Raw genomic sequence first — 56218 nt, 5'->3', positions numbered from 1 at the left:
GCGGGCGATGAAGACGGTGGCGCCGAACTCGCCGAGCGAGACGGCGAACGCGAAGCCGGCGGCGACCAGCAGCGCCCGCCGCACCAGCGGCAGGTCGACCTCGCGCCAGGCCCGCCACGGCGAGGCCCCGAGCACGGCGGCGGCCTGCCGCAGCCGGTCGTCGACGGCGCGCAGCACCGGCAGCAGCACCCGCACCACGAACGGGGTGCCCACCAGCGCCTGGGCGAGCGGCACGAGCAGCCAGGAGGACCGCAGGTCGAGCGGCGGCTCGTCGAGCGCGATCAGGAAGCCGAAGCCCACGGTGACCGCCGAGGTGCCGAGCGGCAGCATCAGCAGCGCGTCGACGCCGCGCAGCAGCCGGCCCGCGCGCCGGGTGAGCGCCACGGCGGCGAGCCCGCCGACGACCAGGGCGATCGCGGTGGCCAGGGCCGCGTAGCGCAGCGAGGTGCCCACCGCCGCCCAGGGCGCGGCGACGAAGGTGCCGCTCTCGGTGCCCGTCAGCGCCCGGTAGTTGCCGAGTCCGTAGCCGTCCGGGGTGGACAGCGAGCGCTCCACGAGCACCGCGAGCGGCAGCAGGAGCAGCACCGTGATCACCGCCACGACGCCGCCGAGCAGCGCCCACTGGGCCCGGCCGCGCGGCCGGCGCGCCGTGGTGGCCGGGTCGCGCAGCGCCAGCGCGCCCTCGCGGCGGCGCGTCAGTCGGCCGTGCGTGGCGAGCAGCGCGGCGACGGTGGCGAACTGCAGCAGGGTGAGCACGGCGGCCGTGGGCAGGTCGAGCAGTTGGGCGGTCTGCCGGTAGATCTCCACCTCCAGCGTGGCGTAGCGGGGCCCGCCGAGGATCTGGACGACGCCGAAGGAGGTGAAGGTGAACAGGAACACCAGCAGCCCGGCAGCGGCCAGCGAGGGCGCGAGGGCCGGCAGGGTGACGCGCCGCCAGGCGGCGAACCGGCCGGCGCCGAGCACCCGCGCCGCCTCCTCCTGCCGGGGGTCGAGCTGGGCCCAGAGGCCACCCACGGTGCGGACCACGACGGCGTAGTTGAAGAAGACGTGGGCGAGGAGGATGGCCCAGGCGGTGTTGTCGAGCCGCACGCCCCACAGCTCGTCGAGCAGCCCGCCCCGGCCGAGCAGCGCCAGGAAGGCGGCTCCGGTGACCACGGTCGGCAGCACGAAGGGCACCGCGACCACGGCGTGCAGCAGCCGCCTGCCGGGGAAGTCCAGGCGGGCGAAGACGTAGGCGCCGGGGAGCGCGAGCGCCAGGGTGAGGGCGGTGGAGGCCGCCGCCTGCCAGCAGGTGAACCACAGCACCCCGGCCAGGTCGGGGTCGGTGAGCACCTCGCCGACCACCCCGATCCGCCAGGCGCCCTCCGGGCGCAGCCCGCGCTCCACGATGGCCGCCACCGGGTAGGCGAAGAACAGCGCGAAGAAGGCCAGCGGGGGCGCGAGGAGCGCGAGCCGGACGGCGAGGGTGCGGGTCACCCGGGGAACCTCGTCCTCGGCGGACTCGGCGGACTCGGCGGACTCGGCGGACTCGGCGGACTCATCGGACGACCAGCGAGGTCCACTCGTCGACCCAGTCCTCGCGGTGCTCGGCGATGGCGGTGGGCTCCACCGACCAGGGCTCCGCCACGGTCGCGCCGTAGCGGGTGAAGACCTCGGGCAGCTCGGTGCCCTCGCGGACCGGGTTGACGAACATCGACATCGGCAGTTCGCGTTGGAAGGCGTCGCTCAGCAGGAAGTCGAGCAGCGCCCGGCCGCCCTCCGGGTTGGCGGCGCCGTCGAGCAGCCCGGCGAACTCGATCTGCCGGAAGCAGGTGCCGGTGGCCACGCCGGTGGGCGCCTCGTCCGGCAGTTCCTCGCCGCCGCCGAAGGCGACCTCGGCCGGCGGGCTGCTGGCGTAGGAGACGACGAGCGGCCGGTCGCCCGAGGAGCCGCCGGCGCCGGAGAAGCGCTCGTAGTACGCCTGCTCCCAGCCGTCGACCACCTCGACGCCGTTCTCCGCGAGCCGCTGCCAGTACTCCTGCCAGCCGTCCTCGCCGTAGGCGTCGACGGTGGCCAGCAGGAAGCCGAGCCCGGGCGAGGAGGTGGCGGCGTTCTCCACGACCAGCAGATCTCGGTAGGCGGGGTCGGTGAGGTCGTCCAGCGTCTCCGGCGGGGTGAGGTCGTGCTCGGCGAAGTAGCCGCGGTCGTAGTTGACGCAGACGTCGCCGGTGTCGACCGGGGTGACCCGGTGCTCGCCGGCGTCCAGCTGGAACTCCTCGGGCACCTCGGCGAGCCCCGCGGCCTCGTGGGGGACGAACACGCCCGCGTCCAGGGCGCGGGAGAGCAGCGTGTTGTCGACGCCGAAGAGCACGTCGCCCTGCGGGTTGCCCCGGGAGAGCACGGCCTGGTTGACGACGACGCCCGCATCGCCGCCGCGCAGCACCTCCACCTGGTAACCCGTCTCCGCGGTGAAGGCGTCCAGCACCTCCTGCGGCACCTCGAAGGAGTCATGGGTGACCAGGGTGACCTCGTCGCCGCCCGCGCCCTCGGAGTCGCCCGGACCGGCCGCGTCCTCCGAGCCGCCGCAGGCGGTGAGCAGGGTGAGCCCGAGGGCGGTGGCGAGTGTGGCGGCGCGCCGCATGGCGCGCCCCGGGTGGCTGGGGTGCATGTGCCGCCCTTTCCGGGCCTTCCTGGCCGACTGGAGACAGGCGGGCGCGCACGCACGAGAGGCCTTCCGAACTTCCTACCCAGCATGACCTGGGCGAGGTTCGAGGGTCTGCGGCCGGTGCCGCACTCTCAGCGCTGCGAGCGCTCCCCTGTCGGAATGTGTGATTGTCGGCCGCCCACGATAGCAGCCGCCGGGAGCGGCTACCGCTCGGCCGCCGCCAGCTGACCGCAGGCCCCGTCGATCTCCTGACCCCTGGTGTCCCGCACGGTGACCGGCACCCCGTGGGTCTCCAGCGCCGCCACGAAGGCCCGCTCGTCCTCGGGCCTGGAGGCCGTCCACTTGGAGCCGGGGGTCGGGTTGAGCGGGATCAGGTTGACGTGCGCGCCACGGCCCTTGAGCAGCCGGCCGAGCAGGTCGGCCCGCCACGCCTGGTCGTTGATGTCCCGGATGAGCGCGTACTCGATGGAGACGCGCCGCCCGGAGCGCTCCGCGTACTCCCAGGCCGCGTCCAGCACCTCGCGGACCTTCCAGCGGGTGTTGACCGGCACCAGGGTGTCCCGCAGCTCGTCGTCCGGCGCGTGCAGCGAGACCGCGAGCCGGCAGGACAGGCCCTCCTCGGCGAACCTGCGCATGGCGGGCACCAGGCCGACGGTGGAGACGGTGATGCCGCGCTGCGAGAGCCCGACGCCGTCGGGACCCGGGTCGGTGAGCCGGCGGATGGCGCCGACCACCCGGCGGTAGTTGGCCAGCGGCTCGCCCATGCCCATGAACACGATGTTGGACAGCCGCGCCGGGCCGCCCGGCACCTCGCCGTCGCGCAGCGCCCGCATGCCGTCCACGATCTGGTGCACGATCTCGGCGGTGGACAGGTTGCGGTCGAGGCCGGCCTGTCCGGTGGCGCAGAACGGGCAGTTCATCCCGCAGCCGGCCTGTGAGGAGACGCACATGGTGACCCGGTCCGGGTAGCGCATCAGCACCGACTCGACCAGGGTGCCGTCGTGCAGCCGCCACAGCGACTTGCGGGTGGCTCCGTCGTCGCAGCTGACGTGCCGCACCACGGTCATCAGCCGGGGCAGCAGCTCCTGGGCGAGCCGCTCCCGGGCGCCGGCCGGGATGTCCGTCCACTCGGCGGGGTCGTCCGCGAACCGGCCGAAGTAGTGGCGGGACAACTGCTTGGCGCGGAACGGCTTCTCGCCGAGCGCGACGACCGCCTCACGCCGCTCGTCGGGGCTGAGGTCGGCGAGGTGCCGCGGGGGCTTGGCGGCCCCGCGCGGCGCGACGAAGGTGAGCTCTCCTGGTACAGGCATGGTCAGGCCAGTGTCGCAGACGCCGGCGACATCCCACGCCGCCGCCCGCCCCGCCGGCCGCCGCCGGGCCGGACTCAGCCGGCGCCGACGAAGGCGAGCAGCACCAGCCAGACCACCGGGGCGGTGGGCAGCAGCGAGTCGAGCCGGTCCATGATCCCGCCGTGCCCCGGCAGCAGCCGGCCCATGTCCTTGATGCCCAGGTCCCGCTTGATCATCGACTCGCCCAGGTCGCCGAGGGTGGCGCTGACAGCCACCCCGAGCCCGAGCACGAGCCCCTGCCACCAGGCACCGTCGTCGATCAGGAACTCGGCGCACACCGCGCCCGCGGCCATCGCGAAGAGCACGGCCCCGACCAGGCCCTCCCGGGTCTTGCCCGGGCTGATCCTGGGGGCGAGCTTGGCGCGGCCGAACCGGTAGCCCACGGCGTAGGCGCCGGTGTCGCTGACCACGGTGAGGATCAGGAACGTCAGCACGCGCTGGACGCCGTCGTCGGCGGCCAGCATCAGCGCCACGAAGCTGGCCAGGAACGGCACGTAGAACGCGGCGAAGACCGCGGCCGTCACATCCCGCAGGTAGTCCTCGGGCGGGCCCGACATCCGCCACAGCAGCGCGGCGAGGACGGTGAGCGCCATGGCCAGCCAGACGCCGTCGGCGCCCCGCAGGTAGCCGAGCACGACCGTGGCGGCGCCGCCCACCGCGAGCGGCGGCAGCGGCAGCCGGATGAGCTTGCGCTCGGCGAGCCGCGAGGAGAGCTCCCAGAGCCCGACCACGACCGCCAGCGCTATCACGACCAGGAAGGCGGGCTTGTAGGTGAAGAGCGAGACCAGGACGACCGCGCCGAGGCTGAGCCCGACGCCCACGGCGGCGCCCAGGTCGCGCCCACCGCGCTTCGTGGGCGGGCGGGCGCCGGAACTCGCGCCGGGGCCACCGCCCACGCCGGGGGGCGACGCCGCGTCGCCGTCGCGCCCGGCCTGGCCCGCGTAGCCGGCGGCCTGGGGCTGTGGCCCCCAGGACGGTCGCCCCCAGGATGATTCAGTCACGTCCGGTCAGACCTCGAGCAGTTCCGCTTCCTTGTGCTTGAGCAACTCGTCCACCTGGGCCACGTACTTGGCGGTGGTGTCGTCCAGCTCCTTCTCGCCACGCCGGCCCTCGTCCTCGCCGACCTCGCCGTCCTTGACGGCCTTGTCGATGGCCTCCTTGGCCTTCCGGCGGACGCCGCGGATCGAGATCTTGGCGTCCTCGCCCTTGGTCTTGGCGACCTTGATGTACTCGCGGCGGCGCTCCTCGGTGAGTTCGGGGAACACCACGCGGATGATGTGGCCGTCGTTGGTCGGGTTGACGCCCAGGTCCGAGTCCCTGATGGCCTGTTCGATGTTGCGCAGCGCGCTCTTGTCGAACGGGGTCACCACGGCCATCCGCGCCTCGGGAACGGAGAACGAGGCGAGTTGGTTGATCGGGGTCTTGGTGCCGTAGTAGTCGGCCAGAATCTTGTTGAACATCGCCGGGTGCGCACGGCCGGTGCGAATCGCGGCCAGATCCTCCTTGGCGACCACGACGGCCTTCTCCATCTTCTCCTCGGCCTCGAGGAGGGCTTCTTCGATCACCACGTGCTCCTGGTTCGATGTGTTCGATGTGGGTGTCTGTCAGGCCCGCCGGCCCTGGCTGTTGACGAGTGTGCCGATCTTCTCACCCTTTACGGCACGGGCGATATTGCCCTCCGCGAGTAGTTCGAAGACCAGGATGGGCAGTTTGTTGTCCCGGCACAGGGTGATCGCCGTGGAATCCGCCACCCTGAGGTCGCGGGTGATCACCTCGCCATAATCGAGCGCGTCGAACTTCACGGCGTCCGGGTTCTTCGCCGGATCCGAGTCGTAGACCCCGTCCACCCCGTTCTTGCCCATCAGCAGCGCCTCGGCGTGGATCTCCAGGGCGCGCTGGGCCGCCGTGGTGTCCGTCGAGAAGTAGGGCATGCCCATGCCCGCGCCGAAGATGACCACGCGGCCCTTCTCCAGGTGCCGCACGGCACGCAGCGGGATGTAGGGCTCGGCGACCTGGCCCATGGTGATGGCCGTCTGCACCCGGGAGTCGATGCCCTCCTTCTCCAGGAAGTCCTGGAGCGCGAGGCAGTTCATGACCGTGCCGAGCATGCCCATGTAGTCGGAACGGGCCCGGTCCATGCCGCGCTGCTGCAACTCGGCGCCCCGGAAGAAGTTGCCGCCGCCGATGACGACGGCGATCTGCGCGCCGTCACGGACCACGGCGGCGATCTCCCGGGCCATCTTGTGCACGACGTCTGGGTCGACCCCGAGCCCTCCGCCGCCCGCGAACGCCTCTCCCGACAGCTTGAGCAGGAAACGGCGAGGTTTGTCGTCCTGGTTCATGGAACTCTCCTCGTGCACACACCAAGGAGGCCACTGCCAGCGGATGCGCGCGATCCCCTGTTCGGCAATGGCCTCCTCGTCACCACTTCGGTCGTGCCGGCCGCTTCTGCCGCGGCCGGACGGCCTTCCGCCCGACAATAGCCGGGGCACGTCCGTTCCGTCGCCGACGGCGCGACGTCACGGGCGGCGCGTCAGCGCGTCAGGCGCCGACGCGGAACCGGGCGAAGGCGGTCAGCGTGGCGCCGGCCTCGGTCAGCACCTTCTGCACCGTCTTCTTGTTGTCCTTGGCGAACGCCTGGTCGAGCAGCGCGTTCTCCTTGAAGAAGCCGTTGACCCGGCCCTCGACGATCTTCGGCAGGGCGCCCTCGGGCTTGCCCTCCTCGCGGGCGGTCGCCTCGGCGATGCGACGCTCGTTCTCGACGACGTCGGCCGGCACGTCCTCGCGGCTGAGGAAGCGGGGGGCGAAGGCGGCGATGTGCTGGGCGACGTCCTTGGCGGTCTGGGCGTCCTCCTTCTCCAGCTGGACCAGCACGCCCACCTGCGGCGGCAGGTCGGGGCTGGTGCGGTGCAGGTAGGAGGCGACGTAGCCGCCCTCGTAGCGGGCGTAGCGGTCCAGGACGATCTTCTCGCCCAGGTTCGCGTTGGCCTCGTCCACGTAGGCCTGGACCGACTTGCCGGGCTCGATCTCGGAGCCGAGCAGGGTGGCCAGGTCGGCCGGGGCGGAGTCGAAGACGTGCTGGGCGATCGCCGCGGCGACGGCCTGGAACTTCTCGCCCTTGGCGACGAAGTCCGTCTCGCACTTGAGCTCGACCAGCACGCCGGACGCGTTGTCCTCGGCGATCAGCGCGACGACCGCGCCGTTCTCCGCGGTGCGGCTCTCGCGCTTGGCCACGCCCTTCTGGCCCTTGACGCGCAGGATCTCGACGGCCTTCTCGACGTCGCCCTCGGCCTCGTCGAGCGCCTTCTTGCAGTCCATCATGCCGGCGCCGCTGAGCTCGCGGAGCTTCTTGACGTCGGCGGCGGTGAAGTTCGCCATCGTTACTGATTCTCTTCCGGAAGTCGTTCGGATCGCTTGGCTCGCCCCACTGGGCGCCGTACGCAGGGGACGGCGGACGGGGTGCTCACCCCGCCCGCCGTGCGCCCCGGTCGTGCCGTGGTGCGGTGCGCCTCAGCCCTGCTCGGCGGTGGCTTCGGTCGACTCGGCGGGCGCGGCCGCCTGCTCCTCGGCGGGCTTCTCCTCGGCCGACTTCTCCTCGGCCGGCTTCTCCTCGGAACGCTCGAGCAGCTCGCGCTCCCACTCGGGCAGCGGCTCGGCGGCGGGCTTCTCGCCCTCCTTGGCCTGCGCGGCGCCCGAGCGGGCGATCAGGCCCTCGGCGACGGCGTCGGCGATCACGCGGGTGAGCAGCGTGACCGAGCGGATCGCGTCGTCGTTGCCCGGGATCTTGTAGTCGACCTCGTCGGGGTCGCAGTTGGTGTCGAGGATCGCGACGACCGGGATGTTCAGCTTGCGGGCCTCGCCGACGGCGATGTGCTCCTTCTTGGTGTCCACGATCCAGACGGCGCTGGGCACCTTCTGCATGTCGCGGATACCGCCGAGGGTCTTCTCCAGCTTCGCCTTCTCGCGGGAGAGGACCAGCAGCTCCTTCTTGGTGAGGCCGGAGGCCGCCACGTCCTCGAAGTCGATCTGCTCGAGCTCCTTGAGCCGCTGCAGCCGCTTGTGGACGGTGGAGAAGTTGGTGAGCATGCCGCCGAGCCAACGCTGGTTGACGTAGGGCATGCCGACGCGGGCGGCCTGCTCCGCGATCGCCTGCTGGGCCTGCTTCTTGGTGCCCACGAACATGACGGTGCCGCCGTGCGCGACGGTCTCCTTGACGAACTCGTAGGCGCGGTCGATGTACGACAGCGACTGGAGCAGGTCGATGATGTAGATGCCGTTGCGCTCGGTGAAGATGAAGCGCTTCATCTTCGGGTTCCAGCGGCGGGTCTGGTGCCCGAAGTGGACGCCGCTCTCCAGCAGCTCCCGCATCGTGACGACGGCCATGGCCGTTCTCCTTGGTTGATGCTCGGTTGTCCGCGCCGCCCGGCTGGCCGGCGCTCCTGACGCCCCGGCGCGCTGTGCCATGGGAGCCGCCGTATGACGCCCGGGGACGCCGACCGCTCCATGGACCGAGGTGCGCGGCCACCGAAGCACCGCGGCTGGGCCGCTGCGCCGAAGTGGCGGGGCATGCGAGGTCGGTCCGGGACCCCCGGACCGCCACGAGCAGTGTACGGGACGGGCGGGGCGCCGGACGACCGAGCACGGAAGCGTGCGGAAGGGCACGACGCGCCGCGAGCACCCCTCGGACGAGTGACACGTACGAGTGACGAGGTTATCCACAGTCACCGACTTGTCCACCAAGATCCACTTCCGCCTCGCGCTCCCCTCACAGTCGGTGCCGGAGGTGATGCGAAGTGAATCATCGAGGAGCGTTGGGGCGCTTCGGGGAGGACGTGGCCGTGCGGCGGCTGCGGGACTCCGGGTTGACGGTGCTGGAGCGCAACTGGCGCTGCCGGGCCGGGGAGATCGACATCGTGGCCGAGGAGCCGGCCGGCGGCGGCACGTTGGTGATGTGCGAGGTCAAGACCCGCCGGATCGGCCGGCTGGCGCCGTTCGAGCATCCGATGGCCGCGGTGACGCCGCGCCGGGCCGACCGCCTGCGCACGCTCGCCGAGTGGTGGCTGAGCGAGCGGTGGCTGGCCAGGTTCGACGCCCCGCCGCCGGGCGGGGTGCGGATCGACCTGATCGGGGTCCTGCTCCCGCGGCGCGGCGCGCCGCTGGTGCAGCACGCGCGGGGGGTGGCGTGATGGCGTTCGCCCGCACCTGCGCGGTGGCCCTGGTGGGGGTGGAGGGCGTGGTGGTCGAGGTGCAGGCCGACCTGGAGCCCGGCGTCGCGGCGTTCTCCCTGGTCGGCCTCGCCGACAAGTCGCTCAGCGAGAGCCGGGACCGGGTCCGGGCCGCGGTGATCAACTCGGGTGCCGAGTGGCCGCAGAAGAAGCTGACCGTGGGGCTCAGCCCGGCCGCGGTGCCCAAGTGCGGCAGCGGATTCGACCTGGCGGTCGCCTGCGCGGTGCTCGCGGCGGCCGAGCGGATCGACCCGCGGGCGATCGCGGACCTGATGATGATCGGCGAGCTGGCGCTCGACGGGCGGGTGCGGCCGGTGCGCGGGGTGCTGCCCGCGGTGCTGACCGCGGCGGACGCCGGCTACCGGCAGGTGGTGGTCCCCGAGCAGGCGGCGGCCGAGGCGGCCCTGGTGCCCGACGTCTCGGTGCTCGGCGTGCGCAGCCTGCGCCAGCTGATCGCGCTCCTCGCCGACGAGCCGGTGCCGGACGAGCCGAGCACCGGCGACCCCGGGCCCGGCGGGTCCCGCGTCGCGCTCGGCCCCGGCTGGGGCTTCCCGCAGCCGGCCGGCCTCTACTGCGCCGCGGGCGTCGGGCAGGCCGTGCCCGACCTGTCCGACGTCTCGGGGCAGCGGCTGGCCCGCCGGGCGCTGGAGGTCGCGGCCGCCGGGCGGCACCACCTGCTGTTCAAGGGGCCGCCGGGGGCCGGCAAGACGATGCTGGCGGAGCGGCTGCCCGGGCTGCTGCCCCCGCTGACGCACCAGGAGTCGCTGGAGGTCACCGCGGTGCACTCGGTGTGCGGTTCGCTGCCGGCCGGCCGCCCGCTGATCGACCGGCCGCCGTACTGCGCGCCGCACCACTCGGCCTCCATGGCGTCCCTGGTCGGCGGCGGCACCGGGGTGCCGCGCCCCGGGGCGATGTCGCTCGCCCACCACGGGGTGCTCTTCATCGACGAGGCCGCCGAGATGAACAGCCAGGTGCTCGACGCCCTGCGCCAGCCGCTGGAGTCGGGCCACGTGGTGGTGGCCAGGGCGGCCGGGGCGATGCGGATGCCGGCCCGGGTGCTCCTGGTGCTCGCCGCCAACCCGTGCCCGTGCGGCCGGCACGGTGCGCCGGGCGGCGAGTGCGAGTGCCTGCCGGCCACCGTCCGGCGGTACCGGGCGCGGCTCTCGGGGCCGCTGCTCGACCGGATCGATCTCCGGGTCATGGTGGAGCCGGTGAGCCGGGCCGAGCTGGTCGCCTCGGGGGGCGGCGGCGAGTCCACGGCCGTGGTGGCGGAGCGGGTGCTGGCGGCCAGGGAGCGGGCCGCCGCCCGGTACGGCGCGGCGCCCTGGTCGGCCAACGGGGAGGTGCCGGGGCACGAGCTCAGGTCCCGCTGGGCGCCGCTCCCCGGCGCGCTGGCCCGCGCCGAGCAGGACATGGACCGTGGGCTGCTGACCGCCAGGGGCCTGGACCGGGTGCTCCGCGTCGCCTGGACGGTGGCCGACCTGGTCGGCCACGACCGGCCCACCGCCGAGGACGTGGACGCGGCCCTGGAGCTGCGCACCGGCGTGCGGCGCGGTGCGGGCGTCGCGGGGAGCCTCCCATGAGGGGCGCGCTGGCGGCGGCCGGGCCGCCGGCGGGCCGGGCCTCCGGCTCGGTCAGCGGGGAGTGCCGGTTGGCGCGGGCCGCGGTGACCAGGCTCGCGGAGCCGGGGGACGAGCTGATGGGCCGCTGGCTCGCGGAGCTCGGCCCCGAGGAGGTCTGGCGCGCGGTGCGCGCGGACGACCGGCTGCCCGGCGCGAGCCGGGACCGCTGGGCGGGGCTGCGGCTGCGCGCCAGGCGGGCGGACCCGAGCCGGGACCTGGCGGCGATCGCGGCGGCCGGCGGCCGGTTCCTGTGCCCGGGGGACCGGGAGTGGCCGAGCCAGCTGGACGACCTGGGTCCGGCGCGACCGGTCGGTCTCTGGGTGCGCGGCCCCTGCTCGCTGCGGTTCGTGGCGCTGCGCTCGGTGGCCGTGGTGGGCTCCCGGGCGTGCACGGACTACGGGGCGCACGTGGCGGCCGAGTTCGCCGGGGCGCTGGCCGAGCGTGGCTGGGCGGTGGTCTCCGGTGCGGCGTACGGGGTGGACGGCGCGGCGCACCGGGGCGCACTCGCGGTGGGCGGCCCGACCGTGGCGGTCCTGGCCTGCGGGGTCGACGTGGGCTATCCGGCGGCGCACCGGGAGCTGCTCGACCGGATCGCGGGCGGCGGCCTGCTGGTGGCCGAGTTGCCTCCCGGGGAGCATCCCACCCGGGCCAGGTTCGTCCAGCGGAACCGGGTGATCGCGGCGTTGACCAGGGGCACCGTCGTGGTGGAGGCGGCGCGGCGGAGCGGTTCGCTGGTGACGGCCAGACACGCGAGCCGGCTCGGTCGGCATCTGATGGCCGTGCCCGGTCCGGTGACGTCGAGCCTGTCGGTGGGCGCGCACCGGCTGATCAGGGAGGCGGCCGTGCTGGTGTCCGATGTCGCGGAGATCATCGAACTGGTGGGGGACATGGGCGAGTTGCCGCCCGAGGAGGCGAGCCCCGCCGTGCCGAGGGAGTTGTTGGCGCCGGAGGCGGGACAGGTGTTGGAGGCGTTGCCCGCGTGGGGGGCGCTGGGCGTGGAGGAGATCGCGCGCCGGGCGTGCACGGGCGAGGCGGCGGCGCTCGCCCGGCTGCGGGAGCTGAGCTGCCTGGGCTTCGTCGAACGGGTGGGCGAGCGCTGGCAGTTGCCCTGCCCCGCCGGCCGACACGCGGGCGGGGGTGATCAGGCGGGAAGTGCCGGGGTGTAACACCACGGTGCGGGCAGCGGAACGTATCTGCGCATAGCCGAGCACCGCCCACATGCGCAATGCGACCCGACAGTCACGCTACGCTCACAGGGTTCTGTCGACAGAACCGCTTCCCCGCACGCACACCTCCCGCAGGTCATCCCGCAGAACGGCTCAAGACGACGCATGCCACAGCACTCCTCCGGGCCCCGGAACGCGGCTCCGGCTGCCCCGGCCGTGACGGAGGGCGCCACCGTTCCCGCCGCGCCGACCGCCCTCGACGAGCTGTGGCGTTCGTACAAGGCCAGCGGTGACGAACGGCTGCGCGAGCAGCTGATCCTGCACTATTCGCCGCTCGTCAAGTACGTGGCGGGCCGGGTGAGCGTGGGCCTGCCGGCCAACGTGGAGCAGGCCGACTTCGTGTCCTCCGGGGTGTTCGGCCTGATCGACGCGATCGAGAAGTTCGACCCGGGGCGCTCCATCAAGTTCGAGACCTACGCGATCACCCGCATCCGCGGCGCCATGATCGACGAGCTCAGGGCGCTGGACTGGATCCCCCGCTCGGTGCGGCAGAAGGCCAGGGCTATCGAGCGGGCCTACGCGACCCTGGAGGCGTCGCTGCGCCGCACCCCCTCGGAGTCCGAGGTCGCCGAGGAGATGGAGATCTCCCTGGAGGAACTGCACGCCGTGTTCAGTCAGTTGTCGCTGGCCAACGTGGTGGCCCTGGAGGAGCTGCTGCACGCGGGCGGCGAGGGCGGCGACCGGCTCAGCCTGATGGACACGCTGGAGGACACCGCGGCCGACAACCCCGTGGAGGTGGCCGAGGACCGGGAACTGCGCCGGCTGCTGGCCCGCGCGGTGAACACGCTCCCCGACCGCGAGAAGACCGTGGTGACGCTCTACTACTACGAGGGCCTGACGCTGGCCGAGATCGGCGAGGTGCTGGGGGTCACCGAGAGCCGGGTCAGCCAGATCCACACCAAGTCCGTGCTCCAACTCCGCGCCAAGCTGGCGGACGTGAACGGCTAGGTCCTGTCCGGGCGATCCGGCCACCGGTGAGCCGCCGACGCTCTACAGTGAGGGCGTGCCCAGGATCCGAGCGGCCACGGTGGCCGAGCACCGGAGAATCCAGCGCGACGCCCTGCTCGACGCCGCCAGGTCACTGCTGTCCGAGGGCGGCGTCAGGTCGCTGACCTTTCCGGCGCTCGCCGAGCGCACCGGGCTGGCCCGCTCCTCGGTCTACGAGTACTTCCGCTCCACCGCCGCGCTGGTCGAGGCGCTGTGCGAGGTCGACCTCCCGCTGTGGGCGGCCGAGGTGGAGGCGGCGATGGCGGCGGCCGACACGCCGGCCGCCAGGATCGAGGCCTATGTCAGGCACCAGTTGACGCTGGCCGCGGACGGCCGGCACCGGGCCGTGATGGCCGTCGCGGCCGGCGAGCTGGAAGCCGCGGCCAGGGCCGGCACCCGCCCCGACGCCGCCTGGGAGCGGATCCGGGCGGCGCACGGCGGCGTCGCCGAGCTCGTGGTCGGCGTGCTCGCCGAGCTCGGGCACGAGGACCCGCGGCTGGCCGCCAGGCTGCTACAGGGCGTGATCGACGCGGCGGTCCGCTGCGGTCCGGGCCAGGGCGTCGCCGAGACCGCGGTGCGGATGGCCCTGCGCGCCGCCGGCGCGGACCGGGGCCTGGTCCCCCGGGAGCGGGACGCCTCCGACGGGCAGGAGCCTGACGGGACCGGCGCCTAGCAGCCGAGCGGGCAGCAGCGAGAGCGGATCGAGGTACGTCTCATCGCGCAGCAGCCCCCAGTGCAGGCAGGCCGTCGGGCAGTGGAAGGGCCCCTCGGCGAGCGACCCGACCACCTCGCCCGCCGCCACCCGGTCCCCCACCGCCACCGAGGCCAGTACCGGCTCGTGCGTGATCCGCAGCGGCGGCTCGCCCCCGCCGTCCAGCTCGATGGTGAGCACCCCACGGCCGGCCACCGGCCCGGCGAACGTCACCCGCCCGGGCGCCGCCGCCCGGACCTCGGCCCCCGGCGCGGTGGCCAGGTCGACGCCGCGGTGCCCCGCGGCCCACGGCGCGGGCGGTGGATCCCAGAGCCTGGCCACCACCGGCCTGGGCCCGCCGGCGGGCCCAGGCACCGGCCAGGAGCCGGCGGTCCCGTCGGCTGCCGGCGCGCCGGCAGCGGGCCAGGCGAGCAGAAACACGGAGAGCAACGGATTCAGCACTGTCAGGAGAGCCATGCGGCCAGGCTGCCGCCTCCGGCCCCCGGGCGGGGAGACGGGCCCTCAAGCTGTGGACGACCGGCGATCTGTGGATAGCGCCGGCACCCGTACGGGTGACTTCGGAGCGTCAGGAGCCGCGCGCGCCGCCGAAGCCCGAGTCCTCGGGGAGGTCGAGCTCGCTGCGGTTCAGCTCCTCGATATTCACGTCCTTGAACGTCAGCACGCGCACCTGCTTGACGAAACGGGCCGGCCTGTACATGTCCCACACCCAGGCGTCGGCCATGGAGACCTCGAAGAACACCTCGCCCTGGACCGAGTGCACCTGCATCTCGTAGTCGTTGGTGAGATAGAAACGCCGCTCGGTCTCGATCACATACGTGAATAGCCCGACCACGTCCCGGTACTCCCGGTAGAGCTTGAGCTCCATCTCGGTCTCGTACTTTTCGAGGTCCTCGGCACTCATGGCGTGATCCCCTTCAGCCGTGCGTTCCCTCATTGTGCGCCACCGGAGGCGTCGGCACGCCACGGCGGTCCGACCGAGCACGAGTGAGCCGGCCCACGACGGGCCCGAGGAGCGCTCCGCAGACGATCAGCAGGCCCCCCGCCACGGTCGCGTACGCCAGCGGCCGCAGCGGCCCCGCGCCCGACACCCCGCCCGGCAGCTCCGCGAAGCCCGAGGCCACGGGAAACACGCCGAGACGGTCGAACGGCCAGACGGTGGCCTCCACCCGCCCCGACACCGCCGTCAGCGGCACCGTGCCGGGGTCGGACTCCGTCATGAGGTTCCGGGAGTCGAGCGAATCGACCCGGTCGTCGCCGAGCAGGAAGATCTCGCCGTCGGGGACGGTGGCCTCGAAGCCGACGCCCGCGGCGCCCTGCGCCTCCTCGACGTACGGCTCGGCGATCGGCTCGCCGTTCACCGTGAGCCGCCCGCCCTCGTCGCAGCAGGCCACGGTGTCGCCACCGACGCCGACCACCCGCTTGATCATCGGGCTGTCTCCCCAGAGAGCGTCGCGGAAGACCACCACGTCCCCACGCCGCACCTCGGAGCCGTCTATGCGCTGCGCCAACACCCGGTCGCCGGCCATGACGGCCGGCGACATCGAGTTGGTCGGCACCGTGTAGGGCTGGTACAGGAAGGCCGCGAGCACGAAGCCGCCGAGGAAGAGCACGCAGCCGACCCCCACGGCCACCGCGGACAACCTCCGACCAAGTCGCCCGCCATGCCCCGGCGCTCCGCTCATCCGCCCCGCCCCTCCCGATCAGTGGTCAGGAGGTGACCCTATCCAGCACCGCACCCGGCGGTCAGCCCTTTTGCGCCACGCCGCCCTCCACGCCACCGACGGCCGCCGCCCCGGTCGGGGCGGCCGCCTCGCGGGCCAGCAGCCGGCGGCGCCGCCACAGCACCAGCGGCACCGCGGTCGCCAGGCCGATCGCCCCCGGGCCGACGAAGCCGGCCGCACTCCCCACCGAATCGAACGCGGACGGCACCGGCAGAGTGGACCACCGGTTCACCGGCCACGCGATCACGATGGCACGCCCGACCACGTCGTCCTCGGAGACGGTGCCCCGCCCCTCCAGGTTCTGGTGGTACCGCGAGTCGAGCGAGTCCTGCCGGTGGTCACCCATGACCCACAGCCGCCCCTCGGGCACCGTGATCGGCCCGAAGGGGCGGTCGCCACACGGTGTGTTGCCCGGGAACAGGTAGGAACTCTCGTCCAGCGGCTCGCCGTTGACCATGACCTGGCCACCGTCCTGACACTCCACGGTGTCCCCGCCGACCGCGATGACCCGCTTGATCAGGTCCTGGTCCTCGGCGGACGGCATCAGCCCGATCCAGCTCAGCGCGTCCTGAACGGCCGCGCCGAAGCCGCCGTTCGACGGGGTGTCACCGAGCCAGCCGTCGGGATCGTGGAAGACGATCACCTCACCGCGCTCCGGCTCCGCGCCGAACCACGGCGTGAGCTTGTCCACCAGCACGCGGTCGCCGCGCTGCAGCGTGTCCTGCATCGAGTTGGACGGGATCGAGAACGCCTGCACCAGGAAGGTCTTGATCAGCAGCGCCAGAACGATGGCGATGCCGATCAAGATCGGCAGCTCCTTCCAGAACGACCGCTGCTTGGCGCCCTGGCCGGGCGCCGCCTCCGAGCCGTCCTCGCCGCCGTCACCCTTCCGGGCCTCTTCGCCAGGGTCGCTCGCAGGCGCATCCGCGCCATCCGCGCCCGAGTCGCCTTCGGCCCCGTCCTTCGGAGGCGGGGGCGCTGAGCCGGATGCCTCGCCGCCCGGGGCCTCCGGACGCTCCTCCGGGTCCTCCGCGCCGGACCGCGCACCCACCGCAATTTCCCCCACTTCCGCTCCTCACACTCCGCTCCGGTCCGTGCGGGTTCCGCAACAGACCCACCACTCCCATAACGAGCGGAAGTTCCGCAGGGCTCGGGAGTCGCGCGATTTCACCGTCATTCTCCCCCTCGCCCGCCGTTCCGGGCAGTCGGCCCGCCGCCGCGTCAGGGTCACCGGTCCCGGACTCGCCCGGATCGGGCACGGCGGAGAACGCCTCGGTGCCGCCCAGGCCGCTCCAGTGCGAGAAGGGCCAGGCGATCACGACGGCGCGCCCGACGACCAGGTCGACCGGCACCGTGCCGCCCTCCTCCTCCAGGTGGTAGCGGGAGTCGGCCGAGTTGGAACGATGGTCGCCCATCACGAACAGCCGCCCCTCGGGGACGGTCACCTCGAACTCGATCTGCGAGGGCTCGTTGCCCGGATGCAGGTACGGCTCGTCCAGCGGCGCGCCGTTGACGGTGACCCGCCCCTCCGGATCGCAGCAGGCCACCGTGTCGCCGCCGAGCGCGATGACCCGCTTGATCAGGTCCTGGTCGTCGTCGGACGGCAACAGCCCGATCCAGGTCAGGAAGTCCTGGGCCTGCCGCACGCCGATGGGTCCTTCGGACCCCGAGTCCTGCTCGCCCTCGAGCCAGCCGCCGGGATCCCGGAACACCACCACGTCGCCGCGCTCGGGCTCCCAGCCGAACCAGGGCGTCAGCTTGTCCACCAGCACCCGGTCGTTGATCCGGATCGTCTGCTCCATCGAACCGGAGGGGATCACGAACGCCTGCACCAGGAACGTCTTGAGACCCAGCGCGATCACGAGCGCGGTCACGATCAGGATCGGGATCTCCCGCGTGGCACGCAGCCGGCGGCGCCGCTTGATGCGCCTGGCCGCGCGCCGCCGGTCGGCCCGGCCCTCGCCGGGGCCCCGCAGGGTGCGCGGCGGCTCGTCGCGCGCCCCCTCAGCGGGCGCGGGAGCCGGCGCGGGCGCAGGCGTGGGCACCGGCGTGGGCGGCTGCTCGTCGGGCGCCACGCCCCACACCTGCCCGGTGGTCCCGCCCGGCAGCGGCGTGGACGACCTGGGCGGGAAGCCACGCGTCTCGGGGAGTTCGGCCGTGCTCTCCGGCGCGCCGCCGCCCTGCGGCGCGCTCCTCGGCGGAAAGCCCCTGGTCTCGGGGAGCTCTGGCGGCTCGCTCGAACCTCCGCCGCGCGGCTCGCCCGGCGCCCGCGTGTCGCCCGCGCGCCGCTGACCGGCGGCTCTGCGCCGCCCCGGCTTGGCCCGGCCGCGGTCACCCATGGTCCGACCGTAGGGAGCTCCAGCGGCCTATCGGCCAACCGATCCAGTCCACCCGGCCGATCACCCTGTCCTCGGAGACGGTCCCGCCCCCCGGGGAGCCCAGATACTCCCTGGAGTCCGCCGAGTCAGAACGGTGGTCACCCATCACCCACAACCGTCCCTCCGGCACTTGGATATCAAACCTGACATTCGAAGGTCTGTCCCCCGGATAGAGATAGGGCTCGTCCAGGGGTTCGCCGTTGACAGTGATGCGCCCCTCGGCGTCGCAGCAGGTCACCCGGTCCCCGCCGACGCCGATGACCCGCTTCACATAGTCGGTCTCGGACGAGGTGCCGAGTCCGACCGCCGCGACCACCCCGCGCACCAGACCGACCAGCGGCCCGTCGTCCGCCGCCTCGGCGTCGAAGGAGCCGGTCCCGTCGAAGACGATGACGTCGCCGCGCCGCACCTCGTCGCCGAACCGGTAGGCCAGCTTGTTCACCAACACCCGGTCGCCGACCTGGAGCGTGCCTTCCATCGAGCCGCTCGGGATCACGAAGGGCTGCACCACATAGGCGCTGGTCAGCGACGTGATCAGCACCGTGCTCAGCGCCACGACGACCCAGAAACGCACCGAGCGCGACCACCGACGCCAGACCCGCTTCGGGGCCGGCGCGGGGTCGCGCTCGGGAAGTCGTGCGTCGGAATCGGTCACGCCTGATGGTAACCGGCCGCCCGCGCGCGTCAGTTCTCGCGCTTCTCCTTGATCTTGGCGGCCTTGCCGCGCAGGTTGCGCAGGTAGTACAGCTTGGCGCGCCGGACGGCACCGCGGGTGACGACGTCGATCTTCTCCACGACCGGGGTGTGCACCGGGAAGGTGCGCTCCACGCCGACGCCGAAGCTGACCTTGCGGACCGTGAAGGTCTCCCGGACGCCGGAGCCCTGGCGGCGGATGACCACGCCCTTGAACTGCTGCACGCGGGAGCGGTTGCCCTCGATGACCCGGACGTGCACGTTGACCGTGTCGCCGGGGCGGAAGGCCGGGATGTCGTCGCGCAGGGACGCGGAGTCGACGCTGTCGAGGAGGTTCATGACCTGCTGCTCTCCGTCGCTGATGCCACAGGCCATCAGCGGAACGTTGTGTGGATGGTGTCGTTCGGGGTGTGCGGCTCGCGCCCCCGGCGGGCGGCTTTCCCCCTGTGGCAGGGTCGCGCGCCGGATGTGAACGGAGCCAGCCGCCTATTCTTCCACGCCGCCCGACGGGCGCCAAAATCGGCCGTCGGCGTCCTGCCGCCAGCCGAGCCCGGCCAGCGTCTCGCGGTCGTGCTTGTCGAACGCCTCGGGCTCGCAACCCTCGATGAGCTCCGGCCTGTTGAGCGTGGTACGGCGCAGCGCCTCGTCCCTCCGCCAGCGGGCGATCCGCCCGTGGTGGCCGCTGACCAGCACCTCGGGGACGGCGCGCCCGCGCCACTCCGGCGGCTTGGTGTACACCGGCCCCTCCAGCAGGGCGGCCATCGCGCCGGGCGCGAACGAGTCGTCCCGGTGCGACTCGGCGTTGCCCAGCACCCCGGGCAGCAGCCGGGCGACGGCCTCGACCATCACCAGCACCGGCGCCTCGCCGCCGGCCAGCACGTAGTCGCCGATGGAGACCTCGCGCACGTCGAGCCGCGCGCCGTACTCCTCGATCACGCGCCGGTCGATGCCCTCGTACCGCGCCGGCGTGAACACCAGCCACGGCGCGCCGGCCAGCTCGACCGCGAGCTCCTGGGTGAACGGCCGGCCGCTGGGCGTCGGCACCACCACCACGGGGTCCGCCTCCGGGCGGTCGCCGGCCAGCAGCGCGTCCAGCGCCTCGCCCCACGGCTCCGGCTTCATCACCATGCCGGGACCGCCGCCGTAGGGGGTGTCGTCCACGGTGTGGTGCCGGTCGTGCGTCCAGCTCCGCAGGTCGTGCAGGCGCACGTCGAGCAGGCCACGTGCCCTGGCCTTGCCGAGCAGCGACACGTTCAGCGGTTCGAGGTACTCGGGGAAGATCGTGACGACGTCGATCCGCACCGGTCAGTCCTCGTCGAGCAGGCCGGGCGGCGGGGAGATGACCACGCGCCGCCGGTCGAGGTCGATCTCGGGCACGAACTCGGCGACGAACGGGACGAACGCCTCGCCGCCGCCCTCCCTGGCCACGACCAGCAGGTCCTGGGCGGGCAGGTGGGCGATCTCGCCGATGGTGCCGACCTCCGAGCCGTCGGCCGTGACCACGGTGAGGCCGACCAGCTGGTGGTCGTAGAACTCCTCCGGGTCGTCGGGGCTCTCGTCGGGGTCGACGTCGGCGAGCAGCAGCGTGTTCCGCAGCGCCTCGGCCGCGGTGCGGTCGTGCACGCCGACGAACCGCAGCAACAGCCGGCCGCTGTGCACCCGGCCGCTCTCGATGGTGAGCGGCCCGGCGCCCGGCGGGTCGGTGGCCAGGACGCTGCCGGGCGCGAGCCGCGCCTCGGGCTCGTCGGTGCGCACCTCCACCGACACCTCGCCCTTGATGCCGTGGGCGCGGCCGATGCGCGCGACGACCAGTTCCACTGTGCTTCCGTTCTCGCGATCTTGACGTCAGGGACGGGCGGTCGCGGCCCGGGCACACGGAGGGCCGGGAGCGGCTCTCGCCACGCCCGGCCCTTCGTGCGCTGCCATACGCGCCCTCAGCGGATCTCGTCCGCGTCGACCAGGTCGACGCGGATTCCCTTCCCGCCGAGCGCGCCCACGACCGTGCGCAGCGAGCGCGCGGTGCGGCCGTTGCGGCCGATCACCTTGCCGAGGTCGTCGGGGTGGACCCGGACTTCGAGCACGCGCCCGCGGCGCAGGGTGCGCGAGGCGACCTGGACCTCATCGGGATTGTCGACGATGCCCTTGACCAGGTGCTCCAGGGCCTCTTCGAGCATTCTCAGCCCTCGGTCGACTCGGCCGGGGCCGCGGCGGCCTCGGCGTCGGCCTTCTTGTCGGCCTTCTTCGCCTTCGGGGTGATGGCCTCACCCTTGGACGAGTCGCCACCCGACGCCTTCGCGGCGGCCTCGAAGAGGGCGCGCTTGTCCGGCTTGGGCTCGGCGACCTTCATCGGCGGCGGCGCCGGCAGACCCTTGAACTTCTGCCAGTCGCCGGTGACCTTGAGGATGGCCAGCACCGGCTCGGTCGGCTGCGCGCCGACACCGAGCCAGTACTGCACGCGCTCCGAGTCGACCTCGATGCGCGAGGGGTTCTGCACCGGGTGGTACAGGCCCAGCTCCTCGATGGCGCGGCCGTCCCGGCGGGTCCGGGAGTCCGCGACGATGATGCGGTAGTGCGGCGAACGGATCTTGCCCAGTCGCTTCAGCTTGATCTTGACTGCCACGGGTGTGGTGTCTCCTGCGTGTGTGACGAGTGAGCCGCGCCGGGCGGCCGCGTGGGGTTGCGACGCCGGGGGCCCGGTGGACGCGTCAGCCGGAGGAGAGAGGGATCCTGTGCGACTGCCGAGTTCAGCCGCCCATTGTGCCATAGGCCGTCAGTGGGACGCGGCCACGGCCAGTGCCTCCGCGATCTGGAACGGCTTCTTGCAGGCGCCGCAGACGATCGGTGCCTGCGCCAGAACGGACGGGACCACCCGCACGTTCCGCCCGCACTCGCACACGGCCTTGACTCGGACGCCCCCGCCCGATGAGCCGTGACGCGCGGCGGGGCCGCGGAAGCTGCGCTTGGTGTCGGTCGCGGTCGCCACGACGTGCGCCTTGAGCGCGCGCTGGAGGCGCTCGGCGGTGGGTCGGTAGCGGCGCCTGGTCTCGGGCGTCATGGTGACGAGCGAGAACCCGCTGCTCGGATGCGGGTCCTCGCCGTGGTCGAGACCGAGCTCCTCGGCGATCGCGAGAAAACGGCGGTTGTGGTAACGGCCGGCGCGGGAGGTGTCCCTGACCCCCCGGGCGGCGGCGATGCCGTGCACGGCTTCGTGCAACAGCCTTTCGAAGGAGAGCTCGGAGCCACAGGCGGACGAGGACTCTCCGATCAGTGATTCGGGCGCGGCCAGGTCCGGCAGCTCCGGGTGGTGCCGTTGAATGTCGGCCCACGCGTGCGCCAGCTCGGCGGCGAGAACTGGTGGTGTCGTGCTCACGTCGTACCTAACGAGCAAGTCCCCCCGTGTGTTCCGATTCCGGGTCAAGTCCCCGAATTTGCACTTACCAGTCAGTTCACCGCCAATGCGGGCGCCTGGCGGCGGGCTTGGCCGGTGAACGTGCCCCTTGGACGCGGGCGGCGGCCAGGCGGTTCCCGCGGTTCCCGCCTGCCGGCATACCGGTCAGAAGGTGGAGCACAGTCGGCTGCCGGAGATGGTGCCGACCCTACTCCCCCCGCTCCGCGGGTCGCTCCGCCCCTCCGGGGCGGTCCCGCCCAGCGGCCGGCCGCACGGGCGGGGCCGAGCGTGCGGGCGCCTGCGGCGGGCGGCCTGCCAGCACCGACCCTCGGAACCGGGCGCGGACGCCCTGGCGACGGATCCCGGGCCGCGCCGGGCTGCCCACGCACGGTCGCGGCCGACGGCGCGAACCGGCGACCGGGCGGCGCGCCGCGGCGCGCGGCTCGGCCGTGGCGCGCGAAGCGCGGACGGGGCGGGTGGGTGGGACCCTCCCCGCCCCGTGGTGGACGCGCCGCGTCGCGGCGCTCAGTAGGCGCGGCCGACGACGGCGATGTTGCCGGGGGTGTCGACGGACTCCGGGACGGAGCCGTCCTCGGCGACCAGGCAGCGCACGGAGACCGCGTCCTGGGCGAGGCGCGCCTCGCCCTCCGGGCCGAGGTCGGCCCACGGGATGCGGGCCCAGCCGCCGGCCGTGGCGGCCTCGACGGCCTCCTCGATGGTCCGCACGTCCGAGGTGCGGGACTCCCGCCGCTCGCGGGACTGGCGCAGCAGCAGCTCCTGGTCCTCGTCGAGCAGGCCGGGCAGCAGCTTGGGCAGCGCCTCGATGGCGACCGGCTCCTTGCCGCCGGCGATCCGGCGGGCCAGCATCGCGGTGTCGGCGGCCACGTCGCGCGGCCCGATCTCCACCCGCACCGGGACGCCCTTCAGCTCCCAGTCGACGGCCCGGCGGCCGAACGGGGTGTCGGTGCGGTCGTCGACCTCGGTCCTGATGCCGGCGGCGGTCAGCGCGGCGCCGATCTCCCGGACCTTGGCCAGCACGGCCGGGTCGTCCTTGATGGCGAGCACCACGGCCTGGGTGGGCGCGAGCCGCGGCGGCACGCGCAGCCCGTTGTCGTCGCCGTGCGACATGATGAGGCCGCCGACCATGCGGGTGGAGGCGCCCCAGGAGGTCTGCCAGACGAGGTCGCGCTCGCCGTCGGCGGCGAGGAAGCGGGTGTCGAAGGCGCGGGCGAAGTTCTGCCCCAGCTCGTGGCTGGTGCCCATCTGCAGCGCCTTGCCGTCGCCCATCATGCCTTCGAGCGTGCGGGTGTTGATGGCGCCGGCGAACCGCTCGGCGGGCGACTTGATGCCGAGCACGGTGTCGATGGCGAGCACGTTCTCCATGAAGTCGGCGTAGACCTCGTGGTGGATGCGGGCCGCGAAGTCACGCGCGTCCTCGTAGGTGGCGTGCGCGGTGTGGCCCTCCTGCCACAGGAACTCGGTGGTGCGCAGGAAGACGCGCGGGCGCATCTCCCAACGGACCACGTTCGCCCACTGGTTGAGCAGCAGCGGCAGGTCGCGGTAGCTCTGGATCCACTTCGAGAAGTACTCGTTGATGATCGTCTCGGACGTGGGCCTGACGACCAGCGGCTCCTCGAGCTGCTTGCCGCCGCCGTGCGTGACGACGGCGAGCTCGGGGGCGAAGCCCTCGACGTGCTCGGCCTCCCTGGTCAGGTAGGACTGGGGGATGAACAGCGGGAAGTACGCGTTGCGGGTGCCCGTGGCCTTGATCCGGGCGTCCATCTCCTGCTGCATCCGCTCCCAGATCCCGTACCCGTACGGTCGGATGACCATGGTGCCGCGGCCCGGGCCGTTGTCGGCCAGCTCGGCCTTGCTGATCAGGTCCTGGTACCAGCGCGGGAAGTCCTCCGCCTGGGGGGTGAGTACGGGAGCCTTAGCCATGCCGCTGATGGTACGGGGCCCGGGCGCCCTGGTGTGAATCGGTTATCCGAGGGCGCCCGGCCGGCGTCACTTGGGGGGCAGCATGTCCCGGAACTCCTTGGGCAGTTCGAAGTCGCCCGGGTCGGCTCCCGCGCCCGGCAGACCGAAGGCGGCGCCCTCGCCCTGGCGCTGCGAGGCGGCGTCCTCCTCGGCCCTGCGCTTCATCGGGTTGCCCGAACGGCGGGCGCCCTTGCCCTTCTTCTGCTGCTTGGCCTTCTTGCGGGCGCCGCCGCCCATGCCGGGGATCCCCGGCATCCCGGGCATGCCGCCGCCCTGGGCCATCCGCGACATCATCTTGCGCGCCTCGAAGAAGCGCTCCACGAGGCCCTTGACGGCGCTGACGTCCACGCCGGAGCCGCGCGCGATCCTGGCGCGGCGCGAGCCGTTGATGATCTTGGGGTCGGCGCGCTCGGCCGGGGTCATGGACTTGATGATGGCCGCGGTGCGGTCGACCTCGCGCTCGTCCAGGTTGTTGATCTGCTCGCGCATCTGGCCCATGCCGGGCATCATGCCGAGCAGCTTGGAGATGGAGCCCATCTTGCGGACCTGCTCCATCTGGGCCAGGAAGTCGTCGAGGGTGAACTCCTTGGGGCCCTTGGCCAGCTTGCTGGCCAGCGCCTCGGCCTCCTGCTGGCTGAAGGTGCGCTCGGCCTGCTCGATCAGGCTGAGCACGTCGCCCATGCCAAGGATCCGGGAGGCCATCCGGTCCGGGTGGAAGGCGTCGAAGTCGTCCAGCTTCTCGCCGTTGGAGGCGAACATGATCTGGCGGCCGGTGACCTGCGCGATGGAGAGCGCGGCACCGCCGCGGGCGTCGCCGTCGAGCTTGGAGAGCACCACGCCGTCGAAGCCGACGCCGTCCCGGAATGCCTCGGCGGTGGTGACGGCGTCCTGGCCGATCATGGCGTCGACCACGAACAAGATCTCGTCGGGGCTGACCGCGTCCCTGATGTCGGCGGCCTGCCGCATCATCTCCTCGTCGATGCCGAGGCGGCCCGCGGTGTCGACGACCACCACGTCGTACTGCTTGTCGCGGGCGAAGGCGATCGAGTCCTCGGCGACCTTGACCGGGTCGCCCACGCCGTTGCCCGGCTCGGGGGCGAAGACGGCCACCCCGGCGCGCTCGGCGACGACCGAGAGCTGGTTCACGGCGTTGGGGCGCTGGAGGTCGCAGGCGACCAGCAGCGGGGTGTGGCCCTGGCCCTTGAGCCACTGGCCCAGCTTGCCGGCGAGGGTGGTCTTGCCCGCGCCCTGGAGGCCGGCGAGCATGATCACGGTCGGCGGGTTCTTGGCGAACCGCAGCCGCCTGGTCTCGCCGCCGAGGATGCCCACCAGTTCCTCGTTGACGATCTTGATGACCTGCTGGGCGGGGTTGAGCGCCTTGGACACCTCGGCGCCCAGGGCACGCTGCTTGATCTGCGCGATGAAGGCGCGCACCACGGGGAGCGCGACGTCCGCTTCCAGGAGCGCGATGCGGATCTCGCGCGCCGTGGCGTCGATGTCCGACTCGCTCAGGCGGCCCTTGCCCCTGAGGTTCTTGAACGTGGCCGCGAGGCGGTCGGAGAGAGTGTCGAACACGGCGCTGGCGGATCCTTACAATCGGCGGTCATCTCGAAGGCGTGCCCTCCAGCGTATAGGCCCGGCGCCGGTGCGGTCAGCCCGCTGGCCCGCCCCCGCTCCCCCGGCTAGCCGGCCAGCGCGCGCTCCAGGTCGCGGGCCAGGGCGGCCGCCTCGTCGTCGGGCAGGGGGGCGCCGTCGGGTCCGGTGACATAGAACGCGTCGACCGCGTTGGCGCCGAGCGTGCTCACGTGGGCGCTGCGCACGTACGCCCCGGCCGCGTCGAGCGCCCGGCCGATGCGGTGCAGCAGGCCGGGGGCGTCCTGGGCGCGCACCTCGATCACGGTGGCAAGACGGGAGCCGAGCGGGGCGACGGTGACCCGGGGCGGCGGCGTGGGGTGCGAGCGGCGCGGGCGGCGGTAGGCGGCCTCGCGCTCGGCGAGCCGGCCGGCGATGTCGAGCGAGCCGTCGAGCGCGCGCACCAGGTCGGCGCGGAGCCGCTCGGCCTGCGGCAGCGAGCCGTACTCGGCGGCCACCCGCCAGTCCAGGAGCAGCACCTGTCCCTGGCCCGTGGGATCGATGGCGCGCAGCTCGGCCGAGCGCACGGTGAGCCGGTGCAGCGCGAGCACCCCGGCGACGGCGGGCAGCACGCCCGGCTGGTCGGGGAGCGCGACCACCAGCTCGACGCCGACCGGCTCGGGGCCGCGCTCCTCGTCCCGGTCGTCCGCGGCCGCCCCGGCGAGCGGCGGCTCGGGGCGCGCGTGCAGGGCGAGCACCGGGGAGCCGGTGCGCATGGCCTCGACGGCGAGCCGCTCGGCGGCGGCGGTGGGGCTCGGCGGGCCGGTGCGGAGCGGGGCGCCGCCCTCCTCCAGGGTGGCGGCCACCCGCTTGACCAGGTCGGCGACGAGCGAGGCGCGCCACCCCGACCAGGCGGCGGGCCCGGTGGCGAGCGCGTCGGCCTCGGTGAGCGCGTGCAGCAGTTCGAGGGTGCCGGGGGAGCCGACCGCCTCGGCGACGTGCGAGACGGCGGCCGGGTCGTCGAGGTCGCGGCGGGTGGCGGTCTCGACCAGCAGCAGGTGGTGGCGGACCAGGGTGCCGAGCACCTCGGCGTCCTCGGCGGGGAAGCCGATGCGGCCGGCCATGTCGCGCGCGATGGTCTCACCGACGACGCTGTGGTCGCCCGGCCAGCCCTTGCCGATGTCGTGCAGCAGGGCCGCCACCAGCAGCAGGTCGGGGCGCTCGACGCGGCGGGTGAGCGCGGAGGCGCGCACCGCGGCCTCCACCAGGTGCCGGTCGACGGTCCAGCGGTGCACCGGGTTGCGCTGCGGGCGGCAGCGCACCCGCTCCCAGTCGGGCAGCAGCCGGGTGATCAGCCCCGCGGCCTCCAGCGCCTCCCAGACCGGGACGGCGTCGGGCCCGGCGCCGAGCAGGGTGATGAACTGCTCCCGCGCCTCGGCCGGCCAGGGGACGGGCAGCGGGTTGTCGGCGGCGGCGAGCGCGTGCACGGCGGGCAGGGCGAGCGGCAGCCCGGCCTGAGCGGCGGCGGCCGCGGCCCGCAGCGGCAGCACCGGGTCGCGGTCGGGACGCGCGGTGCGGGCGAGCACCACCTCGCCGTCCTGCTCGACGACGCCCTCGGCGAGCGGGGTGCGCTCGTCGGTGACGGGGCGGCGGGTGGAGCGGGTGCCGAGGATGGTGCGCAGCCGGCGGCGGGCGCTCCTGGCGCGCAGCACCCGGCCGACCTCGCGCCAGGTGACGTCGGAGGCGTAGGAGATGGTGCGGGCGGCCTCGTAGACGCGGCGCAGCAGGGCGTCGGCGTCGAGCAGCCCGAGGGCCTCGGCGACCTGGTCCTGGTCCTGGAGGGCGAGCCGGTCGGTGGCGCGCCCGGTGGCGAGGTGCAGGGCGTCGCGGACGTCGAGGAGGGTTTCGCGGGCGGCGTCGAGGCCCTGGCGCGGCGCGTCGGCCACCCAGGAGGCGGCGACGGCGCGCAGCGCGGTGGCGTCGCGCAGGCCGCCCCTGGCCTCCTTGAGGTCGGGTTCGAGGAGGAACGGCAGCTCGCCGTGGCGGCGGGCGCGTTCCCGGCCGAGCTCGTGCAGCTCGGGGAGGCGGGCCGGGGCCTGCGCGCGCCACTGGGCGAGGAGGGCGGTGCGCAGTTCGGCGGTGAGGGCGCCGTCGCCCGCGATGTGGCGGGCGTCGAGCAGGCCGAGGTGGACCTTGAGGTCGTCGGCGGCCGTCTCGTGGGCCTCGGTGAGGGTGCGCACCGAGTGGTCGAGGGCGATGCCGAGGTCCCACACGGGGTACCAGAGGCGGTCGGCCAGGGCGGCGATCTCCTTGGCGGGGGCGCTGCCGTCGTGCAGCAGCAGGAGGTCGAGGTCGCTGCGCGGGGAGAGCTCGCCGCGGCCGTAGCCGCCGACGGCGACCAGGGCGACGCGGCCCGGGCGCGGTCCCTCGCCGAGCAGGCCGGCCAGCCAGGTGTCGGTGAGACCGGCCAGTTCGCCGCGGCGCGCGGGGCCCGGCCGTTCCTCGTCGCCGAGGAGGCGCAGCCTGGCGGCCGCGTAGCCGCCGCCCGCCGCCTCGTCGGTGGTCGGTGCCGTCTCCGCCGTCATGCGGTCCCCACACTCCTGTCGGTCATGGTGGTACCCGTGCGCCGGGCCGTCGCTGGGCGACGGCCCGGCGCACGGGCTTTCGGGTCCCTGGTCAGAGGGCGTCGGGGCCGCGCTCACCGGTCCTGACCCGGACGGCGGTCTCGACGGGCACGCTCCAGACCTTCCCGTCACCGATCTTGCCGGTGCGGGCCGCCTTGACGACGACCTCGAGGAGCTGGTCGGCGTCGGAGTCCTCGACGAGGATCTCGATGCGGATCTTCGGCACCAGGTCGACGGTGTACTCCGCGCCCCGGTAGACCTCGGTGTGACCGCGCTGCCGGCCGTAGCCACTGGCCTCGGTGACGGTGAGGCCCTGCACCCCGAAGGCCTGGAGGGCCGCCTTCACCTCGTCGAGCCGGTGCGGCTTGATCACCGCGGTGATGAGCTTCATGCGTCAACCTTCTTCGCGTCGGCACGGACCGGGACACTGTCGACGGACACCGGGGCGGTGCCGGACTGGGAGAAGTCGTACCCGGTCTCGGCGTGGTACGCCAGGTCGAGGCCCGCGGTCTCCTCCTCCTCGCTCGCCCGGAAGCCGATGGTGCGCTGGATCAGCCAGGCCAGGAGGTAGGTGACGACGAACGAGTAGGCCAGCACGGAGAAGGCGCCGAGGGCCTGCTTGCCGAACTGCTCGAAGCCGCCGAGGCCGCCGGTGGCCAGGAAGCCGACGAGCAGGGTGCCGACGAGGCCGCCGACGAGGTGGACGCCCACGACGTCGAGCGAGTCGTCGTAGCCCAGCTTGTACTTCAGGCCCACGGCCCAGGCGCAGGCGATGCCCGCGATCACGCCGATGAGGATGGCGCCCATCGGGTTGACGTGCGCGCCGGACGGGGTGATGGCGACCAGGCCCGCGATGGCGCCGGAGGCGGCGCCCAGGGTGGTGAACGCGCCGTGGCGGATGCGCTCGTAGATCAGCCAGCCGACGATGGCGGCGCCGGTGGCGACCTGCGTGTTGAGGGCCATGAGGGCGGCGGTGCCGTTGGGGCTGAGGGCGGAGCCGGCGTTGAAGCCGAACCAGCCGAACCACAGCAGGCCGGCGCCGAGCAGCACCATGGGCAGGTTGTGCGGCCGCATCGGGTCCTTCTTGAAGCCGACGCGCTTGCCGATCACCAGGGCGGCGGCCAGGCCGCCGGCGCCCGCGTTGATGTGCACCGCGGTACCGCCGGCGAAGTCGATGACCTCCTGCTCGAACAGCCAGCCGGTCGGCGCCCACACCCAGTGCGCGACCGGGAAGTAGACGATGGTCACCCACAACACGATGAACAGCGCCCAGCTGACGAACTTGACGCGGTCGGCGAGCGCGCCGCTCATCAGGGCGGGGGTGAGGATCGCGAACATCAGCTGGAAGACGATGAAGGCGATCTGCTCACCCTGGTCCACGGTGATGTCCTGGAGACCGAGGTAGTCCAGGTTTCCGAGGATCGGGCTGCTGCTGGTGTCGCTGAAGGTGAGGGAGAAACCGTAGAGCACCCACAGGACGCTGACGATGCCCAACGAGATGAAGGACATCATCAGCATGTTGAGGGCGCTCTTGACCCGGACCATGCCGCCGTAGAAGAAGGCGAGGCCCGGGGTCATGAGCATCACCATGGCGGCACAGATCACCACATAGGCGATGTTCGTCGATGACAGCACTTCTTCAGGACTCAAAGTGGACGTCTCCTCGGAATTACGACCCGTGCGGGCAGGATCATGGGGTCAGGATTCGCCACAGGCTCTCTGAGGGCCGTTTCGGTCGATGGCCCCATTTGTTTCACGGGCGTGACGATGGGGCCCGACGTGTTACACGGTAATGAAGTGGATCTGTCCGCGGCCGCGGCGCGGTTATCGTGTCCCGCACCGCCGACGCCGCCGAGGGCCGCCCGCCACGGCCGTGTCCCGGGTCAGACGGCCCGGCTCGCCCGCCCCTGCCTGAACTGCGTGGTGGCGAACTCCGAGACCTCGCGCACCTCGGTGACGTCGCCGAAGTCCCGCCAGGCGGTGGCCAGCGTCTTCCGCAGCCGGTTGTCCACCCGTTCGGAGCGCAGCCGCTCGGCGAGCCGCATCGCCTGCATGGCCTGGGCCGCGCAGGCGCCGGGCTCGCGCGCGAGAAGGTGCACGGTGGCCATGCCGATGAGGTTCAGTGCATACGACCTGTGGTGCCCGCCGTCCGGGTCCTCCTCGCATTCGCGGGCGAAAAGCTCCACCGCGCGCTCCATCAGCGGCCTGGCGTGCGAGAGGTAGGAGGTGGAGCGGCCGGCGACGTAGGCGAGGTCCCGGTAGGAGTGCGCGTTCTCCGCGTTGAGCTCGGCCTCCGAGAAGAAGCCGATCCAGTCCGGCTCGGGCTCGGCCGGGTCCAGGTCGTGGAAGGTCTCCTGGGCGAGCCGGACGGCGCGGTGGCACTTCTGGGTGTGTCCCAGGGTGGCCTGCGCGCGCGCCTCCATCGCGTACAGCATGGCCTGGGTGCGGCTGGTGGCGCCGTCCCTGCTGCCGTACTGGGCGAGGTGGATCAGCTCCAGCGCGTCCTCGCCACGGCCCAGGTGGATCATCTGGCGGCTCATCTTGGAGAGGATGTACGCGCCGAGCGGGCGGTCCTCGGCCTCCTTGGCGGCGTGCAGCGCCAGCACGAAGTACTTCTGCGCGGTGGGCTGGAGCCCGATGTCGTAGCTCATCCAGCCGGCGAGCTCGGCGAGCTCGGCCGTGACGCGGAAGAGACGTTTGCGCACCGGTCCCGGGTGCGACTCCTGCAGCAGGTCGGTGACCTCGTGGAGTTGGCCGACGACGGCCTTGCGGCGGAGCCCGCCACCGCTCTGCGCGTCCCACTGGCGGAACTGCGCGATGGTCGCCTCGAGCTCGGCGAGCTCGGGCCCTGAGAGCCCGGTCGGCCGGCGGGAACCCGCGCGGTCCTGGCCCGGCACGGTGGCCAGCGTGGCGCCCGGCGCCGCCTCGTGGCCGCCGCTGGGCGTCGGCACGAGCCAGCGCTGCATCGGCTCTATCAGGGCAGGACCCGCCGACATGGTGAGCGAGGTGCCGAGGAAGCCGCGCCGGCCGAGCATCAGGTCGCTGCGGGAGAACTCGTTGATCAGCGCGACCGTCTGCGGGCCCGCCCAGGGCAGGTCGATCCCGGAGACCGCGGCGGACTGCCGGGCGGAGCGCAGACCCAGGTCCTCGACGCTCACCACGCAGCCGAACCGCTCCGAGAACAGCTCGGAGAGGATGCGCGGTATCGGCTCGCGGGGCTGCTCGCCGTCCAGCCAGCGCCGGACCCGGGAGGTGTCGGTGCTGATGTGGTGGGCGCCGAGCTGGCGGGCCCGGCGGTTCACCTGCCGGGCCAGCTCACCCTTGGACCACCCGCTACGGTGGAACCACGACGTGAGCCGCTCGTTCGGCTGTCTTGCGGCGGTGCCGCCACTGCCGCTACCTCCCACGGTTACGCCCCCATCCCGGGTCTCCCGATCTCGCCCGCCGCCTGCTGACAACGAGTCTAGGAATGCACTGAAAGTAATCCTACGGTCACCGGTGTGGCGAGTGGCGCCAGGGAATCGCCACCATTCGCCACCCCTCCGCGTGAACACTCATGCCCCTGGTACGCGCTTCACTTGTACGCACGATGTTCGACGTTGGGGGAAGCGAAGCACGACGGGGGCGCGCGTTATCTGCCGCACTCCCCACGGCGCGCCCCACCGCCAGGCGTAACCATCGGCAGACCGACCCCGTTGGAGAGTGCATGGGCTTCACGATCGGCGGAATGCGGGAGATCCGGGAGCTTCGGCTGGCCGCCCGGCGCCCACGGCGCTCCGGCCGGGCCTCCGTCGCGACGGCCGTGGCCGAGTACACGGGCCTGTGGGGATGGGACGTGGTGCCCGGTGTCGGGGCCACCAGGCGCGGCGGGGCACACGGCAGGGTCGAGTGCCGCTGCGCGCGGGCGGACTGCCCGGCCCCCGGGGACCATCCGCTCGATCCCGACCTCTCGGTGCCCGCCGGCACCACGCTCGACCAGGTGCTCGACGTGTGGGACGCCGCCTGGGCCGCGGCCCCCGGCGGGGCCACGGTGCTGCTGCCGACGGGGCTCTCCTTCGACGTGATCGACGTGCCGGCCGCCGCCGGCCGCCTGGCGCTCCCCCGTCTGGAGCGGATGGGCCTGCCCCTCGGCCCGGTGGCGCTGGCGCCGCACGGCCGCGCCTGGTTCTTCGTCGCGGCCGGCGCCGCCGCCGAACTGCCGCAGTTGCTCTACCGCACCGGCTGGGACGACGCCCTGCTCGACCTGCGCGGCCTGGGCAAGGGCGCCCATGTCACGGCCCCGCCGTCGGCGCACGCCGGCCTCGGCCAGGTGCGGTGGCTGCGGCCGCCGGCCCTGGAGACGGCGGCCGCCCCGCCGCAGGCCCGGCTGCTGCTCGGCACCCTCGCCTACGGTCTCGCCGCCGCCACCCGGTGACGGCCGGGCCGCCGGGGCGGCCCGGCCCGCTCAGCCGATCAGCGCGTCGACGAACGCCTCGGGGTCGAAGGGCGCCAGGTCGTCGGGGCCCTCGCCCAGGCCCACCAGCTTGACGGGCACGCCCAGCTCGCGCTGCACCGCGACCACGATGCCGCCCTTGGCGGTGCCGTCCAGCTTGGTCAGCGCGATACCCGTGACGTCCACCACCTCGGCGAAGACCCGTGCCTGGACCAGTCCGTTCTGCCCGGTGGTGGCGTCGAGCACCAGCAGCACCTCGTTGACCGGGCCCTGCTTCTCGACCACCCGCTTGACCTTGCCCAGCTCGTCCATCAGGCCGGCCTTGGTGTGCAGCCGCCCGGCCGTGTCCACCAGCACCACGTCGGCGCCCTCCGCGATGCCCTCGCGCACCGCGTCGAAGGCCACCGAGGCCGGGTCGCCGCCCTCGGGGCCGCGCACCGTGCGCGCGCCCACCCGCTGGCCCCAGGTCTGGAGCTGGTCGGCGGCCGCCGCCCGGAAGGTGTCGGCCGCGCCGAGGACCACGGACCTGCCGTCCGCGACCAGCACCCGGGCCAGCTTGCCCGTGGTCGTGGTCTTGCCGGTGCCGTTGACGCCCACCACGAGCACCACGGCCGGTCGCTCCTCGCCGGACTCCGAGACGCCGCCCTCGGTGTGCACCGCGCGGTCCAGGTCGGTGCCGACCAGCGCCAGCAGTTCCTCGCGCAGCAGCGCCCGCAGCTCCTCGGGCGTCCTGGTGCCGAGCACCCGCACCCGCTCGCGCAGCCGGCCGACCAGCTCCTGCGTCGGCCCCACGCCCACGTCCGCGGTGAGCAGCGTGTCCTCGATCTCGTCCCAGGTCTCGTCGTCGAGCCGCTCGCGCGAGAGCAGGGTGAGCAGGCCGCGCCCCAGCGTGTTCTGCGAGCGGGCCAGCCTGGCGCGCAGCCGCACCAGGCGCCCGGCGGTCGGCTCCGGCACCTCGATCGGCGGCGCCTCCGGCTCGGCCAGGGCCTCGGCCTCCTCGGCCGGCGGCAGCGCGACGTCCTCGATGGTGCGCCGCTCCTCGTCCACGCCCACCGAGGCGTCGTCGCCGATCTGCGGCTCCCCCGGTTCGCCGGCACGCTCGCGGGCCTTCTCCTCGCCCTCCTCGACCCGCGAGGGCGGCGGAGCGGGCTCGCGGCGGCGCAGCGTGATGGAGAGCGCGCTGATCGCGACGACGGCGACCACGGCGATGATTGCGACGAGGATCAGGATGTCCATCGGTTCCCTTGGTGGTGCCTTCGAAAGAGCGGCCTGCCCGGGCGGCCCGGCCGGCGCCGGCCCCGAGCGCCACCAAGTATCGCCGACGCGCCCCGCCCGCGGTGGCCGGGTCGCCCCATCTCCACCGCTTCCACCCGACTCCGGGTCGTACCCGGGGATCAACCGATCGGTTGATGCGCCTTCGAGCCCGAAGGGCGATGTGGCGCCGGCCCGGGCCGGGCGACGCTTGGGCCATGTCGATCATCGAAGTGCATGCGCTGCGCAAGTCCTACGGCGGCCGGGCCGTCGTCGACGGCGTCTCGTTCGCCGTCGAGGAGGGCGAGATCTTCGGCGTGCTCGGCCCCAACGGCGCCGGCAAGACCACCACGGTGGAGTGCGTCGAGGGCCTGCGGGAGCCCGACGCGGGCCGGATCCGGGTCGCCGGTCTCGACCCGGTCGCCGACCACGCCGCGTTGACCGGGGTGCTCGGCGCCCAGCTCCAGGAGAGCGAGCTCCAGCCCAAGCTCACCGTGCGCGAGGCCCTCGAGCTGTACGCCGCCTGCTACCCCCGCCCGGCCGCCTGGCGCCCGCTGGCCGAGCGCCTCGGCCTGACCGACCGGCTCTCCACCCGCTTCGCCAGGCTCAGCGGCGGCCAGAAGCAGCGCCTGTTCATCGCGCTCGCCCTGATCGGGAACCCGCGGGTCGTGGTGCTCGACGAGCTGACCACCGGACTCGACCCGCGGGCCCGCCGCGACACCTGGGAGCTCATCGAGGACGTACGGGCGAGCGGCGTCACCGTCCTGCTGGTCACCCACTTCATGGAGGAGGCCCAACGCCTCTGCGACCGGATCGCCGTCATCGACGGCGGCCGGATCGCCGCCCTCGACACCCCGGCCGGGCTGATCAGGCGCTCGACCGGCGCCACCCTGATCAGCTTCACGCCCTCGGCGCCGCTCGACGAGAACCGGCTGGCCGAGCTCCCGGACGTCGCGTCCATCGCCTGGAAGGACGACCGGATCACCCTCGCCGGCACGGACGAGACGGTGAGCGCCGTCATCACCCTGCTGGCCCGCGGCCACATCACGGCCCACCAACTCCGCGTCACCGACGCCACCCTGGACGACGCGTTCCTCGACCTCACGGGAGCCGACCGATGAGCACCATCGCCGTGTCGCGGCGCGCCACCGCCGCCGCCGTGCTGCGGGCGGAGGCCCGCCTCTTCCTGCGGGAGCCCGGGAGCCTCTTCTGGGTGCTGCTGTTCCCCGCCCTGCTGCTGGCGATCCTCGGCGCCATCCCCTCCTTCCGCGAGGTGGACGACGAACTCGACGGCCTGCGGGTCGTCGACCTCTACGTCCCGGTGACGGTGCTGCTCGGGCTGATCGTGGCCGGCTTCCAGGCGATGCCGCCGATCGTCACCGGCTACCGGGAGCGCGGCATCCTGCGCCGGATGTCGACCACCCCGGTCCCACCGTCCGCGGTGCTCGGCGCGCAGATGGTGCTGCACGGGACAGCCGCCCTCGTCTCGGCGCTGCTCGCGCTGACCGTGGGTCGGCTGGCGTACGACGTCTCGCTGCCGAGCCAACCCCTGGGCTACGGGCTCGCGCTGCTGCTGGCCGTGGCCGCCGCGCTGGCGCTCGGCAGCGTGGTCACGGCCCTGACCCGCACCTCGCGGATCGCCACCGCGGTCGGCTCCGCCGTGCTCTTCCCGATGATGTTCTGCGTGGGCGTCTGGATGCCGATCCAGACCATGCCGGACGTGCTGGCGCGGATCGTCGAGACGACCCCGTTCGGCGCGGCGGCGCAGGCGCTGGGAGAGGCCGCCGCCGGCGACTGGCCGGGCTGGTACCACCTCGGGGTGCTGGCCACGTGGACCGTCGCGGCGACGGCGGTCGCCACGCGCTGGTTCCGGTGGGAGTGAGCCCGCCGGACGGCGGAGCGGACGACCGGTGAGACTGGGGGCGTGAGAGACGTGTCGGAGATCGCGAAGCGCTGGGCCCTCTTCGACCGCTGGGGGCCGCACGCCCTGTTGGCGGTCGGCCTGCTGCTGGCCGCCGTCACGGCCGACGAGCTCGGTATGTCCCGCGCCGCGCGGGTCGCCACCGCGTCGCTGGCGGTGGCCGCCGTCGTCCTCCAGCTCTGCTGGCATCGCGCGGCGGCCGGGCCGTCCGTCGCGGGCGCCTGCTTCTACTTCGCGCGCTGGGCGATCGCCCTGGCCCTCACCTGTCTGAACCCGTTCTTCGGCGTCTACGCGGTGCACGGCTACTTCAGCGCCGACCGGCAGCTCCCGCGGCCGCTGGTGCGGACCGGCCTGTACGCCACCGCCGTCGTGATGGCCCTGTCCAACGTGGGCGGCCCGGAGCAGCTGCGCTCGTGGGGTCCTGCCTGGGCGGTGTACGCGGCACTGCTCGGCATGCACATCGGCCTGGTGCACGTCTTCGCCCACCTGGCCGCCAAGGAGCAGGCGCAGGCCGAGGCGCAGGTCGCCTTCATCGCCGAGCTGGAGGACACCAACACGGCGCTGCAACAGGCCCTCGACGAGAACGCGGCGCTCCACGCCCAGCTGGTGGTGCAGGCCAGGGAGGCGGGGATCGCCGACGAGCGGCGCCGGCTCGCCGCCGAGATCCACGACACCATCGCGCAGGGCCTGACCGGGATCATCGCCCAGCTCCAGGCCGTGGAGAAGGTGGACGACCCGGCGGTCGTCCAGGAACACGTGCACCGCGCGGCGCGGCTGGCCCGGCACAGCCTGGGCGAGGCCCGTCGCTCGGTGCACAACCTGGCGCCGGTGGACCTGGAGCACGACGCACTGCCCACCGCGCTCCGCAGGACGGTCGTCGAGTGGTCGGAACGGACCGGGGTGCGCGCGGAGTTCACGCTCGCCGGCGCCTCGCGCCAGCTGCACAACGAGCTCGCCGCGACGCTGCTGCGGATCGCCCAGGAGGCGCTGTCCAACGCGGCTCGGCACGCCCGGCCCTCACGCGTCGGCGTGACGCTGACCTTCGTCGGCCCGGAGGTCATGCTCGACGTACGGGACGACGGCCTGGGGTTCGACCCGTCGGCCGTGCCGGCGCGCAGCCACAGCCGTGGCTTCGGGCTCGCCGGCATGCGGGCCCGGGCCGAGCGGGTGGCCGGCTCGCTCTCCGTCGAGTCGGAGCCCGGCCTCGGTACCGCGGTCTCGGCGCGCGTACCCTTGGTCGACCATGACTGACGGGCCGCCCATCTCCCTGCTGATCGTCGACGACCACCCCGTCGTGCGCGACGGGCTGCGCGGGATGTTCGCCTCGGAGCCCGGCTTCACGGTCCTCGGCGAGGCGGCGGACGGCGTGGCGGCCGTGGCCCTGGCCGAGTCCCTCGACCCGGACGTGATCCTGATGGACCTGCGGATGCCGGGCGGCGGCGGGGTGGCGGCCATCGCCGAGCTGAGCGGGCGCGGCGCCCGGGCCAGGGTGCTGGTGCTGACCACCTACGACACCGACTCCGACACCCTCCCGGCGATCGAGGCGGGGGCCACCGGCTACCTGTTGAAGGACGCCCCGCGCGACGAGCTGTTCGCCGCGGTGCGCGCGGCGGCCGCCGGACGCACGGTCCTCTCCCCCGCGGTCGCCTCCCGGCTGGTCTCGGCGGTCCGCTCCCCCGGCAACGAGCCGCTCTCCGCCCGCGAGCGGGAGGTCCTCGCCCTGGTGGCGCAGGGCACCTCCAACCGGGAGATCGCCCGGGAGCTGTTCATCAGCGAGGCCACCGTCAAGACCCACCTCACCCACCTGTACGCCAAGTTGGGCGTCAACGACCGCGCGGCCGCGGTGGCCACGGCCTACGAGCGCGGCATCCTCGGCTAGGGCCGGCCCGCGCTATCCCTTGCCGGAGAGCCGCTGGCTGATGACCTTGGACACCCCGTCGCCCTGCATGGAGACGCCGTAGAGCGCGTCGGCGACCTCCATGGTGCGCTTCTGGTGGGTGATCACGATCAGCTGGGAGCTGCCCTTCAGCTCCTCCATGATCCGGATCAGCCGCTGGAGGTTGGTGTCGTCCAGCGCCGCCTCCACCTCGTCCATGACGTAGAACGGGCTGGGCCGCGCCTTGAAGATCGAGACCAGCAGGGCGACCGCGGTCAGCGAGCGCTCGCCGCCGGAGAGCAGGGAGAGCCGCTTGACCTTCTTGCCCGGCGGCCTGGCCTCCACCTCGACGCCGGTGGTCAGCATGTCGGAGGGGTCGGTCAGCATGAGCCGCCCCTCGCCGCCGGGGAAGAGCCGCGAGAACACGCCCTCGAACTCGCGGGCCGTGTCGTGGTAGGCGGCGGTGAAGACCTGCTCCACCCGCTCGTCGACCTCCTTGACGACCTGGAGCAGGTCTGCCCTCGTCTTCTTGAGGTCGTCGAGCTGCTCGCTGAGGAACTTGTGCCGCTCCTCGAGCGCGGCGAACTCCTCGAGCGCCAGCGGGTTGACCTTGCCCAGCTGCTTGTAGGCCCGCTCGGCGGCCCGCAGCCTCCGCTCCTGCTCGGCCCTGACGAAGCGCCGCGGCTGGTTGCGCGGGTCCTCCGGGTCGTCGGGCAGCACCTCGCCCTCCGCCGGCGGGGACGGCGGCACCGGCTGGTCGGGGCCGTACTCGGCGACCAGCACCCCCGGCTCGACGCCCAGCTCCTCCAGCGCCCTGGTCTCCAGCTGCTCGATGCGCAGCCGCTTCTCCGCGCCCAGCACCTCGCCGCGGTGCACCGAGTCGGTCAGCTTGTCCAGCTCGTCCTTGAGTTCCCGACCGGCGGCCCGCTCGACCACCAGCGCCTGTTCGCGCTCGGCCCTGGCCCGCTGGGCCGCCTCGCGCTCGGCGCCGGCCCGCTCCAACGAGGCCTCGACGTGGGCCAGCAGCTGGCGGGCGCCGTCGGCCACCGCGCCCGCGACCTCGGCCTCGTACCGCATCCTGGCGCGCCGCCGCTCCGCGCGCGCCCGTGCCTCCCGCTCGGCGCGCGCCCCACGGTCCAACGCGTCCGCCCGGCCGGCGAGCCCCTTCACCCGCTCCTCGTGGGTACGGACCTGGAGCCGCGCCTCCATCTCGGTCTGCCGGGCGTTGGCCCCGTCGGCGGCGAGCCGGTCGCGCACGGCGGTGTCCGGTTCCTCCTCCGCGTCCGCGGACTCCTCGGCCACGGCCAGCCGCTCGGCCAGCTCCTCGGCCTGCTCGACCGCCCTGGCCAGGTCCTCCTGGGCCCGCGCCACCGCCGCCTCGGCCCGCTCGGCCTCGCCGGCGGCGCCCCTGGCCTGGCCGGCGAGCCGGCCCAGGTCCTGCGCCACCTTCGACTTGGCGCGCTCGGCGGCGCTGCGCCGCTGCGCGAGGTCCTCCACCCTGGCGGCGGCGGTCGCCCGGCGCTCGGTGGCCGACCGCTGGGCCTCCGCCAACTCGGCGCACCGCTCGGTCAGCTCGCCCAGCTCGGCCGCGGCCTCCGCCACCGACGCCTGCACCTCGAGCAGGCTCGGCGCACCGGCCGAGCCGCCCTGCGCCAGGTGCCGGGAGAGCACGTCCCCCTCGGCGGTGACGGCGGTCAGCTCGGGCCGGGACGCCAGCAGTTCCAGCGCGTCCTCCAGGGTGGCGACCACCACCACGCCGCGCAGCAGCCGCCGGACCGCGGGCAGCAGCTCGGGCGGGCCGCTCACCAGGTCGGCCGCCCGCCGGCCGCCGTCGCCCGGCCCCGTCGCGGACTCCTCGTCCGGCACGCCGCCGAGCAGCAGCGCGGCGCGGCCCGCGTCCTGCTTCCGCAGCAGCCGCAGGGCCTCGACGGCGGTGGCCGGGCCCTCGACGGCCACCGCGTCGGCGGCCGCGCCGAGCGCGGCGGCGACCGGGACCTCGAAGCCCTGGGCCACGGTGAGCAGTTCGGCGGCCGGCCCGAGCAGCCCGGCCAGCTGGTCGCCGGCGGCCAGCAGCGCGCCGCTGCCGTCCTTGCGGCGCAGGCCGAGCGCGAGCGCGTCGTGCCGCGCCGAGACGGCGGCCCGCTCCCGCTCGGCGGTGCCAACGGCGTCCCTGGCCCGGCCGAGCTCGGCCTCGGCGGCGGCGAGTTCCCGCTTGGCCGCCTCGTGCTCCTCGGCCAGCGAGGTGTCGTCCGCGTCGAGCCCGGTCACCTCGGCGTTCAGCTCCTCGTAGGCGCGCTGCGCCTCGGCGGCCCGCTCGGTCGCCTCGTCGCGAGTCGCGGCGAGCCGGTCGATCTGGGCCTGGGCGGTGGCGGCCCTGCTGCGGGCCGCGTTGGCCTGGCCGTGCAGCCTGGCCAGGCCCTCGCGCCGGTCGGCGATGGCGCGCGCCACGTCCTTGAGCCGCCGCTCCTCCTGGGCCAACCGGCGCTCCAGGTCCGCGCGGTGTTCGACGGTGTCGTCGAGCGCCCGGCTCGCGGCCTCCAGGGCGGCGGTCAGCTCCGCCTCCTGCTCACGGATCCTCGCCGCCTCGCGCTCCATGTCCTCGGGGTCGCGGCCGCGCCGCTCCTCCGGCGCCTGGGAGGTGGCGCTGGTGACGCGGGCGTCGGCCAGGCTGATGGTGGAGCGGACCCGCTCGGCGAGCTGGGAGAGCGCGAACCAGGTGTCCTGGGCGCGCTGCACGCGGGGCGCGAGCGTCCGCACCTCCTGTTCGAGCTCGGACTCCCGGCGCATGGCCTCCTTGAGGCGCGCCTCGGCGGCCTCCTTGCGCTCCTTGCGGGCGGCCTCGTCGGCGATCTCGGCGCGCAGCGCGGCCCGCTGGGCGACCAGGTCGTCGGCGAGCAGCCGCAACCTGGCGTCCCGCAGATCGGCCTGGATGACGGCGGCCCGCCTGGCCACGGCGGCCTGCCGGCCGAGCGGCTTGAGCTGTCGCCGCAGCTCGTCGGTGAGGTCCTGGACCCGGGCGAGGTTGGTCTGCATCGCGTCCAGCTTCCGCAGCGCCTTCTCCTTGCGCTTGCGGTGCTTGAGGACGCCGGCGGCCTCCTCGATGAAGGCGCGGCGCCCGGTGGGGTCGGCGTGCAGCACCGAGTCGAGCTGGCCCTGGCCGACGATGACGTGCATCTCGCGGCCGATGCCGGAGTCCGAGAGCAGCTCCTGGACGTCGAGCAGCCGGCAGGTGTTGCCGTTGATCTGGTACTCGCTGCCACCGTTGCGGAACATGGTCCGGGTGATGGTGACCTCGGTGTAGTCGATGGGCAGCGCGCCGTCGGAGTTGTCGATGGTGAGGGACACCTCGGCCCGGCCGAGCGGCGGACGGCCGGTGGTGCCGGCGAAGATGACGTCCTCCATCTTGCCGCCGCGCAGCGACTTGGCGCCCTGCTCGCCCATGACCCAGGAGAGCGCGTCCACCACGTTGGACTTGCCCGAGCCGTTCGGCCCGACGACGCACGTGATGCCGGGCTCCAGGCGCAGCGTCGTGGCCGAGGCGAAGGACTTGAACCCGCGCAGGGTCAGGCTCTTGAGGTGCACGCCGTGCGACTCTACCGGGCGGGTGCGCCACTTCGCCCTTTTCACGGTTCGCCGTTTCGGCGCCGGTGCGGGCGGGCACATCAGTGAGTAGACCAGATGGGCTGGTGGCCGGACATGACGAAGGGACGCCGAAGCGTCCCTCGCATTATCCGCTGGCGGTGCCGTCGCGGCCCGTCCTCGCCATTGAGGTCAGGTCAGAGCGGGCTCCGCCTTGGGCATGTCGATGCTGTCGAGCACCGAGTCCCCGTGCCGAGCGGCGGCGGCCAGCGCGTCGTTCTCCGCCTGAACCCGGAGGAGCTGGGTCTCCAGGTCCTGCACGCGCTGCTGAAGCCGTCGCATCTCGGCGAGGACTCGGGGGTCGGAGCCGCCGACGTGTCCGAGAAGCGCCTTTGCCATGATGGATGGTCCTCCACACTGAGTGACCGACCGAAGCCGTTGGTGGGTCGTGAGGGATTGTGCCCGCGACGTTCGCCTTGCCCTCAGTTCTCAGGGCCACACGGCTGAGATGCGCGGGAGTTTCAGCGTCTCACCAAAAAGTGGGACGGTCAACACGATCACACCGCGTAGAGGCCGGGGCGGCGGGGCCATGGGCGGCCTCCGAGGGGCGGCTCCGGTTACGTTCCGCTGGAGCGCTGGGTGGTCCCCGGGCAGTTGCTGGCCGCAGCTTTGCACGTCGGAGCGGGGTTGGCAAGCAGTTTCCGGGACATTCCCCGGCGGCGGGGTGGCGCTCGTCAGCGAACGGCGAAGTCCCGGTACTCCCCGCGCGGTGTGTCCCATATCTCTGTGACGCCGTCCACCCGGCCGGGCGTGTCGCCCTCCCGGAGCCAGCCGAGCAGCCGCTCACAGCGCTCCCTGGGGCCCTCGGCCACCACCTGGACGCGGCCGTCCGCCAGGTTGAGGGCGAAGCCCCGCAGTTCGCCGATCTCCAGGGCGGCGGCCCTGGTGTACCAGCGGAAGCCGACGCCCTGCACCAGGCCGCGTACCCAGGCGGTCATCCGGACGGGCTCGGCCGGGTCTTCGGGTGGGGGAACGGGTCGGTCCATGTGACGCACGCTATCCCGGGTTTTCACTTCCAGGCACTTCCGTCGCGGTCTCCATGCCGTACAGTCACGCGATGACACTTCACCCGTTCGGGTGATCAACGATCTTCACTGAGTAACGAGGACGGTGCTCTGGATGGGACGCCATCGCCGACGCCGGGGGCACGCGCGCACAGGCCTGGTCGGTGCCTCCGCAGCCCTGACGGTGGGCGCGGTGGCCGTGGGAACGGGCCTGCTGCCGGGACTCGGTGAGAGCCTCGGCCTGAACAACGACACCGACGACGTCCGGGCCCAGGAGCAGCGGACGCCGACCCGGCCGGGCACTCTCACGCCCTCGCCGTCCACCGAGTTGGGCGGGCAGCGGGAGGAGACGCCCGAGGAGGCGCCGAGCACCGAGCCGGCCGAGGAGACGACGCGGCCGAGCGAGGAGTCGCCCTCCCCCACGCCCGAGGAGTCGTCGCCCGAGCCCACCACGCCGGCGCCCGAACAGACCCCGGAGGAGACCGAGTCCACGACGCCGGCGCCCACCACGCCGACCGAGGAGCCGGAGCAGACCCCGAGCGACCCGCCCACCTCCGAGGAGCCGTCGCCGGCCACGGACCCGGAGACGGCCATGGCCGAGGCGGTGCTGACGCTGGTCAACGAGGAGCGCGCCAACGCCGGCTGTCAGCCGCTCACCCTGGACACCGGGCTCTCCCGGCTGGCGGCCGACTTCAGCCGGGACATGGCGGAGCGCGGCTTCTTCGACCACACCGACCCCGACGGACTGACCCCGTGGGACCGGGCGCTCACCAGCGGCATAGCCAACCTCGGCGGCGAGAACATCGCGCGCGGCCAGCAGGACGCGCAGGCCGTGATGGACGCCTGGATGGCCAGCGACGGACACCGCGAGAACATCCTCAACTGCGAGTTCACCACGTTGGGCGTCGGCGTCCACCTGGGCGACGGCGGCCCCTGGTGGACCCAGGACTTCGGCTACTGACCGGCGGACGTCACCTGGGCGGCCGCTGGCAGCGGGGGCAGTGGTAGCTGGAGCGGTTCATCCACGGGGTGCGACGCACCGGTGTCCCACAGCGACGGCACGGCTCGCCCTCGCGGCCGTAGACGTCGAGCGAGCGGTCGAAGTAGCCGGACTCGCCGTTGACGTTGACGTAGAGGCTGTCGAAGCTGGTGCCGCCGACGGCGAGCGCCGCCCGCATCACGTCCCTGACATGGCCGACCAACGCTGCCGTGCGCGGCCGGGTGAGCGAGGCCGTCGGCCGGTCGAAGTGCAGCCCGGCCCGCCACAGCGACTCGTCCGCGTAGATGTTGCCGACGCCGCTGATCAGCGACTGGTCGAGCAGGGCACGCTTGATGGTGGTCCTGCGGCGGCGCAGCGCCAGGTGGAACGCGTCCTCGTCGAACTCCGGGTCGAGCGGGTCGCGGGCGATGTGCCCGATGACGTCGGGCAGTCCGTCGGCTCCGAGCGGGTGCAGCGAGAGGCCGCCGAAGGTGCGCTGGTCGACGAAGCGCAGCTCGCCGCCGCCGGCGTCGGCGAAGGTGATCCGGACCCTGAGGTGCTTCTCGTCGGGCGCCCGGCCGGTCTTGACGAGCAGCTGACCACTCATCCCCAGGTGGGCGAGGAGCGCGAGTTCGGAGCCGAGCGGCAGCCACAGGTACTTGCCGCGCCGGCGCACGCCCGAGACGGACACGCCGCGCAGCCGGTCGGCGAAGTCGACGGGACCGGCGAGGTGCCGGCGCACGGCGCGCGGGTGCAGCACGTCGGCGCTGACGACCGTGCGGCCGCCGACCCAGCGCTCGAGGCCGCGCCTGACGACCTCGACCTCGGGCAGCTCAGGCACCGCCGGCGCCCTCCTCGTCCTCGTCCGGCCGGCTCTCGGCGGCGCGCCGCGCGTCGACGGCGGCCCGGATCGCGCGCCAGGCCGTCTCGGCGGCCTGCTGTTCGGCTTCCTTCTTGCTGCGGCCTGTGCCGGTGCCGTAGGTCTCGCCAGCGACACGGGCAGCAGCGGTGAAGGTCTTCTCGTGGTCGGGACCCGTCTCGCTGATCACGTACTCGGGCACACCCAGGCTCTCGGCCGCGCTCAGCTCCTGCAGGCTGGTCTTCCAGTCGAGACCGGCACCGAGGTTGGAGGAGCGCTCGATCACCGGGTCGAAGAGCCGGTGGACCAGCTCGTCCGCCGCCGCGAGCCCCTGGTCGAGGTAGACCGCGCCGATCACGGCCTCCAGGGTGTCGGCGAGAATCGACGCCTTGTCCCGGCCGCCGGTGCCCTCCTCGCCCCGGCCGAGCCGGACGAAGGCGCCCAGGTCGAGACCACGGGCCACCTCGGCCAGCGCCCTGGCCTGCACGACGGCCGCCCGCAACTTGGCGAGCTGGCCCTCGGCGAGGTCCGGGTGCTTGCGGTAGAGGGTGTCGGTGACGACCAGGCCGAGGACCGAGTCCCCCAGGAACTCGAGCCGCTCGTTGGTCGGCAGGCCACCGTTCTCGTAGGCGAAGCTGCGATGGGTGAGCGCACGCACCAGAAGGGCGGGCTCAAGCCGGTAGCCGAGCCGCCCTTCCAGAATCGCGAGGGACGAGGCTGTGTCCTCCGACGCCTGGGGTTGCGACCTCCTGGCGTGTGACATGAAGCCTGTCACCCGCCGATCAGACCTCGAGGACCTGGCGACGGTTGTACGTGCCGCAGTTGGAGCACGCGGTGTGCTGCAGCCTCGGCTCCTGGCAGCGCTCGCAGCGCACCAGGTTGGGGGCAGCGGCCTTCCACTGCGACCGGCGGTGGCGCGTGTTGCTGCGCGACATCTTCCGCTTCGGAACAGCCACGGCTACTTCTCCTGTGATTCGTCCCCGCTGGCGCGGGGTGCCTTCTCTTGCTTGCCGTCGGGTTCGGCCGGCCCTGTTCGGCCGGCGAACTCGCGCAGCGCCGCCCAACGGATGTCGACGGCTTCGTCGTGCTGGTGGTCCGGGTCCTGCGCGAGCGGCACCCCGCAGTCGGGGCACAGACCCGGGCAGTCCTCCCGGCACACCGGCTGCAGCGGCAGTGCGAGCACCACCGCGTCCCGCAGCACGGGCTCAAGGTCGAACAGGTCGCCCTGAAGGTACAGCGTCTCCTCGTCCCGCTCCTCGTCGGCCGGCTCGGCCGAGCGGCCGCGGCCTTCCAGGTCCGGGTAGGCGTACATCTCCTGGAAGTCCGCCTCGACCTCGCGGGCCAGCGGCTCCAGACACCTTACGCACTCCCCCGCCAGCGGCGCATGGACGGTGCCGGTGACCAACACGCCCTCCATGACCGACTCCATGCGAAGCTCCACGTCAAGCCTGGCCCCGGTCGGCACGCCGATGACCTCGACGCCGAGGTCGGCGGGGGCCTCGACGGACCGGGAGATCCGCTTGAGCGCACCCGGTCGCCGCCCCAGCTCGCGTGTGTCGAACACGAGGGGGGCTCGGTGATCAAGCGGGGCGTTCAGGGCTTTCTGCTTTCTCGCGATGGCGGTGGCTGCGGGAGCCGCGCGCCGCGGCTCCTCGTCGAGGGCCGGGCGGGCAGCGATGATCGGCCAAGGTGCCGCAGCCGAACAGTCAGCATACTTCACCGGCCGGCGGGCACCCAATCGGCGCCCGTCCGGGGCCGTCGGGGGTGGCCTCAGAGCTGGCCCTGCTGGTAGCGGCGCAACTGCTCGGCGTCGATCATGCTGGTGTCGAAGAGGCTGGTCTCGTCGAGCTGGCCCGAGGGCTGGTAGTCGTACGACGGCGGCTGCGCGGGAGGGGCCGGCAGCGCCGGCTGGCCGCCGTAGGGCGCCTGGGGGTAGCCGCCGGCGTCCTGGGCCCCGTAGCCGGCCTGGGCCGCGTAGGCGTCCTGTCCGTAGCCGTAGCCGTCGTGGGGCACCTGGGGCGCCTGGGAGTACGCGTCCTGCTGGCCGTAGCCGCCGGTGGACGCGGAGGGCGCGAGGGCGGCGTAGGGATCGGCGCCGTGGGCCTGGTAGCCGGCGCCGGCGGCCGCCGGCTGCTCGGGCTGTGGCACCCCGAGGTAGTCGTAGATGCCCTGCTCCTGGTCCTGCTCGTAGTAGGCGTCCTGGCGCCGGGCGCCGCCCTCGGCCGCCTCCCTGGCCTCCTGGGCGGCGACGTGCTCGGCGAGCTCGTCGATGGGGCGGTGCCCGGTGAGCTTCTGCCGGCCCCGGCCGACGGCCTCCAGGGTCTTGCGCAGCACGGCCTCGATCGAGCCGAACTGCGCCTCCACATACGCCTCGGCGTTGGCCAGCAGCTCGGCCGGATCGCCGCGCTCGGCGCCGAGCAGCTTCTCGCGCCCGCGGTCCACGGAGCCGATCGTCTTGCCCAGCACCACCTCGAAGTTGGCCAGCTTGCTGTCCACGTAGTCGTCGGCCTCGGCCTTGACCTCGGTGGCCTCGCGCCGCGCCTCGGCCAGGATCCTGGCGGCCTCGTTCCTGGCCTGCTGGACGACCTCGGTGTTCGCCACCAGCGAGCCGCGCTCGGAGTGCGCGGCCTCCACGATCCGCCGGGCCTCCTCCTGCGCCTGCGCCACGACGTGTTCGCGGTCGCCCAGCACCTCCTCGGCCTGGGCCAGGGAGCCGGGCAGCGCCGCGCGCACCTCCTCGAGCCGCTCGAGCAGCTCGGACCGGTTGATGACGCAGGACGCCGACATGGGCATGCTCTTGGCGCTCTGGACCGCCGCGACGATCTCGTCGAGTTTCTGCTGTACGTCCACGAGGCGACTGTACGGCCAACGGGGCGCGCCCGGGGGCCGTTCACCCCGCCCGAGGGCGCGTCAGTCGCGGCGCAGCTTCTCGCCCAGGGCGCGCAGCACGGGCTCCGGGACGAGGTGCGAGACGTCGCCGCCCCAGGTGGCGACCTCCTTGACCAGGCTGGAGGAGAGGAAGCTGTAGATGGGGTTGGTGGGGATGAACATGGTCTCGACGCCCGAGAGGCCGTTGTTCATCTGGGCCATCTGCAGCTCGTAGTCGAAGTCGCTGACGGCCCGCAGGCCCTTGACGATGGCGGGGATGTCGCGCTGCTTGCAGTAGTCGACCAGCAGGCCGTGGAAGGACTCGACCACGACGTTGCCGTAGCTCTCGGTGCACTCCTCGATCAGCGAGATCCGCTCCTCGACGGTGAAGAGGCCCTGCTTCGACTTGTTGATCATCACGGCGACGTGCACGACGTCGTAGAGCTTCGAGGCGCGGGCCACGATGTCGAGATGGCCATTGGTGATGGGGTCGAAGGACCCCGGACAGACTGCGCGGCGCAACGGTCTCTCCTCGCTCTTCCGGTCCGTCATGACCGGTCCCTGACGTGGTGGTCGGCGATCCGGCCATACCAGAGCGTTCCCTCGCCGTAGCGGCGCGAACGCAGCTCCTGGAATCCGGCCGGCCAGCGGAAGGGGCCCCCGCGGGTGCTCCGCTCCACGGTGACGATCGCGTCGGCGGCGAGCCAGCCGTTGCCGGCCAGTGTGAGAAGGATCTCGCGGAGGTCGTCGTCGGTGACCGCGTAGGGCGGGTCGAGGAAGGCCAGGTCGTACGGCGGGCCCGGGGCCGGCGTGGCGGCCAGCTGCTCGGCGCGCGCGGTGCGCGGCTCGGCGCCCGGCAGGCCGAGGGCCCTGATGTTCTCCCGGATGGTCCTGGCCGCCCTGGCGTCCTGCTCGACCAGCAGGGCGTGCGCGGCGCCCCGGGAGAGCGCCTCGAGACCGACGGCTCCCGAGCCGCCGTAGAGGTCGAGCACCCGGGCGCCGTCCAGCGGTCCCCAGAGGGCCGACCAGGTGGAGAAGAGCCCCTCCCGTGCCCGGTCCGAGGTGGGGCGGGTGCCGCCGCCCGGCGGCACGGCGAGCCGCCGCCCGCCGGCGCTGCCGGCGATCACGCGCGTCATCTGCGTCCTTCGCGAAGCTCGATCCGTGGGCCGTCCCCACCACGCTATACGGGACGCCGGTCACCGGGACCGGCAGGCCCCACGGACCTCGCGCGTCAGAACGCCTCCCAGCGGCGGGCGGCCAGGCCCGCGGTGATCTCGTCCGGGTAGACCTCGCAGACCAGCCGGCGGTCCGGGGTGCGGTCGTGCTCCAGTTCGTAGAGGCAGATCTCGGTGTCGTCGGCCATCAGGAAGGCGTGCTCGTAGAGCGCGCACCACCGCCGGCCGTCGGGCCGCGGGTAGAGCTCGGGCAACCGCTCGATGTCGTAGCCGCGGGCGCCGGCGAGCAGCTCGACGACCTCGGCTCCCGGGCGGTCGTGGTTGGTCGCGCGGCGCAGCAGCCGCCTGGCGTGGTCCCCCGGGTCCGCGCCCGGGTAGCCGCGCTCACCGGGGATGCGGACGCCGAGCGCGGCGGGCCTGGCGGCCCCGAACGCGGCGCCGGGCCAGGCACCGTCCATGAACATCCGCTCGAGCTCCGCGACGGACGGGACCTGCCGCTCCGGCAGCGCCTCTGGCCGATCGGTCATGCGGAATCCTCCCGGTGTGCCTCTCCTGAACCCGCCCCTGGGCGCACTCACCGTAGTGCCTCGACTGCGGTCCGGGTGACCGTTTTACCGAAACCGGAACGGCGGCGCCAGGGGCGGAAATGCGGATACTTCTATGACGATCGGGACGAGCGGGAGGATCCCGCTCCGGTCAACTCTCCCTCGGTTCACCCGCCGTGCCCACGAGGGCCGGCGAGACGTATCTGGACCAGGAGAGACAGCCGTCCGGCGGGCAGTACTCCGGGCGGCGCGGGTCGTGGCCGAGCTCCCTGAGCTTGGTGCGCACCGAGTCGGGGGTGCGGCCGAACCTGGCGGCTACGCGGGCTATCGTCTCGCCGGCGTGGAAGCGGCGGGTCAGGTCCTCCTCGTGCTGCGGGACCCAGGGGGCGCCGTGGCCGGGGAAGAGCTCGCGCAGGATGTCCCGGTCGGGGATGGGCTCGGCCACGTCGGCGGCGAGGGCGAGCGCGCGCAGCCCGCGGTTGAGGGCGATGCGGAGGGTGGGCACGTCGGCCAGCGGCATGGTGAGCGTGCCGGAGGCCAGCGGCGCGCCCGGGGCGCCCTCGCGCCGGCCGGTCAGGGTCAGGGTCACGGTGATGTCGTCGTCGCTGGCCAGCTCGACGCGGAAGATCTTGTCGCCGAGCGGCAGTTCGTTGATGTGCCGGAATGCCATGCGAGCAACCCCCAGGGGTCCTGACGACGCGCCGTCCTGGTCGAGGTCGGCGCGCCGTGCCTTTCGACTGCCTGGATTCTCGCAGGCGGCACTGACAACTGACGGGCCGTCAGGTGCTCTCGGGGGGCGGCCCGGGTCAGCCCTTCTCCAGGAACTCCTCGCGCTCCGCGTCGACCAGCGAGTCGAGCGCCGCGCGCAGCTCGGGCGAGCCGGCGAGCTCGGGGTCGGCGGTGACCAGCGCGGTGGCCTCGTCCCGCGCCTCGGTGATCAGCTCCTCGTCGTCGATGACCGCCAGCATCCGCAGGCTGCTGCGCCCGCCGGACTGCGCCTCGCCCAGCACGTCTCCCTCGCGGCGCTGTTCGAGGTCGATCCTGGAGAGCTCGAAGCCGTCGGTCGTGGCCGCCACGGCCTCCAGCCGCGACCGGGCCGCGCTGCCCTCCGGCGCCTCGCTGACCAGCAGGCACAGGCCGGGAGCCGAACCCCGGCCGACCCGGCCGCGCAACTGGTGGAGCTGGGAGACCCCGAACCGGTCCGCGTCCATGATCACCATCACGGTGGCGTTGGGCACGTTCACCCCGACCTCGATCACGGTGGTGGCCACCAGCACGTCCACCTCGCCGGCCGCGAAGCGGCGCATCACCTCGTCCTTGGCCTCGGGCGCGAGGCGGCCGTGCAGCACGGCGAGACGCAGCCCGGCAAGCGGGCCGCCGGACAGCTGCTCCGCGACGTCGAGCACGGCGAGCGGCGGGCGCCGCTCCTCGCCCTCCTGCTCCCGCTCGCCCTGCTTGGCGGCGGCCTCGTCCGCCGGGTCGTCGCCGATGCGCGGGCACACCACGTACGCCTGGTGGCCGGCCGCCACCTCCTCGGTGACCCGCTGCCAGGCGCGCTCCAGGAAGTGCGGCTTGTCGCGGGCTGGCACCAGGTGGCTGGCGATCGGCGAGCGGCCCTCGGGCAGTTGGTCGAGGACCGAGGTCTCCAGGTCGCCGAAGACCGTCATGGCGACGGTGCGCGGGATCGGCGTGGCGGTCATCACCAGGAGGTGCGGCGGACGCTCGCCCTTCCCGCGCAGCGCGTCACGCTGCTCGACGCCGAACCTGTGCTGCTCGTCCACCACGACCAGGCCGAGGTCGTGGAAGCGCACCACGTCCTCGATCAGGGCGTGGGTGCCGACGACGACGCCCGCCTCGCCGGTGGCGGCCTGGAGCAGGGCGCGGCGCCTGGCCTGGGCGCCCATCGAGCCGGTCAGCAACGCCACCCTGGTGCCGTGCTCGGCGCCGCCCAACAGACCGCCCTCGGCCAGCTCGCCGAGCATCTCGGTGATCGAGCGGTGGTGCTGCTGGGCCAGCACCTCGGTGGGGGCGAGCAGCGCGGACTGGCCGCCCGAGTCGGCGACGGCCAGCATGGCGCGCAGCGCCACCAGCGTCTTGCCGCTGCCGACCTCGCCCTGGAGCAGCCGGTGCATGGGGTGCTCCAGGGCGAGGTCGGCGAAGATCTCGTCACTGACCTGGCGCTGGCCCTCGGTCAGGGTGAACGGCAGCCGGGCGTCGAAGACGTCGAGCAGTCCGCCGGGGGCCGGCCTCCTGGGCACGGCGGGCTGCTGGGCGGCGGCGCGCCGCCGGCGGGCCAGCGCGACCTGGAGCACGAACGCCTCGTCCCACTTGAGGCGGGAGCGCGCCTCGGCCACGTCCGCCCTGCCGCGCGGCCGGTGCACCTTCTCGAAGGCGTCGGAGAGCGGCAGCAGACCGCGCCTGGCGCGCAGCGCGGCGGGCAGCGGGTCGGCGAGGCCGGCCCAGCCGGTGGCCTGGAGCGAGTCGAGCACCACGGCGACCGACTTGGCGATGCGCCAGGACTCCAGCTGCTTGCACGCCGGATAGATGGGCAGCGGCCGGCCGGCGAACTCGGCGACGGCCTCCTCGCCGGCCTCCTCGCCGAGCAGTTCGTAGGCGGGGTGGGAGAGCTGGAGGGTGCGGTTGAACCGGGACACCTTGCCGGCGAACATGCCGCGGCGGCCCGGCAGCAGCACCTTCTCGTGGTGGCGCACCGCGCGGTGGCCGAAGAACACCAGTTGGAGCCGGCCCCTGCCGTCCGTGAGGGTCACCTCCAGGCGCAGCCCGCGCCCGCGGTTGAACGACAGGGAGCGGGCGTCGGCGATCTCGGCGACGACGGTGACGTGCTCGTCGAGCGGCAGGTCGGCGAGCCCGGTCAGCTCGCCGCGCTCGGCGTACCGCCTGGGGTAGTGGTGCAGCAGGTCGCCGACCGTGTGCAGGTCGAGGTGGGTGGCCATCACCTTGGCGGTGGTGCCACCGACGACCTTTCCCAGGGGTTGGGCCAGGGGTTCTCGCGGGGCGGTCACGCTGCCATTGCACACCATGGCGCCGACAGTCGGCCGCGCGGGCGCGCGACGCCTCAGGCGCGCGCCGCTACTCGACGCCGATCAGCAGCGGCGCGCTCTGGCCGCCGGCGCACACCACGGTGTCCACGCCCAGGTGGCCGCGGCGCACCTGCTCGGTGAGCCGGTCGGCGAGCCCGGCCGGCGCGGTGCCGCCGAGCACCAGGGTGACCAGCTCACCACCGCCGGTCAGCATGCGCTCCAGCACGTCGCCCGCGACCTCGGCCGGGTCGTGGCCGATCACCACGACGTCGCCGTCGACGAGCCCGAGGACGTCGCCGGCCTGGCAGACCCCGGCCATGGTCCACGACTGGCGCTCGGCGACGTCCACCTCGCCGAAGCGGGTGGCGCGGGCCGCCGCCGTCATGGCGACCACGTCCTCGTCGAAGCGGCGCTCCGGGGCGTGCACGGCCAGCGCCGCGAGCCCCTGCACCGGGGAGCGGGTGGGGACGACGGCGACCCGGACGCCGTCGACCCTGGCCTGTTCCGCGGCGGCGGCCGCCGCGTGCCAGAGCTCGTCGTCGTTGGGCAGCAGCACCACCTCGGCGGCGCCCGCGGCGTGGAGGGCGGCGGTCAGTTCGCCGGCTCCCGGCGCTTCGCCGGGGCGCGCGGTGAGGGTGGCCGCGCCGGCCTCGGCGCAGAGGCCGGCCAGCCCCTCGCCCGGCAGCACGGCGACCACCGCGCGGCCGGCGCGTGGCGGGCGCGGCGGGGCGGCGGTCTCGCCGGCGAGCGCGGTGATCCTGATCCGGTGCGGCCGGCCCGCCTCGATGCCCGCCTCCACGGCGGAGCCCGGCTCCGCGGTGTGCAGGTGGACGTGGAACAGGCCGTCCCCGCCGCCTATCACCAGCGAGTCACCGAGCGCGTCGAGCCGCCGGCGCAGCGCCGCGGCGGCCTCGTCGCCGGCTTCGAGCAGGTAGATGACCTCGTAGGAGTCGTGGGTCGCCACCGGACACTCGGCGCCGGCGGCGGCGCCCGAGGCGGCGTCGAGGCCCCCGGCGCGGCCGAGGCGGTCGCGGAGCGGAGCGTCGGGGGCGCGGCCGGAGAGCGCCGCGTCCAACGCGTCGAGGACGGCGACCAGGCCGCTGCCTCCGGCGTCCACCACGCCCGCGGCGGCGAGCACCGGCAGCTGTCCTGGCGTGGCGGCGAGCGCCCGGCGGGCGCCGGCGCAGGCCGCCGCGACCACCTCGGCGGCGCTGTCGCCCGGCGCGCCCTCGGCGGCGTCGGCGGCGGCCGTGGCGACGGTGAGCATGGTGCCCTCGACGGGCCGGGCGACCGCCTCGTACGCGCCGGCCGCCGCCCGGCGCAGCGCGCGCCGCACGGCGTCGGCGTCCGCGCCGCCGGGCCCCGGGTCCCCGCCGGCTCCGGCCTCGGCCAGCACCTCGGCCATGCCGCGCAGCAGCTGGGCCAGGATCGTGCCGGAGTTGCCGCGGGCGCCGATCAGCGCGCCGTGCGCCATGCCCCGCACCGCCTCGGCCAGCGTGGGGCGCCCGGTGGCGGCGGCCGTCACGGCCTGGGCCGCCGACTCCAGCGTGAGGTAGAGGTTGGTGCCGGTGTCGCCGTCCGCCACCGGATAGACGTTGATGGCGTCGATGTCCTCGCGGGCGCCGCCCACGGTGTCCAGCGCGATCCGGCACCAGCGCCGCACCGCGTCGGCGTCCAGCGGCTGCGGCACGGGGGTCCTCCTGGAGAGCGGGTCCTGCGTGGCCGGCGGACGGCCGGTGGCAGCTTATGTCAGGGCGCCGCGCGCGGATCAGCGCGGTCGGGGTGCCAACGCGTGCCCGTGGTGGACGGGACCGATGCCGGCGCCGAGCGGGAAGCCGGCCCGGATGGCGCCGGTCACGTACTCCTTGGCCGCGGCCACCGCCTCCGGCACCTCGTCGCCGACGGCCAGCCGGGCGGCGATCGCGGAGGCGTAGGTGCAGCCGGTGCCGTGGGTGTGGCGGTTGTCCAGGCGGGGCGCGCGCAGCCAGTGCTCGGTGGTCCCGTCGGTCAGCAGGTCGGTGGCGTCGCCCGGCAGGTGGCCGCCCTTGACGAGCGCCCAGCGCGGCCCGTGGGCGAGCACGGCCTCGGCGGCCCGCCGCAGGTCGTCCTCGTCCCGCACCGTGACGCCGGTGAGCTGGGCGACTTCGGGCAGGTTGGGGGTGGCGACGGTGGCGACCGGGAGCAGCCTGGTGCGCACCGCGTCCAGCGCGTCGGTGGCGAGCAGCGGGTCGCCGTGCTTCGAGACGCCGACCGGGTCGACGACGACGGGCACGCCCAACGGTCCGAGCAGGGCGGCCACCGTCTCCACCAGTTCGGCGGTGGCGAGCATCCCGGTCTTGACGGCGGCCACCCCGATGTCGTCCACCACCGCCCTGAACTGGGCGCGGACCGCGTCCGCCGGCAGCTCCCAGACGCCCTGCACGCCGAGGGAGTTCTGCGCGGTCACGGCGGTGAGCACGCTCATGCCGTGGGTGCCGAGCGCCAGCATGGTCTTGAGGTCAGCCTGGATGCCGGCGCCGCCACCGGAGTCGGAGCCGGCGATGGTCAGCACGCGCGGCGGCGTGCCCTGGGGTATGGCCATGGCTCGACGGTACCCAGGCGTCGACGAGAGGCCCGCGCTACCCCGCGAAGTGGTCCCAACCGCCGGCCTTGTCCCAGGCCGCGCCGTCCACCGTCACCCGCGGCGCGCCGCGCCCGCGCGCCGGCAGCACCTCGCCGATCGGCCGCCAGCGCGCCGGGAGCTTGGTCTCCGGCGGGAAGGCGGCGACGATGGCGTGGTCCTCGCCGCCGGTGAGCACCCAGTGCAGCGGGTCGACGCCGACCGCCTGCCCGATGTCCGACATCTGCGCCGGGATGTCGAGCGCGGCCGAGCGGATGTCGATCCGCACCTTGCTCGCCTGCGCGATGTGGTCGAGGTCCGCGATCAGCCCGTCGCTGACGTCCGTCATGGCGGTGGCGCCGAGCGCGGCGCCCGCCGGTCCCGCCGGGTAGGGCGGCTCGGGGCGGCGGTGCGCCTCGACGAAGGCGCGTGGGGAGCGGAAGCCGCGCGAGAGCACGGCGTGCCCGGCGGCGGACCAGCCCAGCCACCCGGTGACCGCGATCAGGTCGCCGGGCCTGGCGCCCGCACGGGTGACCGGCTCGCGCCCGCCGAGGTCGCCGAGCGCGGTGATGGAGACCATGATCGTCTCGCCGCGCACCACGTCCCCGCCGGCCACCCCGGCGGCGGCCACCCGACACTCGTCGCTGATGCCGTCCATCAGCTCCAGGGCCCAGGTGACGGGGAGTTCCGCGGGCACCACGAGACCGATCAGCAGGGCGGTCGGCACGGCACCCATGGCGGCGATGTCGGCGAGGTTCTGGGCCGCGGCCTTGCGGCCGACGTCGTAGGCGGTGGACCAGTCGCGGCGGAAGTGCCGGCCCTCGAGCAGCATGTCGGTGCTGGCGACCACCCGCCGGTCGGGCGCGGCGACCACCGCGGCGTCGTCCCCCGGACCAAGTCGCACGGCGGGCGCGTCACCGATCCGGGAGGTCAGCTCCCGGATCAGCCCGAACTCCCCGAGCTCCCCCACAGTCCCCTTCACTCAGCTCTCCTCATGCTCATCTCGCCGGCCCACGGGTCAACCTGCCGTGATCAGCACTCGCCGCAGTCTCCCAGTGCCGGTCACGACGCGCTACGGTAGCGCCCCCGTTCCTCGTAGCCGCCGTGGAGGACCCGTGGTACAGGCGTACATCCTGATCCAGACCGAGGTGGGCAAGGCGTCCACCGTGGCCGACGTCATCTCCAAGATCCCGGGGGTGCTCCAGGCCGAGGACGTCACGGGCCCCTACGACGTGATCGTGCGGGCCGAGGCGAACACCGTGGACGAGCTGGGTCGGCTCGTGGTCGCCAAGGTGCAGCGGGTGACGGGTATCACCCGGACCCTGACCTGCCCTGTCGTGCACCTGTGACGCCTCGTATGCTCGCCGGGTGCGGTTCCCGATACGCCGCGGCCTGCTGGCCGCCACAGTGCTCCTGGCCGCCGGCGCGTGCGACGCGTCCGCCGGCGGCCCCGAGGTGACGGCGCCCTCCCCGACGGGCGAGGCACGCGAGGCCTGCGAGGCGCTGGTCGACGCACTCCCGGAGGACGTGGACGGGCAGGGGCGCGGATCGGCGGCCGAGGACTCACCCTACGTGGCGGTCTGGGGCGACCCGGCGATCGTGCTGCGCTGCGGGGTGGCCGAGCCGGCGGTACTGACGCCGGGCACCGAGAGCTACGACCCGGCCGGCGCGGAGTTCGTCGGCGTGAACGACGTCTCGTGGCTGCTCGAGGAGCGGTCGGACGGCGTCCGCTTCACGACGGTCGAGCGGGCCATCTACGTCGAGATGACGGTCCCCGACGACTACGCCCCCGAGGTCAACCCGCTCCTCGACGTCGCGGCGCCGATCGTCGACCACGTCCCCCCGGACGAGCTCAACTCCCCGCCGGACGAGGGCCACGGCGACCACGGCTGACGCGAGCGCTTGGCG

54 protein-coding genes and 2 pseudogenes (1 of these 56 cut by a window edge) are annotated in these 56218 nt (G+C 73.7%); 13 read left to right on the top strand and 43 right to left on the bottom strand.

The window, feature by feature from the left end; genetic code table 11:
- From RNC47_RS23230 to rpsB, 8 genes are all read right to left on the bottom strand, one after another.
- Positions 1-1476 carry the 5' portion of an ABC transporter permease gene (locus RNC47_RS23230; protein ID WP_311601451.1) on the bottom strand. It extends 168 nt beyond the left edge of the window, so 1476 of the gene's 1644 nt are visible here — the first part of the coding sequence; the start codon lies at positions 1474-1476; its stop codon lies off the left edge, out of view.
- A gap of 61 nt (positions 1477-1537) precedes the next feature.
- Positions 1538-2620, bottom strand: coding sequence for a thiamine ABC transporter substrate-binding protein (locus RNC47_RS23225; RefSeq protein ID WP_394814851.1), 1083 nt, complete (start codon positions 2618-2620; stop codon positions 1538-1540).
- Between the two features lie 227 nt (positions 2621-2847).
- Positions 2848-3954 (bottom strand): 23S rRNA (adenine(2503)-C(2))-methyltransferase RlmN, encoded by a 1107-nt coding sequence (rlmN, locus tag RNC47_RS23220; RefSeq protein WP_311601448.1) that lies wholly within the window; start codon positions 3952-3954, stop codon positions 2848-2850.
- A gap of 74 nt (positions 3955-4028) precedes the next feature.
- Positions 4029-4889: a phosphatidate cytidylyltransferase gene (locus RNC47_RS23215; RefSeq protein WP_311601462.1), complete on the bottom strand. Its 861-nt coding sequence runs from the start codon at positions 4887-4889 to the stop codon at positions 4029-4031.
- Between the two features lie 111 nt (positions 4890-5000).
- On the bottom strand, positions 5001-5558 hold the full coding sequence (gene frr, locus RNC47_RS23210) for a ribosome recycling factor (RefSeq protein WP_311601447.1): 558 nt from the start codon (positions 5556-5558) through the stop codon (positions 5001-5003).
- Positions 5559-5597: 39 nt separating this feature from the next.
- Positions 5598-6335, bottom strand: a complete 738-nt coding sequence (gene pyrH / locus RNC47_RS23205; protein WP_132817941.1) for a UMP kinase — start codon at positions 6333-6335, stop codon at positions 5598-5600.
- 199 nt (positions 6336-6534) lie between these two features.
- Positions 6535-7371: a translation elongation factor Ts gene (gene tsf, locus RNC47_RS23200; protein WP_311601446.1), complete on the bottom strand. Its 837-nt coding sequence runs from the start codon at positions 7369-7371 to the stop codon at positions 6535-6537.
- A gap of 132 nt (positions 7372-7503) precedes the next feature.
- Complete coding sequence (gene rpsB, locus RNC47_RS23195; protein ID WP_311601444.1) at positions 7504-8376, bottom strand: 30S ribosomal protein S2; 873 nt, start codon at positions 8374-8376, stop codon at positions 7504-7506.
- Between the two features lie 410 nt (positions 8377-8786).
- Between rpsB and RNC47_RS23190 the strand changes: the two genes are divergently transcribed.
- From RNC47_RS23190 to RNC47_RS23170, 5 genes are all read left to right on the top strand, one after another.
- Complete coding sequence (locus tag RNC47_RS23190; RefSeq protein WP_311601443.1) at positions 8787-9179, top strand: YraN family protein; 393 nt, start codon at positions 8787-8789, stop codon at positions 9177-9179.
- Complete coding sequence (locus tag RNC47_RS23185) at positions 9179-10801, top strand: YifB family Mg chelatase-like AAA ATPase (RefSeq protein WP_311601442.1); 1623 nt, start codon at positions 9179-9181, stop codon at positions 10799-10801. The genes RNC47_RS23190 and RNC47_RS23185 overlap by 1 nt, the downstream gene beginning before the upstream one ends.
- A complete protein-coding gene (gene dprA, locus RNC47_RS23180) occupies positions 10798-12006 on the top strand; it encodes a DNA-processing protein DprA (RefSeq protein ID WP_311601441.1) in 1209 nt (402 codons plus the stop codon). The genes RNC47_RS23185 and dprA overlap by 4 nt, the downstream gene beginning before the upstream one ends.
- 165 nt (positions 12007-12171) lie before the next feature.
- Positions 12172-13014: an RNA polymerase sigma factor WhiG gene (gene whiG / locus RNC47_RS23175; RefSeq protein ID WP_311601440.1), complete on the top strand. Its 843-nt coding sequence runs from the start codon at positions 12172-12174 to the stop codon at positions 13012-13014.
- 79 nt (positions 13015-13093) lie between these two features.
- Positions 13094-13726, top strand: coding sequence for a TetR/AcrR family transcriptional regulator (locus tag RNC47_RS23170; RefSeq protein ID WP_311601461.1), 633 nt, complete (start codon positions 13094-13096; stop codon positions 13724-13726).
- A gap of 84 nt (positions 13727-13810) precedes the next feature.
- Here the strand turns inward: RNC47_RS23170 and RNC47_RS23165 are convergent.
- The 18 genes and pseudogenes from RNC47_RS23165 to nsdA all read right to left on the bottom strand — a co-directional run.
- Positions 13811-14221, bottom strand: a pseudogene (locus tag RNC47_RS23165) (peptidoglycan DD-metalloendopeptidase family protein); the annotation flags it as partial.
- A gap of 109 nt (positions 14222-14330) precedes the next feature.
- Positions 14331-14666, bottom strand: coding sequence for a DUF2469 domain-containing protein (locus tag RNC47_RS23160; protein ID WP_132930779.1), 336 nt, complete (start codon positions 14664-14666; stop codon positions 14331-14333).
- A 13-nt stretch (positions 14667-14679) separates the two neighbouring features.
- Positions 14680-15447, bottom strand: a complete 768-nt coding sequence (gene lepB / locus RNC47_RS23155) for a signal peptidase I (RefSeq protein WP_311601438.1) — start codon at positions 15445-15447, stop codon at positions 14680-14682.
- A 61-nt stretch (positions 15448-15508) separates the two neighbouring features.
- Positions 15509-16543, bottom strand: a complete 1035-nt coding sequence (lepB, locus tag RNC47_RS23150) for a signal peptidase I (RefSeq protein WP_311601460.1) — start codon at positions 16541-16543, stop codon at positions 15509-15511.
- Positions 16488-17531 (bottom strand): annotated as a pseudogene (gene lepB, locus RNC47_RS23145) (signal peptidase I); the annotation flags it as partial. The pseudogene lepB (RNC47_RS23145) and the gene lepB (RNC47_RS23150), both read right to left, overlap by 56 nt.
- Before the next feature lie 286 nt (positions 17532-17817).
- Positions 17818-18519, bottom strand: coding sequence for a signal peptidase I (lepB, locus tag RNC47_RS23140; RefSeq protein WP_311601437.1), 702 nt, complete (start codon positions 18517-18519; stop codon positions 17818-17820).
- A 29-nt stretch (positions 18520-18548) separates the two neighbouring features.
- Positions 18549-18896 carry a 50S ribosomal protein L19 gene (rplS, locus tag RNC47_RS23135; RefSeq protein ID WP_311601459.1) on the bottom strand — a complete coding sequence of 116 codons (348 nt, stop codon included), beginning with the start codon at positions 18894-18896 and terminating at the stop codon, positions 18549-18551.
- Between the two features lie 147 nt (positions 18897-19043).
- The gene (trmD, locus tag RNC47_RS23130) at positions 19044-19859 is read right to left on the bottom strand and encodes a tRNA (guanosine(37)-N1)-methyltransferase TrmD (protein ID WP_311601436.1); all 816 of its coding nucleotides are present in this window, start codon (positions 19857-19859) and stop codon (positions 19044-19046) included.
- Between the two features lie 3 nt (positions 19860-19862).
- Positions 19863-20375 (bottom strand): ribosome maturation factor RimM, encoded by a 513-nt coding sequence (gene rimM / locus RNC47_RS23125; protein ID WP_311601435.1) that lies wholly within the window; start codon positions 20373-20375, stop codon positions 19863-19865.
- A 116-nt stretch (positions 20376-20491) separates the two neighbouring features.
- Positions 20492-20731 (bottom strand): RNA-binding protein, encoded by a 240-nt coding sequence (locus tag RNC47_RS23120; RefSeq protein ID WP_311601434.1) that lies wholly within the window; start codon positions 20729-20731, stop codon positions 20492-20494.
- Positions 20732-20733: 2 nt separating this feature from the next.
- Positions 20734-21177, bottom strand: a complete 444-nt coding sequence (rpsP, locus tag RNC47_RS23115) for a 30S ribosomal protein S16 (protein ID WP_311601432.1) — start codon at positions 21175-21177, stop codon at positions 20734-20736.
- 150 nt (positions 21178-21327) lie between these two features.
- Positions 21328-21927 (bottom strand): hypothetical protein, encoded by a 600-nt coding sequence (locus RNC47_RS23110; RefSeq protein ID WP_132932411.1) that lies wholly within the window; start codon positions 21925-21927, stop codon positions 21328-21330.
- A gap of 543 nt (positions 21928-22470) precedes the next feature.
- Positions 22471-23886: a proline--tRNA ligase gene (gene proS, locus RNC47_RS23105; RefSeq protein WP_311601431.1), complete on the bottom strand. Its 1416-nt coding sequence runs from the start codon at positions 23884-23886 to the stop codon at positions 22471-22473.
- A gap of 66 nt (positions 23887-23952) precedes the next feature.
- The gene (gene ffh, locus RNC47_RS23100) at positions 23953-25500 is read right to left on the bottom strand and encodes a signal recognition particle protein (RefSeq protein WP_311601430.1); all 1548 of its coding nucleotides are present in this window, start codon (positions 25498-25500) and stop codon (positions 23953-23955) included.
- A 107-nt stretch (positions 25501-25607) separates the two neighbouring features.
- The gene (locus RNC47_RS23095; RefSeq protein ID WP_311601429.1) at positions 25608-28082 is read right to left on the bottom strand and encodes a [protein-PII] uridylyltransferase; all 2475 of its coding nucleotides are present in this window, start codon (positions 28080-28082) and stop codon (positions 25608-25610) included.
- 91 nt (positions 28083-28173) lie between these two features.
- On the bottom strand, positions 28174-28512 hold the full coding sequence (locus RNC47_RS23090; RefSeq protein WP_311601428.1) for a P-II family nitrogen regulator: 339 nt from the start codon (positions 28510-28512) through the stop codon (positions 28174-28176).
- Complete coding sequence (locus RNC47_RS23085) at positions 28509-29699, bottom strand: ammonium transporter (protein ID WP_394814850.1); 1191 nt, start codon at positions 29697-29699, stop codon at positions 28509-28511. Before RNC47_RS23085 ends, RNC47_RS23090 begins: the two co-directional genes overlap by 4 nt.
- 305 nt (positions 29700-30004) lie before the next feature.
- The gene (gene nsdA, locus RNC47_RS23080; protein WP_311601427.1) at positions 30005-31528 is read right to left on the bottom strand and encodes a transcriptional repressor NsdA; all 1524 of its coding nucleotides are present in this window, start codon (positions 31526-31528) and stop codon (positions 30005-30007) included.
- Positions 31529-31827: 299 nt separating this feature from the next.
- Here nsdA and RNC47_RS23075 point away from each other — a divergent pair, with 299 nt between their 5' ends.
- Positions 31828-32535: a bifunctional DNA primase/polymerase gene (locus tag RNC47_RS23075; RefSeq protein ID WP_311601425.1), complete on the top strand. Its 708-nt coding sequence runs from the start codon at positions 31828-31830 to the stop codon at positions 32533-32535.
- Positions 32536-32565: 30 nt separating this feature from the next.
- On the opposite strand, the gene ftsY is transcribed toward RNC47_RS23075, so the two are convergent.
- Entirely contained in the window at positions 32566-33789 is a 1224-nt protein-coding gene (gene ftsY, locus RNC47_RS23070; RefSeq protein ID WP_311601424.1) for a signal recognition particle-docking protein FtsY, read from the bottom strand.
- A gap of 233 nt (positions 33790-34022) precedes the next feature.
- On the opposite strand from ftsY, the gene RNC47_RS23065 reads away from it, so the two are divergent.
- From RNC47_RS23065 to RNC47_RS23050, 4 genes are read left to right on the top strand one after another with little or no spacing between them, the layout of a single operon-like run.
- The gene (locus tag RNC47_RS23065; RefSeq protein WP_311601423.1) at positions 34023-34925 is read left to right on the top strand and encodes an ABC transporter ATP-binding protein; all 903 of its coding nucleotides are present in this window, start codon (positions 34023-34025) and stop codon (positions 34923-34925) included.
- The gene (locus RNC47_RS23060; protein ID WP_311601422.1) at positions 34922-35686 is read left to right on the top strand and encodes an ABC transporter permease; all 765 of its coding nucleotides are present in this window, start codon (positions 34922-34924) and stop codon (positions 35684-35686) included. Before RNC47_RS23065 ends, RNC47_RS23060 begins: the two co-directional genes overlap by 4 nt.
- Positions 35687-35728: 42 nt before the next feature.
- Positions 35729-36976 (top strand): sensor histidine kinase, encoded by a 1248-nt coding sequence (locus RNC47_RS23055; protein ID WP_311601420.1) that lies wholly within the window; start codon positions 35729-35731, stop codon positions 36974-36976.
- Positions 36969-37604, top strand: coding sequence for a response regulator transcription factor (locus RNC47_RS23050; protein WP_311601419.1), 636 nt, complete (start codon positions 36969-36971; stop codon positions 37602-37604). The genes RNC47_RS23055 and RNC47_RS23050 overlap by 8 nt, the downstream gene beginning before the upstream one ends.
- A 12-nt stretch (positions 37605-37616) precedes the next feature.
- Here the strand turns inward: RNC47_RS23050 and smc are convergent, their stop codons facing one another.
- The 3 genes from smc to RNC47_RS23035 all read right to left on the bottom strand — a co-directional run bounded on the left by smc (position 37617) and on the right by RNC47_RS23035 (position 42226).
- Positions 37617-41183 (bottom strand): chromosome segregation protein SMC, encoded by a 3567-nt coding sequence (smc, locus tag RNC47_RS23045; RefSeq protein ID WP_311601418.1) that lies wholly within the window; start codon positions 41181-41183, stop codon positions 37617-37619.
- Between the two features lie 189 nt (positions 41184-41372).
- Positions 41373-41579 carry a hypothetical protein gene (locus RNC47_RS23040; protein WP_132815916.1) on the bottom strand — a complete coding sequence of 69 codons (207 nt, stop codon included), beginning with the start codon at positions 41577-41579 and terminating at the stop codon, positions 41373-41375.
- 335 nt (positions 41580-41914) lie between these two features.
- A complete protein-coding gene (locus tag RNC47_RS23035; protein ID WP_311601417.1) occupies positions 41915-42226 on the bottom strand; it encodes an acylphosphatase in 312 nt (103 codons plus the stop codon).
- Between the two features lie 211 nt (positions 42227-42437).
- Here RNC47_RS23035 and RNC47_RS23030 point away from each other — a divergent pair, with 211 nt between their 5' ends.
- A complete protein-coding gene (locus tag RNC47_RS23030; protein ID WP_311601416.1) occupies positions 42438-43205 on the top strand; it encodes a CAP domain-containing protein in 768 nt (255 codons plus the stop codon).
- Positions 43206-43215: 10 nt separating this feature from the next.
- On the opposite strand, the gene mutM is transcribed toward RNC47_RS23030, so the two are convergent.
- From mutM to RNC47_RS22965, 13 genes are all read right to left on the bottom strand, one after another.
- Complete coding sequence (mutM, locus tag RNC47_RS23025; protein WP_311601414.1) at positions 43216-44064, bottom strand: bifunctional DNA-formamidopyrimidine glycosylase/DNA-(apurinic or apyrimidinic site) lyase; 849 nt, start codon at positions 44062-44064, stop codon at positions 43216-43218.
- A complete protein-coding gene (gene rnc, locus RNC47_RS23020) occupies positions 44057-44845 on the bottom strand; it encodes a ribonuclease III (protein WP_311601413.1) in 789 nt (262 codons plus the stop codon). The genes mutM and rnc overlap by 8 nt, the downstream gene beginning before the upstream one ends.
- A gap of 19 nt (positions 44846-44864) precedes the next feature.
- A complete protein-coding gene (rpmF, locus tag RNC47_RS23015) occupies positions 44865-45038 on the bottom strand; it encodes a 50S ribosomal protein L32 (RefSeq protein WP_120683031.1) in 174 nt (57 codons plus the stop codon).
- A gap of 2 nt (positions 45039-45040) precedes the next feature.
- Positions 45041-45646, bottom strand: a complete 606-nt coding sequence (locus RNC47_RS23010) for a YceD family protein (protein ID WP_311601412.1) — start codon at positions 45644-45646, stop codon at positions 45041-45043.
- A 206-nt stretch (positions 45647-45852) separates the two neighbouring features.
- On the bottom strand, positions 45853-46932 hold the full coding sequence (locus tag RNC47_RS23005; RefSeq protein ID WP_311601411.1) for an ATP synthase F0 subunit B: 1080 nt from the start codon (positions 46930-46932) through the stop codon (positions 45853-45855).
- A 60-nt stretch (positions 46933-46992) separates the two neighbouring features.
- A complete protein-coding gene (gene coaD / locus RNC47_RS23000) occupies positions 46993-47472 on the bottom strand; it encodes a pantetheine-phosphate adenylyltransferase (protein ID WP_311601457.1) in 480 nt (159 codons plus the stop codon).
- Between the two features lie 26 nt (positions 47473-47498).
- Positions 47499-48086, bottom strand: coding sequence for a 16S rRNA (guanine(966)-N(2))-methyltransferase RsmD (gene rsmD / locus RNC47_RS22995; protein ID WP_132932792.1), 588 nt, complete (start codon positions 48084-48086; stop codon positions 47499-47501).
- Between the two features lie 95 nt (positions 48087-48181).
- Positions 48182-48652, bottom strand: coding sequence for a DUF6227 family protein (locus RNC47_RS22990; RefSeq protein WP_311601410.1), 471 nt, complete (start codon positions 48650-48652; stop codon positions 48182-48184).
- 169 nt (positions 48653-48821) lie between these two features.
- Positions 48822-49340: a hypothetical protein gene (locus tag RNC47_RS22985; protein ID WP_311601409.1), complete on the bottom strand. Its 519-nt coding sequence runs from the start codon at positions 49338-49340 to the stop codon at positions 48822-48824.
- Positions 49341-49476: 136 nt separating this feature from the next.
- Entirely contained in the window at positions 49477-51711 is a 2235-nt protein-coding gene (recG, locus tag RNC47_RS22980) for an ATP-dependent DNA helicase RecG (RefSeq protein ID WP_311601408.1), read from the bottom strand.
- Between the two features lie 49 nt (positions 51712-51760).
- Positions 51761-53401 (bottom strand): DAK2 domain-containing protein, encoded by a 1641-nt coding sequence (locus tag RNC47_RS22975; RefSeq protein ID WP_311601407.1) that lies wholly within the window; start codon positions 53399-53401, stop codon positions 51761-51763.
- Positions 53402-53479: 78 nt separating this feature from the next.
- Positions 53480-54292 (bottom strand): bifunctional hydroxymethylpyrimidine kinase/phosphomethylpyrimidine kinase, encoded by an 813-nt coding sequence (thiD, locus tag RNC47_RS22970; protein ID WP_311601406.1) that lies wholly within the window; start codon positions 54290-54292, stop codon positions 53480-53482.
- A 37-nt stretch (positions 54293-54329) separates the two neighbouring features.
- On the bottom strand, positions 54330-55292 hold the full coding sequence (locus RNC47_RS22965) for a thiamine-phosphate kinase (RefSeq protein ID WP_311601405.1): 963 nt from the start codon (positions 55290-55292) through the stop codon (positions 54330-54332).
- Between the two features lie 133 nt (positions 55293-55425).
- Here RNC47_RS22965 and RNC47_RS22960 point away from each other — a divergent pair, with 133 nt between their 5' ends.
- Together RNC47_RS22960 and RNC47_RS22955 are read left to right on the top strand one after the other, a co-directional pair.
- Positions 55426-55659: an Lrp/AsnC family transcriptional regulator gene (locus RNC47_RS22960; protein ID WP_311601404.1), complete on the top strand. Its 234-nt coding sequence runs from the start codon at positions 55426-55428 to the stop codon at positions 55657-55659.
- Positions 55660-55678: 19 nt separating this feature from the next.
- Entirely contained in the window at positions 55679-56203 is a 525-nt protein-coding gene (locus RNC47_RS22955) for a DUF3515 domain-containing protein (RefSeq protein ID WP_311601403.1), read from the top strand.
- The last annotated feature ends 15 nt before the right edge of the window (positions 56204-56218 follow it).

It is taken from the genome of Streptomyces millisiae, from assembly GCF_031845425.1.
GTDB classification, from domain to species: domain Bacteria; phylum Actinomycetota; class Actinomycetes; order Streptomycetales; family Streptomycetaceae; genus Streptomyces; species Streptomyces millisiae.
The sequence above is the reverse complement of the archived record's forward strand: the minus strand, read 5'-3'. Positions and strand labels throughout refer to the sequence as shown.

What these genes read in the sequence shown, in the direction of transcription:
- RNC47_RS23050 (WP_311601419.1), top strand. Translation starts at nt 36,969, where the DNA reads ATGACTGACGGGCCGCCCATCTCCCTGCTGATCGTCGACGACCACCCC.
- rpsB (WP_311601444.1), bottom strand. Translation starts at nt 8,376, where the DNA reads ATGGCCGTCGTCACGATGCGGGAGCTGCTGGAGAGCGGCGTCCACTTC.
- proS (WP_311601431.1), bottom strand. Translation starts at nt 23,886, where the DNA reads ATGGCTAAGGCTCCCGTACTCACCCCCCAGGCGGAGGACTTCCCGCGC.
- RNC47_RS23040 (WP_132815916.1), bottom strand. Translation starts at nt 41,579, where the DNA reads ATGGCAAAGGCGCTTCTCGGACACGTCGGCGGCTCCGACCCCCGAGTC.
- ftsY (WP_311601424.1), bottom strand. Translation starts at nt 33,789, where the DNA reads ATGGACATCCTGATCCTCGTCGCAATCATCGCCGTGGTCGCCGTCGTC.
- dprA (WP_311601441.1), top strand. Translation starts at nt 10,798, where the DNA reads ATGAGGGGCGCGCTGGCGGCGGCCGGGCCGCCGGCGGGCCGGGCCTCC.
- RNC47_RS23120 (WP_311601434.1), bottom strand. Translation starts at nt 20,731, where the DNA reads ATGCTCGAAGAGGCCCTGGAGCACCTGGTCAAGGGCATCGTCGACAAT.
- RNC47_RS23090 (WP_311601428.1), bottom strand. Translation starts at nt 28,512, where the DNA reads ATGAAGCTCATCACCGCGGTGATCAAGCCGCACCGGCTCGACGAGGTG.
- rlmN (WP_311601448.1), bottom strand. Translation starts at nt 3,954, where the DNA reads ATGCCTGTACCAGGAGAGCTCACCTTCGTCGCGCCGCGCGGGGCCGCC.
- recG (WP_311601408.1), bottom strand. Translation starts at nt 51,711, where the DNA reads ATGGTGTGCAATGGCAGCGTGACCGCCCCGCGAGAACCCCTGGCCCAA.
- RNC47_RS22990 (WP_311601410.1), bottom strand. Translation starts at nt 48,652, where the DNA reads ATGACCGATCGGCCAGAGGCGCTGCCGGAGCGGCAGGTCCCGTCCGTC.
- RNC47_RS23065 (WP_311601423.1), top strand. Translation starts at nt 34,023, where the DNA reads ATGTCGATCATCGAAGTGCATGCGCTGCGCAAGTCCTACGGCGGCCGG.
- RNC47_RS22985 (WP_311601409.1), bottom strand. Translation starts at nt 49,340, where the DNA reads ATGGCATTCCGGCACATCAACGAACTGCCGCTCGGCGACAAGATCTTC.
- RNC47_RS23225 (WP_394814851.1), bottom strand. Translation starts at nt 2,620, where the DNA reads ATGCGGCGCGCCGCCACACTCGCCACCGCCCTCGGGCTCACCCTGCTC.
- RNC47_RS23085 (WP_394814850.1), bottom strand. Translation starts at nt 29,699, where the DNA reads ATGACCCCGGGCCTCGCCTTCTTCTACGGCGGCATGGTCCGGGTCAAG.
- rplS (WP_311601459.1), bottom strand. Translation starts at nt 18,896, where the DNA reads ATGAACCTCCTCGACAGCGTCGACTCCGCGTCCCTGCGCGACGACATC.
- RNC47_RS23160 (WP_132930779.1), bottom strand. Translation starts at nt 14,666, where the DNA reads ATGAGTGCCGAGGACCTCGAAAAGTACGAGACCGAGATGGAGCTCAAG.
- rnc (WP_311601413.1), bottom strand. Translation starts at nt 44,845, where the DNA reads ATGTCACACGCCAGGAGGTCGCAACCCCAGGCGTCGGAGGACACAGCC.
- RNC47_RS23185 (WP_311601442.1), top strand. Translation starts at nt 9,179, where the DNA reads ATGGCGTTCGCCCGCACCTGCGCGGTGGCCCTGGTGGGGGTGGAGGGC.
- RNC47_RS23075 (WP_311601425.1), top strand. Translation starts at nt 31,828, where the DNA reads ATGGGCTTCACGATCGGCGGAATGCGGGAGATCCGGGAGCTTCGGCTG.
- thiD (WP_311601406.1), bottom strand. Translation starts at nt 54,292, where the DNA reads ATGGCCATACCCCAGGGCACGCCGCCGCGCGTGCTGACCATCGCCGGC.
- pyrH (WP_132817941.1), bottom strand. Translation starts at nt 6,335, where the DNA reads ATGAACCAGGACGACAAACCTCGCCGTTTCCTGCTCAAGCTGTCGGGA.
- RNC47_RS23060 (WP_311601422.1), top strand. Translation starts at nt 34,922, where the DNA reads ATGAGCACCATCGCCGTGTCGCGGCGCGCCACCGCCGCCGCCGTGCTG.
- RNC47_RS23095 (WP_311601429.1), bottom strand. Translation starts at nt 28,082, where the DNA reads ATGACGGCGGAGACGGCACCGACCACCGACGAGGCGGCGGGCGGCGGC.
- rsmD (WP_132932792.1), bottom strand. Translation starts at nt 48,086, where the DNA reads ATGACGCGCGTGATCGCCGGCAGCGCCGGCGGGCGGCGGCTCGCCGTG.
- lepB (WP_311601438.1), bottom strand. Translation starts at nt 15,447, where the DNA reads ATGAGCGGAGCGCCGGGGCATGGCGGGCGACTTGGTCGGAGGTTGTCC.
- whiG (WP_311601440.1), top strand. Translation starts at nt 12,172, where the DNA reads ATGCCACAGCACTCCTCCGGGCCCCGGAACGCGGCTCCGGCTGCCCCG.
- RNC47_RS23035 (WP_311601417.1), bottom strand. Translation starts at nt 42,226, where the DNA reads ATGGACCGACCCGTTCCCCCACCCGAAGACCCGGCCGAGCCCGTCCGG.
- tsf (WP_311601446.1), bottom strand. Translation starts at nt 7,371, where the DNA reads ATGGCGAACTTCACCGCCGCCGACGTCAAGAAGCTCCGCGAGCTCAGC.